At 61.7% G+C, this 55,991-nt stretch carries 53 protein-coding genes, 4 pseudogenes and 1 riboswitch (2 of these 58 running past the window's edge); of the genes and pseudogenes, 26 read left to right on the top strand and 31 right to left on the bottom strand.

Annotated elements, in window-relative coordinates; translation table 11 throughout:
* The 7 genes from fusA to BJG93_RS30895 all read right to left on the bottom strand — a co-directional run.
* Positions 1 to 1,809: the 5' portion of an elongation factor G gene (gene fusA, locus BJG93_RS30925; RefSeq protein WP_027194275.1), read on the bottom strand. It extends 246 nt beyond the left edge of the window; 1,809 of the gene's 2,055 nt are visible here — the first part of the coding sequence; it begins with the start codon at positions 1,807 to 1,809; its stop codon lies beyond the left edge, outside the window.
* A 94-nt stretch (positions 1,810 to 1,903) separates the two neighbouring features.
* Positions 1,904 to 2,749, bottom strand: coding sequence for an urea carboxylase-associated family protein (locus BJG93_RS30920; RefSeq protein ID WP_027194274.1), 846 nt, complete (start codon positions 2,747 to 2,749; stop codon positions 1,904 to 1,906).
* Between the two features lie 19 nt (positions 2,750 to 2,768).
* Positions 2,769 to 3,242, bottom strand: a complete 474-nt coding sequence (locus BJG93_RS30915) for a ferritin-like domain-containing protein (RefSeq protein ID WP_027194273.1) — start codon at positions 3,240 to 3,242, stop codon at positions 2,769 to 2,771.
* 27 nt (positions 3,243 to 3,269) lie between these two features.
* Positions 3,270 to 4,031 (bottom strand): ABC transporter ATP-binding protein, encoded by a 762-nt coding sequence (locus tag BJG93_RS30910; protein ID WP_027194272.1) that lies wholly within the window; start codon positions 4,029 to 4,031, stop codon positions 3,270 to 3,272.
* On the bottom strand, positions 4,019 to 5,827 hold the full coding sequence (locus tag BJG93_RS30905; RefSeq protein WP_027194271.1) for a branched-chain amino acid ABC transporter ATP-binding protein/permease: 1,809 nt from the start codon (positions 5,825 to 5,827) through the stop codon (positions 4,019 to 4,021). Before BJG93_RS30905 ends, BJG93_RS30910 begins: the two co-directional genes overlap by 13 nt.
* Before the next feature lie 3 nt (positions 5,828 to 5,830).
* Entirely contained in the window at positions 5,831 to 6,730 is a 900-nt protein-coding gene (locus tag BJG93_RS30900; RefSeq protein WP_027194270.1) for a branched-chain amino acid ABC transporter permease, read from the bottom strand.
* A 25-nt stretch (positions 6,731 to 6,755) separates the two neighbouring features.
* Positions 6,756 to 7,955, bottom strand: a complete 1,200-nt coding sequence (locus tag BJG93_RS30895; RefSeq protein ID WP_027194269.1) for a branched-chain amino acid ABC transporter substrate-binding protein — start codon at positions 7,953 to 7,955, stop codon at positions 6,756 to 6,758.
* 263 nt (positions 7,956 to 8,218) lie between these two features.
* Between BJG93_RS30895 and BJG93_RS30890 the strand changes: the two genes are divergently transcribed.
* Positions 8,219 to 8,995, top strand: coding sequence for a maleate cis-trans isomerase family protein (locus tag BJG93_RS30890; RefSeq protein ID WP_027194268.1), 777 nt, complete (start codon positions 8,219 to 8,221; stop codon positions 8,993 to 8,995).
* Between the two features lie 16 nt (positions 8,996 to 9,011).
* Here BJG93_RS30890 and BJG93_RS30885 read toward each other — a convergent pair whose 3' ends face one another.
* Together BJG93_RS30885 and BJG93_RS30880 are read right to left on the bottom strand one after the other, a co-directional pair.
* Positions 9,012 to 11,780, bottom strand: a complete 2,769-nt coding sequence (locus tag BJG93_RS30885; protein WP_027194267.1) for a UPF0182 family membrane protein — start codon at positions 11,778 to 11,780, stop codon at positions 9,012 to 9,014.
* Between the two features lie 154 nt (positions 11,781 to 11,934).
* A complete protein-coding gene (locus tag BJG93_RS30880; protein ID WP_027194266.1) occupies positions 11,935 to 12,153 on the bottom strand; it encodes a hypothetical protein in 219 nt (72 codons plus the stop codon).
* Between the two features lie 304 nt (positions 12,154 to 12,457).
* Here BJG93_RS30880 and BJG93_RS30875 point away from each other — a divergent pair, with 304 nt between their 5' ends.
* Positions 12,458 to 12,655 carry a hypothetical protein gene (locus BJG93_RS30875; protein ID WP_027194265.1) on the top strand — a complete coding sequence of 66 codons (198 nt, stop codon included), beginning with the start codon at positions 12,458 to 12,460 and terminating at the stop codon, positions 12,653 to 12,655.
* A gap of 23 nt (positions 12,656 to 12,678) precedes the next feature.
* Here BJG93_RS30875 and BJG93_RS30870 read toward each other — a convergent pair whose 3' ends face one another.
* On the bottom strand, positions 12,679 to 12,888 hold the full coding sequence (locus BJG93_RS30870) for a hypothetical protein (RefSeq protein WP_027194264.1): 210 nt from the start codon (positions 12,886 to 12,888) through the stop codon (positions 12,679 to 12,681).
* A gap of 27 nt (positions 12,889 to 12,915) precedes the next feature.
* Positions 12,916 to 13,161, bottom strand: a complete 246-nt coding sequence (locus BJG93_RS30865) for a hypothetical protein (RefSeq protein ID WP_027194263.1) — start codon at positions 13,159 to 13,161, stop codon at positions 12,916 to 12,918.
* Positions 13,162 to 13,466: 305 nt separating this feature from the next.
* Here BJG93_RS30865 and BJG93_RS30860 point away from each other — a divergent pair, with 305 nt between their 5' ends.
* The 4 genes from BJG93_RS30860 (at position 13,467) to BJG93_RS30845 (ending at position 16,355) form a co-directional block, all read left to right on the top strand.
* Positions 13,467 to 13,787: a hypothetical protein gene (locus BJG93_RS30860; RefSeq protein WP_027194262.1), complete on the top strand. Its 321-nt coding sequence runs from the start codon at positions 13,467 to 13,469 to the stop codon at positions 13,785 to 13,787.
* 131 nt (positions 13,788 to 13,918) lie between these two features.
* A complete protein-coding gene (locus BJG93_RS30855; protein ID WP_027194261.1) occupies positions 13,919 to 14,101 on the top strand; it encodes a hypothetical protein in 183 nt (60 codons plus the stop codon).
* Positions 14,101 to 15,726, top strand: a complete 1,626-nt coding sequence (locus BJG93_RS30850; RefSeq protein ID WP_027194260.1) for a response regulator — start codon at positions 14,101 to 14,103, stop codon at positions 15,724 to 15,726. The genes BJG93_RS30855 and BJG93_RS30850 overlap by 1 nt, the downstream gene beginning before the upstream one ends.
* Positions 15,723 to 16,355 carry a response regulator gene (locus BJG93_RS30845; protein ID WP_027194259.1) on the top strand — a complete coding sequence of 211 codons (633 nt, stop codon included), beginning with the start codon at positions 15,723 to 15,725 and terminating at the stop codon, positions 16,353 to 16,355. The genes BJG93_RS30850 and BJG93_RS30845 overlap by 4 nt, the downstream gene beginning before the upstream one ends.
* Before the next feature lie 31 nt (positions 16,356 to 16,386).
* Here BJG93_RS30845 and BJG93_RS30840 read toward each other — a convergent pair whose 3' ends face one another.
* Both BJG93_RS30840 and BJG93_RS30835 read right to left on the bottom strand, forming a co-directional pair.
* Positions 16,387 to 19,209: an ATP-binding protein gene (locus BJG93_RS30840; RefSeq protein ID WP_027194258.1), complete on the bottom strand. Its 2,823-nt coding sequence runs from the start codon at positions 19,207 to 19,209 to the stop codon at positions 16,387 to 16,389.
* The gene (locus tag BJG93_RS30835) at positions 19,206 to 20,339 is read right to left on the bottom strand and encodes a substrate-binding domain-containing protein (RefSeq protein WP_027194257.1); all 1,134 of its coding nucleotides are present in this window, start codon (positions 20,337 to 20,339) and stop codon (positions 19,206 to 19,208) included. The genes BJG93_RS30840 and BJG93_RS30835 overlap by 4 nt, the downstream gene beginning before the upstream one ends.
* Positions 20,340 to 20,661: 322 nt before the next feature.
* Here BJG93_RS30835 and BJG93_RS30830 point away from each other — a divergent pair, with 322 nt between their 5' ends.
* Positions 20,662 to 22,092 carry an ISNCY family transposase gene (locus tag BJG93_RS30830; RefSeq protein ID WP_027194256.1) on the top strand — a complete coding sequence of 477 codons (1,431 nt, stop codon included), beginning with the start codon at positions 20,662 to 20,664 and terminating at the stop codon, positions 22,090 to 22,092.
* A gap of 257 nt (positions 22,093 to 22,349) precedes the next feature.
* Here BJG93_RS30830 and BJG93_RS30825 read toward each other — a convergent pair whose 3' ends face one another.
* The 6 genes from BJG93_RS30825 to BJG93_RS30800 all read right to left on the bottom strand — a co-directional run bounded on the left by BJG93_RS30825 (position 22,350) and on the right by BJG93_RS30800 (position 28,542).
* Positions 22,350 to 23,537: a fumarylacetoacetate hydrolase family protein gene (locus tag BJG93_RS30825; protein WP_027194255.1), complete on the bottom strand. Its 1,188-nt coding sequence runs from the start codon at positions 23,535 to 23,537 to the stop codon at positions 22,350 to 22,352.
* Positions 23,538 to 23,616: 79 nt separating this feature from the next.
* Entirely contained in the window at positions 23,617 to 25,188 is a 1,572-nt protein-coding gene (locus BJG93_RS30820) for a UxaA family hydrolase (RefSeq protein ID WP_027194254.1), read from the bottom strand.
* A 98-nt stretch (positions 25,189 to 25,286) separates the two neighbouring features.
* Entirely contained in the window at positions 25,287 to 25,982 is a 696-nt protein-coding gene (locus BJG93_RS30815) for a hypothetical protein (protein ID WP_027194253.1), read from the bottom strand.
* A 31-nt stretch (positions 25,983 to 26,013) separates the two neighbouring features.
* The gene (locus BJG93_RS30810; RefSeq protein WP_027194252.1) at positions 26,014 to 26,907 is read right to left on the bottom strand and encodes a fumarylacetoacetate hydrolase family protein; all 894 of its coding nucleotides are present in this window, start codon (positions 26,905 to 26,907) and stop codon (positions 26,014 to 26,016) included.
* A gap of 13 nt (positions 26,908 to 26,920) precedes the next feature.
* A complete protein-coding gene (locus tag BJG93_RS30805; RefSeq protein ID WP_027194251.1) occupies positions 26,921 to 27,733 on the bottom strand; it encodes a 2-keto-4-pentenoate hydratase in 813 nt (270 codons plus the stop codon).
* Positions 27,730 to 28,542 (bottom strand): IclR family transcriptional regulator, encoded by an 813-nt coding sequence (locus BJG93_RS30800; RefSeq protein WP_071336695.1) that lies wholly within the window; start codon positions 28,540 to 28,542, stop codon positions 27,730 to 27,732. Before BJG93_RS30800 ends, BJG93_RS30805 begins: the two co-directional genes overlap by 4 nt.
* An 84-nt stretch (positions 28,543 to 28,626) precedes the next feature.
* Here BJG93_RS30800 and BJG93_RS30795 point away from each other — a divergent pair, with 84 nt between their 5' ends.
* The 5 genes from BJG93_RS30795 to BJG93_RS30775 all read left to right on the top strand — a co-directional run bounded on the left by BJG93_RS30795 (position 28,627) and on the right by BJG93_RS30775 (position 33,797).
* Positions 28,627 to 30,060 (top strand): MFS transporter, encoded by a 1,434-nt coding sequence (locus BJG93_RS30795; RefSeq protein ID WP_027194249.1) that lies wholly within the window; start codon positions 28,627 to 28,629, stop codon positions 30,058 to 30,060.
* A gap of 122 nt (positions 30,061 to 30,182) precedes the next feature.
* Positions 30,183 to 30,635 (top strand): cupin domain-containing protein, encoded by a 453-nt coding sequence (locus BJG93_RS30790; protein WP_027194248.1) that lies wholly within the window; start codon positions 30,183 to 30,185, stop codon positions 30,633 to 30,635.
* A 49-nt stretch (positions 30,636 to 30,684) separates the two neighbouring features.
* Entirely contained in the window at positions 30,685 to 31,548 is an 864-nt protein-coding gene (locus tag BJG93_RS30785; RefSeq protein ID WP_027194247.1) for a shikimate dehydrogenase family protein, read from the top strand.
* A gap of 172 nt (positions 31,549 to 31,720) precedes the next feature.
* On the top strand, positions 31,721 to 32,740 hold the full coding sequence (locus BJG93_RS30780) for a Gfo/Idh/MocA family protein (protein ID WP_027194246.1): 1,020 nt from the start codon (positions 31,721 to 31,723) through the stop codon (positions 32,738 to 32,740).
* Positions 32,721 to 33,797: an alpha/beta fold hydrolase gene (locus BJG93_RS30775; protein ID WP_407675360.1), complete on the top strand. Its 1,077-nt coding sequence runs from the start codon at positions 32,721 to 32,723 to the stop codon at positions 33,795 to 33,797. The genes BJG93_RS30780 and BJG93_RS30775 overlap by 20 nt, the downstream gene beginning before the upstream one ends.
* Positions 33,798 to 34,288: 491 nt before the next feature.
* On the opposite strand, the gene BJG93_RS30770 is transcribed toward BJG93_RS30775, so the two are convergent.
* Positions 34,289 to 35,101: an IclR family transcriptional regulator gene (locus tag BJG93_RS30770; RefSeq protein WP_027194245.1), complete on the bottom strand. Its 813-nt coding sequence runs from the start codon at positions 35,099 to 35,101 to the stop codon at positions 34,289 to 34,291.
* A 12-nt stretch (positions 35,102 to 35,113) separates the two neighbouring features.
* Here BJG93_RS30770 and BJG93_RS30765 point away from each other — a divergent pair.
* The 3 genes and pseudogenes from BJG93_RS30765 to BJG93_RS30755 form a co-directional block, all read left to right on the top strand.
* Positions 35,114 to 35,325, top strand: a pseudogene (locus BJG93_RS30765) (MFS transporter); the annotation flags it as partial.
* Positions 35,308 to 35,535 (top strand): hydantoinase B/oxoprolinase family protein, encoded by a 228-nt coding sequence (locus BJG93_RS30760; RefSeq protein ID WP_407675359.1) that lies wholly within the window; start codon positions 35,308 to 35,310, stop codon positions 35,533 to 35,535. The pseudogene BJG93_RS30765 and the gene BJG93_RS30760, both read left to right, overlap by 18 nt.
* A 282-nt stretch (positions 35,536 to 35,817) precedes the next feature.
* A riboswitch (glycine riboswitch) is annotated at positions 35,818 to 35,906 on the top strand.
* A 171-nt stretch (positions 35,907 to 36,077) separates the two neighbouring features.
* Complete coding sequence (locus BJG93_RS30755; RefSeq protein WP_027194243.1) at positions 36,078 to 37,292, top strand: D-amino acid dehydrogenase; 1,215 nt, start codon at positions 36,078 to 36,080, stop codon at positions 37,290 to 37,292.
* 179 nt (positions 37,293 to 37,471) lie between these two features.
* Here the strand turns inward: BJG93_RS30755 and BJG93_RS30750 are convergent, their stop codons facing one another.
* The gene (locus tag BJG93_RS30750) at positions 37,472 to 38,539 is read right to left on the bottom strand and encodes a LysR substrate-binding domain-containing protein (protein WP_322786933.1); all 1,068 of its coding nucleotides are present in this window, start codon (positions 38,537 to 38,539) and stop codon (positions 37,472 to 37,474) included.
* A 17-nt stretch (positions 38,540 to 38,556) separates the two neighbouring features.
* Here BJG93_RS30750 and BJG93_RS30745 point away from each other — a divergent pair, with 17 nt between their 5' ends.
* Genes BJG93_RS30745 through BJG93_RS30720 form a run of 6 tightly spaced genes read left to right on the top strand, consistent with a single transcriptional unit; the run spans position 38,557 to position 43,748 of the window.
* Complete coding sequence (locus BJG93_RS30745; protein ID WP_027194241.1) at positions 38,557 to 39,486, top strand: amino acid ABC transporter substrate-binding protein; 930 nt, start codon at positions 38,557 to 38,559, stop codon at positions 39,484 to 39,486.
* A 36-nt stretch (positions 39,487 to 39,522) separates the two neighbouring features.
* Positions 39,523 to 40,299, top strand: coding sequence for an amino acid ABC transporter permease (locus BJG93_RS30740; RefSeq protein WP_027194240.1), 777 nt, complete (start codon positions 39,523 to 39,525; stop codon positions 40,297 to 40,299).
* A gap of 10 nt (positions 40,300 to 40,309) precedes the next feature.
* Positions 40,310 to 40,996, top strand: coding sequence for an amino acid ABC transporter permease (locus BJG93_RS30735; RefSeq protein WP_034477386.1), 687 nt, complete (start codon positions 40,310 to 40,312; stop codon positions 40,994 to 40,996).
* A gap of 18 nt (positions 40,997 to 41,014) precedes the next feature.
* The gene (locus tag BJG93_RS30730) at positions 41,015 to 41,749 is read left to right on the top strand and encodes an amino acid ABC transporter ATP-binding protein (RefSeq protein WP_027194238.1); all 735 of its coding nucleotides are present in this window, start codon (positions 41,015 to 41,017) and stop codon (positions 41,747 to 41,749) included.
* Between the two features lie 17 nt (positions 41,750 to 41,766).
* The gene (locus tag BJG93_RS30725) at positions 41,767 to 42,852 is read left to right on the top strand and encodes a GntG family PLP-dependent aldolase (RefSeq protein ID WP_051374182.1); all 1,086 of its coding nucleotides are present in this window, start codon (positions 41,767 to 41,769) and stop codon (positions 42,850 to 42,852) included.
* Positions 42,849 to 43,748, top strand: coding sequence for an amidohydrolase family protein (locus tag BJG93_RS30720; RefSeq protein ID WP_051374181.1), 900 nt, complete (start codon positions 42,849 to 42,851; stop codon positions 43,746 to 43,748). The genes BJG93_RS30725 and BJG93_RS30720 overlap by 4 nt, the downstream gene beginning before the upstream one ends.
* Positions 43,749 to 43,857: 109 nt before the next feature.
* On the opposite strand, the gene BJG93_RS30715 is transcribed toward BJG93_RS30720, so the two are convergent.
* The 4 genes and pseudogenes from BJG93_RS30715 to BJG93_RS30695 form a co-directional block, all read right to left on the bottom strand.
* A complete protein-coding gene (locus BJG93_RS30715; RefSeq protein WP_154671687.1) occupies positions 43,858 to 44,013 on the bottom strand; it encodes a hypothetical protein in 156 nt (51 codons plus the stop codon).
* A gap of 705 nt (positions 44,014 to 44,718) precedes the next feature.
* Positions 44,719 to 45,073 (bottom strand): annotated as a pseudogene (locus BJG93_RS30705) (LysR substrate-binding domain-containing protein); the annotation flags it as partial.
* Between the two features lie 134 nt (positions 45,074 to 45,207).
* Positions 45,208 to 45,909: pseudogene (locus BJG93_RS30700) on the bottom strand (UxaA family hydrolase); the annotation flags it as partial.
* A gap of 72 nt (positions 45,910 to 45,981) precedes the next feature.
* On the bottom strand, positions 45,982 to 46,653 hold the full coding sequence (locus BJG93_RS30695; RefSeq protein WP_027194237.1) for a TetR/AcrR family transcriptional regulator: 672 nt from the start codon (positions 46,651 to 46,653) through the stop codon (positions 45,982 to 45,984).
* 135 nt (positions 46,654 to 46,788) lie between these two features.
* Here BJG93_RS30695 and BJG93_RS30690 point away from each other — a divergent pair, with 135 nt between their 5' ends.
* Positions 46,789 to 48,081: an NAD(P)/FAD-dependent oxidoreductase gene (locus BJG93_RS30690; RefSeq protein ID WP_027194236.1), complete on the top strand. Its 1,293-nt coding sequence runs from the start codon at positions 46,789 to 46,791 to the stop codon at positions 48,079 to 48,081.
* Positions 48,082 to 48,113: 32 nt separating this feature from the next.
* Entirely contained in the window at positions 48,114 to 48,518 is a 405-nt protein-coding gene (locus tag BJG93_RS30685) for a DUF3331 domain-containing protein (protein ID WP_231337667.1), read from the top strand.
* Between the two features lie 151 nt (positions 48,519 to 48,669).
* Here BJG93_RS30685 and BJG93_RS36585 read toward each other — a convergent pair.
* A pseudogene (locus BJG93_RS36585) lies at positions 48,670 to 48,789 on the bottom strand (IS6 family transposase); the annotation flags it as partial.
* A 39-nt stretch (positions 48,790 to 48,828) separates the two neighbouring features.
* Here BJG93_RS36585 and BJG93_RS30680 point away from each other — a divergent pair.
* Positions 48,829 to 49,236, top strand: a complete 408-nt coding sequence (locus BJG93_RS30680; protein ID WP_027194235.1) for an OsmC family protein — start codon at positions 48,829 to 48,831, stop codon at positions 49,234 to 49,236.
* Between the two features lie 251 nt (positions 49,237 to 49,487).
* On the opposite strand, the gene BJG93_RS30675 is transcribed toward BJG93_RS30680, so the two are convergent.
* Positions 49,488 to 50,555, bottom strand: coding sequence for a purine-nucleoside phosphorylase (locus BJG93_RS30675; RefSeq protein ID WP_027194234.1), 1,068 nt, complete (start codon positions 50,553 to 50,555; stop codon positions 49,488 to 49,490).
* 890 nt (positions 50,556 to 51,445) lie between these two features.
* Positions 51,446 to 52,195, bottom strand: a complete 750-nt coding sequence (locus BJG93_RS30670) for a hypothetical protein (RefSeq protein WP_027194233.1) — start codon at positions 52,193 to 52,195, stop codon at positions 51,446 to 51,448.
* A 275-nt stretch (positions 52,196 to 52,470) separates the two neighbouring features.
* On the opposite strand from BJG93_RS30670, the gene BJG93_RS30665 reads away from it, so the two are divergent.
* Positions 52,471 to 52,680 carry a hypothetical protein gene (locus tag BJG93_RS30665; RefSeq protein WP_027194232.1) on the top strand — a complete coding sequence of 70 codons (210 nt, stop codon included), beginning with the start codon at positions 52,471 to 52,473 and terminating at the stop codon, positions 52,678 to 52,680.
* Positions 52,681 to 52,873: 193 nt separating this feature from the next.
* Here the strand turns inward: BJG93_RS30665 and BJG93_RS30660 are convergent, their stop codons facing one another.
* Entirely contained in the window at positions 52,874 to 53,779 is a 906-nt protein-coding gene (locus BJG93_RS30660; protein WP_027194231.1) for a LysR family transcriptional regulator, read from the bottom strand.
* Positions 53,780 to 53,904: 125 nt separating this feature from the next.
* Here BJG93_RS30660 and BJG93_RS30655 point away from each other — a divergent pair, with 125 nt between their 5' ends.
* On the top strand, positions 53,905 to 54,624 hold the full coding sequence (locus BJG93_RS30655) for an SDR family oxidoreductase (protein ID WP_027194230.1): 720 nt from the start codon (positions 53,905 to 53,907) through the stop codon (positions 54,622 to 54,624).
* A 256-nt stretch (positions 54,625 to 54,880) separates the two neighbouring features.
* Here BJG93_RS30655 and BJG93_RS30650 read toward each other — a convergent pair whose 3' ends face one another.
* Together BJG93_RS30650 and BJG93_RS30645 are read right to left on the bottom strand one after the other, a co-directional pair.
* Positions 54,881 to 55,576, bottom strand: coding sequence for an FRG domain-containing protein (locus tag BJG93_RS30650; protein WP_231337666.1), 696 nt, complete (start codon positions 55,574 to 55,576; stop codon positions 54,881 to 54,883).
* A 164-nt stretch (positions 55,577 to 55,740) separates the two neighbouring features.
* Positions 55,741 to 55,991, bottom strand: the 3' portion of a protein-coding gene (locus BJG93_RS30645; protein WP_034477380.1) for a DUF3251 domain-containing protein. Its footprint extends 172 nt past the window's final position; only the last 251 of its 423 coding nucleotides appear in the window; its start codon lies off the right edge, out of view; it ends in the stop codon at positions 55,741 to 55,743.

The raw sequence follows: 55,991 nt of genomic DNA, 5'->3' as shown, positions 1-55,991 counted from the left end.
GATGTCGCCCATCGCGGGTTCCGGCGTCGTCACCTCGATGTCGACGATCGGTTCGAGCACGATGGGCTGCGCTTTGAGCACCGCGTCGATGAACGCTTTGCGCCCGGCGGTCACGAATGCCACTTCCTTGGAGTCGACCGAATGGCTCTTGCCGTCGAGGACCGTGACCCGCACGTCCTGCATTGGAACGCCGGCAAGCGGCCCGCTCTCGATCGCCTGAAGAATGCCTTTTTCCACCGCGGGAATGAACTGGCCGGGGATTGCGCCGCCCTTGACCGCGTCGACGAATTCGAAGCCCTTGCCGCGCGGCAGCGGCTCCACGCGCAGCATCACTTCACCGAACTGTCCGGCGCCGCCGGTTTGCTTCTTGTGGCGGCAGTGTCCGTCGGCGCTGCCGCCGACGGTCTCCCGATAGGCAATTTTCGGCGGCCGCGTGACGACTTCGAGCTTGTACAGGTCCGACAGCCGCTCCAGCATGTAGCGCAAGTGCAGCTCGCCGAGGCCTCGCACCACGGTCTCGTTGGTGCTGGCTTCGCGTTCGATACGCAAACACGGGTCTTCCGCGGTCAGCTTTTGCAGCGCTTCCCAAAGCCGCTGCTCGTGCCCGCGGCGTGCCGGCTCGATCGCGAGGCCGTAGATGGGCATCGGGAAGTTCGGCGCGACGAGGTGAATGTTGCCGTCCTCGGGCGCGTCGTGCAGCACGGCATCGAGGCCGATCTCGTCGGCCTTGGCCACCGCGCAGATATCGCCTGGACCGGCACGCAGCACGTCCACGTGCTCCTTGCCCTGCAACATCAACAGATGAGCGACGCGAAACGGCTGCCGTTTGTCACCGATATAGAGTTGGCTGTCACGCTCGACCGTGCCTTGGTGGATGCGAAACACGGCCATCTTGCCGATGTAAGGGTCGACCACGATCTTGAAGGTGTGGGCCAACACGTGCTTGTCGGCGACCGGTTCGGCATGCACGACTTCCTTACGGCCGCCGCCGAGATCGCGGTAGAAGAGCGGCGGGTTGCCTTCCATCGGATTGGGCAAAAGCTGAACCAGTACGTCGAGCAGTTCCGCAATGCCGGCGCCATTGGCCGCCGACGTGAAGCAGACCGGCACCAGATGACCTTCGCGCAACGCCCGTTCGAACGGCTCGTGCAACTGCTCCGCACGGATGGCCTCGCCTTGCTCCAGGTAGAGCTCCATCAGGGCCGGGTCGATCTCCACCACCTGATCGACCAGCGCATTGTGCGCGGCCTCCACGGACAGGAAATCAGCGTCGCCGGCAGGTTCGAAAAAACAGTCCACCACCCGATGGCCGCGCTGCGCCGGCAGGTTGATGGGCAGGCATTCCATACCGAACGTCTGCTGGATCTGCGTGAGCAGGCTCGGAAGATCGACCTTTTCTCCATCGATACCGTTCACGATGATCATCCTGCACAGCTTGCGTTCGCCCGCCCAGCTCATCATGCGCCGGGAAGTCATTTCAATGCCGGTCTGCGCATTGATGACGACGGCAACCGTCTCGACGGCTTGCAGCGCGCTGATCGATGGCCCCGCAAAGTCGGAATAGCCCGGCGTATCGAGCAGGTAAATGCGTGTGTCGCGGTAATGCAGGTGAGTGACGGAAGAGTTCAGCGAGTGGTGATACTTCCGTTCGAGCGCGTCGAAATCGCCGACGGTCGTTCCGCGCTCCACGCTGCCGGGCGCATGGAGCGCGCCGCCGTGGTACAGCAGCGCTTCGACAAGGGAGGTTTTGCCGCAACCGGCGTGCCCGACCAGGGCGAGCGTACGGATGGCATCGGGGCTATAACGCATGTTCGCCCTCGCACGGTAAGGGAGGTGGGGCCATTATTGGTGAAATCGGGCCTGTCTGCCATCCCGTAATCGTGCGATGCGGGCTGCAGCCGTCTTACTTCCATTGCGGCTGATCGAGCACCATTCCGTGCTGGCCCTTGTAGGCCGCCACGGCCGGTGGCGTCCACCCGTCCAGCAGGTGGGGCGCGAGCTGCCAGACCTCGATGCCGAGCGGCCGGCACACGTCCAGCGGATCGCGCGCGTCGGGCCCCCACATCGGTACGGACAGATCGCCGCCCGGACAAGTCGACAGCGCGCACAGCAAGTCGATCTCCGCGAAGAATTCCAGGTAATCGCCTTTCTTTGCCGGGCATGCCTTCATGAAGTATTTGTCTTCGAGATTCAGGCCGGTGCACTGGAATACATTGAGCACGTCGTGGACGTCGTACTCGGTCAATCCATACGGGGCGATGGCGCGCGTCAGGTTGGAGTGGCAGTGGAAATGAAAATCCTCGCCGGTCAGCATCCGGTTCACATAAGGATCGCAGCGCGTGCCGAGCAGATCGTGAACACGGCCGCCGTGCTCGTCGACGCCGTAGTCTGAGAGACTGTCGTCGGTGATGGTCACCATCGGGCGCAGGAACGGCAGCGTCGACCATAGACGGTCGAACGTGCTCACGTGCGCCTGCTGCAACTGGCGCGTGCGCGATGCCCACATGCGCTCGCGCGGGTCGTGCCGGTTCCACAGGTTCAGGTCGGCAACCTGCGGGCCTTCGATCGTGACGATCCGGAACACGTGGCCAGCCGGCACGGTCCACGCCCGCCCCGAGCGGATCGGCACGACGATCGATTCGACCAGCGTGCGGGTGTCGTGCTCGGAAGCGATGCGCTGATAGAACGGCCGATCGACATCGAGCGCGGAGCCTTTCGTGGACTGATAGGCAGCGGGGTAATTCAGCATGATGGATTCTCCTGCAGTTTCAGGACGACGCCGTACCGCGCTCGGGCGGCGTGGTCATCGCGCCGGGGCGGCGCAGCATTTTGTCGACCTCGCCAGCGTGCAGTTCTTCGACGTGGATCATCTGGCGCGCGTATTCTTCCAGCGCGACCGAGCGACCTTCCGTCAGCGCGAGCAGTTCCCGGTACAGGTCGAGCGCGACTCTCTCCGCGTCGAGCGATTCACGCAGAATGGAAGCGATGTCGAAGACGTGCGAGTCGAGAAGCGGACCGATCGCGAGAGACGGGTAATCGCCCAGCGTGGTGATCCATTCGCCGGCCTGCTGCGCGTGCACGAGCGATTCGTCCGCCTGTTGCCGCAGCCACGCCACGATGGGGATGCGGCCAAATCCGAATACCAGGAACGAGTAATGGGTATACCGAATGACGCCCGCCAGTTCGGCTTCCAGAACCCGGTTCAATACGTCGACGACCTGGTCCTTATCGATCTCTGCCATGTTTGCCTCCATTGCGTTTGACCCGTTTCAACCGATGTCATTCGAATCGTCGGCCGGTGACTCTGCCGCGCCAGCACTGCCGCCCAGGTAGGCCGCGCGGACCCGGCTATCCTGAGCCAGCTCGCGGGCGGAGCCCGCGAGCGCAATGCGCCCGCTTTCCAGCACGTAGGCCCGATGCGCGATGCGCAGCGCCTGACGGGCGTTTTGTTCGACGAGCAGAATCGAGGTGCCTTCGTGGCAGATGTCGGCGATCATTCCGAAGATCGCGCGGACCAGCTTCGGCGCGAGTCCCATCGAGGGTTCGTCCAGCACGACGATACGCGGGCGCAGCATCAGCGCGCGGGCGATCGCCAGCATCTGCTGCTCGCCGCCGCTGAGCGTGCCTGCCAGCTGGCCGCGCCGCTCGCCCAGGCGGGGGAAAGCCGCATAGAGCTGATTCCTTCGCTGTTGCAACGCCGCACTGTCACGCCGGATCAGATAGCCGCCGAGATGCAGATTTTCCTCTACCGACAGCGCGCCGAAAATGCGCCGTCCCTCCGGCACATGACCGAGCCCCAGCGCGACGATCTGGTGGGCGCGCAGTCCCGTCAGCCGCTGGCCGTCCATGGCGATGTCGCCCGCCCGCGGCCGGATCAAGCCGGAAATCGCCCGCAGCGTGGTCGTTTTCCCCGCGCCGTTGCTGCCGAGCAATGCGACGATCTCGCCCTGTGCGACGTCCAGCGAGATGCCGTGCAGCACTTCGACATTCCCATAGCTCACACGCAGGCCGCGGATTTCTAGGAGTCCCACAGCGATGTCTCCCCGCTAGCGTCGTCGCTCGCTTCGTCCTTTTCGGCTGTGCCGAGATAGGCATCGATCACGCGCGGGTCCGCCCGGATCGCAGCGGGCTCGCCCTCGGCGATGACGACACCATGATCCATCACGATGATTCGGTCCGATACGCCCATCACCAGCATCATGTCGTGCTCGATCAGCAGCACCGTCACGCCATGATCGCGGATTCGCCGGATCAGTTCCATGAGCGCGAGTTTCTCGGTCGGATTCATGCCCGCCGCCGGCTCATCGAGCAGCAGCAGGCGAGGGCTGCTCGCGAGCGCACGGGCGATCTCCAACCTGCGCTGGTCGCCGTACGGCAGATCCGCCGCGCGCTCGCCCGCTCGCCCCGCCAGCCCGACGAAGGCGAGCCAGCGCAGGCCCTCGGACGAATGGTCCGCCGCCTCGGCACGCGCGGACGGCAAAGCCAGAAGCTCGGCGCCAAGCGAGGCCCGAAGCCGGTGATCCATGCCGATCAGCACGTTTTCGAAGGCCGTCATCTGGCCGAACAGGCGGATACCCTGGAAGGTGCGCGCCATGCCCTGATGGACGATGCGATGAGGCGCGCCGCCGGCCAGCCGTTCCCCGCACCAGACGATCTGGCCGCCGGTCAGGCGGATCACGCCCGTCAGGCAGTTGAACACGGTGGTCTTGCCGGCGCCGTTCGGACCGATCAGGCTCACGATCTCGCCGCTGCGCACCGTGAAGCTGACACCGCCGACCGCCAGCACGCCGCCGAAGCGGCGCTGCATGTCGCGCACTTCCAGCAGGGCTTCTTCGGTGACGGCATGACTGGGCACTGGCGCCCGATCGGCGTCGGCGCCCTTGCGCGGCGGTGCGACGCGGCGCAACGGCGCCGGCCATAGCCCTTGGGGTCTCAGCAACATCAGGATCACGAGACCGATCGCGAAAGCGAAGATGCGCCACAGATTGAGAAAACGCAGCACCTCCGGCAGGCCGGCGACGATGACGGCGCCGAGGATCACACCGGGAATACTGCCGCGGCCGCCGAGCACGACGACGATAAGGATCGTGACGGACTGCAGATAGGTGAAGCCGGTTGGGTCGATGGTGCCGAAGCGGGCCGCGAACAGGCTGCCTCCCAGCCCGCCGATCAGCGCGCCGATCACATAGGCGAGCAGCTTAACGCGCAGTGTCGGCACGCCGACGGCCTCGGCGGCGGCCTCGTCCTCGCGGATGCTGGTCCAGGCGCGGCCCAACCGCGACCGGCCGAGCCGTATGGCGAACACGAGCACCAGCACGAGAAACACCATTCCCAGCTCGTACAGCGCCATCGGAGAACTGATCTCGAAACCGAACAGGCTCGGGCTCGCGATGCCGAAAATGCCGTTCGGGCCGCCCGTGATGTCGAGATTGGTGGCAACGATCCGCGTGATCTCGCCGAACCCGAGCGTGACGATCGCCAGATAGTCGCTGCGCAGCCGCAGCGTCGGATAGCCGATCACGATGCCCGACATGCCAGCGAACGCAAGACTGAACGGCAGCGTTTCCCAAAACGAGAAGTGCAGCAGGGTTTCCAGCAACGCGGTCGTGTACGCGCCGATCGCGAAGAAGGCCGCGTAGCCCAGATCGAGCAGGCCGGCATAACCGACCACGACGTTCAGCCCGAGACCGAGGATCGAATAGGTGACGATGGTCAGGCCGACGTCGACGATATAGTTGCTCGCGACAGCGGGCAGCGCCACCGCGGCGACCAGCAGCGCGCCGCCGGCAGGCTTGGCCCAACGCGCGGAAGCCCGAGCGGCGCTCATGGCTTACATTCTCTCGACGACGCGTTCGCCGAACAGCCCGGTCGGCTTGATCACGAGCACGCCGATCAGCACGCCGAAGACGAACACGTCGGTCCACTGCGACGACACATAGCCGGCGCCGAAGGCCTCGAGCAGGCCGATCAATATGCCGCCCGCCATCGCGCCCGGAATGTTGCCGATGCCGCCGAGCACCGCGGCGGTGAATGCGCGCAGGCCCAGCACGAAGCCCATGAAGAAGTTGATCTGCGTGTAATAAAGCCCCTCCATGACGCCCGCCACGGCGGCGAGCACGGAGCCCAGCAGGAAGGTCAGCTGGATCAGGCGCTCGACGTCGATGCCCATCAGGCGCGCGGCGTCCTGATCGATCGCCAGCGCGCGCATCGCGGTGCCCAGGAAAGTATGGTGAACGAAGAAATACAGTGCCAGCATCAGCGCGAGGCTCGCGACGATAATACCGATCTGCGCGAAGGTGATCTGCACGCCATAGAGTTCGAATCCCGCCTGGCTCAACACATGCGGATAGGTGCGAAAGCCCGCGCCGTAGATCAGCAGCACGCCATTTTGCAGCGCCAGCGACACGCCTAGCGCGGTGATCAGAATCGACAGCCGCGGCGCGCGCAGCAACGGCTGATACGCGAGCCGCTCGATCAGGAGGCCGAGCGCGCCGGTGACCGTCATCGCGGCGAGCAGCGCGATCAGGAGCGCCAGCGCAAGCGGCAGATGCGCGGACGCCAGCACCATCAGGCCGGTCCAGCCGATGAACGCGCCGACCATGAACAGGTCGCCATGAGCGAAGTTGATCAGCCGGATGATGCCGTAGACCATCGTGTAGCCGAGGGCGACGAGCGCATAGAACGAGCCGGTCGTCAGTCCTTCGATGACGAACTGGAAGAAGTCGCTCATGACGGGGCTGCGCGCGCAATGACGCCTATTTCATCGCTACCCAATGTCCGTTCGCATCCTGCCGCTGATAGGGCTCGAAGTTGTCGTTGTGCACGATGATGGTGATGTATACCGCTTTACTGCGGTCCCCCTTCGCATTGAAGGCGATGGTTCCGGTCGCGCCCGGGTAGTTCGAGATCTTGTGCAGAGCAGCGGTGATCGCGGCGGGCTGTGTCGATTTTGCATCCGCGATGGCTTTCGCCGTGACTCCGACAGCATCGTATTCATAGACCGAGTACGGCCCCGGCGCTTGCCCATAGGCTTTCGTATAGTCGTCGACGTACGCGTGCGCGCCGCTCAAAAACTGTGCGAGCGGTGCGGTCGTGACGATCATGCCGTCGGCCGCGGGGCCGGCCGTCTTCATCAGCGTCGGATCGTTGGTGGCGTCGCCGCCCATGAAGGTCATTTTTAGGCCCAGTTGCCGCGCCTCCTTGACCATCAGACCGGCTTCGGAGAAATAGCCGGTGTAGTAGATCACGTCAGGTTTCAGCGAGCCGACCCGCGTCAGCGTCGGTGAGTAGTCCATCTGGCCGGGCGTGATCGAGTTGGCGTAGACGACATCGACGCCGTCCTTCTTCAGCGCTTGCACGGTGTTCTGCGCGAGGCCTTTGGAATAGGTCGTGTTGTCGTCGATCACCGCCACGCGTTTCGCGTGCAGCACATCTTTCATGAAGCTTGCCGCGAAAGGGCCCTGCTGGTCGTCACGGCCGATCGTGCGGAACACGTTGTCGTACCCCATCTCGGTCAGTTGCGGATTGGTCGACGCATCCAGCACGTAGGGGATTCCGGCGCGATGAAAGGTGTTCGATTCCGGCAGCGCCGCGCTCGAGCAATAGCCGCCCGCTACGGCGACAACGCCCGCATCGACGAGTTTCTGTGCCGCCTGCACCGCGGTCTGCGCATCACAGGCGTCGTCCTCGGGCACCAGTTCGATCTGCTTGCCGAGTACGCCTCCGGCCGCGTTGATTCTGGCGGCGGCGAGCTTTGCGCCGTTGACGATGTCCGTGCCGGCATTGGCACTGCTGCCCGACAGCGGAACCGGCACGCCGATCTTGATGGTGGCACCCTGACCTAGCGCCGAACCCGGAACGATGCCCGCAAGCACGGCCAGCGTCGCCACGGCCGCGACGGTCTTGTGCCGCAAGCCCCGTTGTGCACCGGGCGAGCCAATCTTCTGAGCAATCATGTTGGTGACTCCTTATTGTGAAAGGGATCGGACGATCCGCCACACGGACATACCCGGTGACATCAGAAAACGGACGGAAATGCGCGATTGCGCGCGCTGGTATCAAAAGCGCTCCTTTCATGATAGGAGCCGGTGTGCGTGGGGACGTATAGGGTATTTGCGTATAAATCGTTGCACCAAGGCGCCGGCAATCCTCTACCTTTAAAAGGCAATGACGGCAGATACTCGCGAGGCCGAACGCGACATGACAGGATGACGCTGAAATGAGTGCGACTGAACAGCAGGACGACGCGTACACGAGGCTCGAATTCGCGCTGGACGACGGCATCTGCCGGCGTGCCGCGATCGGCCTCGTGGTGCTCGCCACCGATCATACGATTGAGCATGAGTGGCGGGGGTTGCTGACGCAGGACGGCGTGGCGTTCTACGAAAGCCGCGTGTACAACTCGGCGGACATTACGCCCGAACGGTTGGCGGAAATGGAGGACCGCATTGCACCGGCGGTCGCGCTGATCCGCCCGGGCGAGCGGATCGATGTGGTGGCGTTTGGCTGCACGTCCGCGTCGATGGTAATCGGCGAGGACAAGGTGTTTGCGCGAATTCGCGAAGCGCGTCCCGATGCCGCGAGCACCACCCCGATCACCGCCGCGCTGGCGGCGCTTGGCGCACTAAGCGTTGAGCGCACGGCCCTGCTGACGCCCTATGTGCGGTCGATCAACGATTACATGCGCGACTACATCGAGTCTCGTGGCCACCCGATTACGCGCATGGCGTCGTTCGAGCATGCCAACGATAACGAAGTGGCGCGGATCGATGCGGCGTCGTTGCGAACTGGCGTCGAGCGCCTCGCGCGCAACGATGACGTGGACGCGATTTTCGTCTCGTGCACGAGCTTGCGCATTGCCGGATTGATTCCGCAACTCGAGGCGGCGATCGGCAAGCCGGTCATATCGAGTAACTACGCAATGGCCTGGCACGCGTTGCGGCTCGCCGGCGTCGGGGATCGCGAGCCCGATCTTGGGCGGCTGTTTGCCCTGTGACGACATTTCACCCAGGTCACTTCCGGGCGTCGGAACGGTCGGCGCCGAGCGCCTCGAGCAACGGGCGCAGGGCATCCAGTTCCGTGCCGAAGCCGCTCCAGTCTCCGGCCTTCAGCCGCTCGATCGCGTGGTCATAGTGGGCAAGCGCCTCGCGGGCGCGCGCGTTCGGCGCGTTCGGCGTGGCCCCGGCTGGCGATGCGGCTTGCGCGGTCTGCTTGAAAAGCGCCGCCAGCGCATCGCCCAAGCTGTCCTCCATCACCACGCGGTCACCATAGGCGGCGATCACCCGCTTCAATTCCGGCAACTGACCGGACGCCGCGCGCAAATAGAGCGGAGAGACGTAGAGCAGCGAATTCTCGATCGGCACGACCACCAGATGACCGCGAATGACGCGTGAGCCCATCTGGTTCCATAGCGAGATCTGCTGCGATATCTCGGTGTTCTGCTGAATGCGCGCTTCGATCTGAAACGGTCCATAGACCAGTTTGTCCTTCGGAAACGTGTAGACGATGAGCTTGCCGTACCCCGCTGGATCGCAACGCGCCGCGAGCCACGCGATCATGTTCTCCCGTTGGCTCGGCACCATCGGCAGCATGAGGATGAACTCGGCGCGTGCGTCGCCGGGCAGTCGCATGATCGTGTAGTACGGCGGCATCGTGCTGGCGGTGTTCTCGCCATCCATACCGGCCAGCTCCCGGGGAAACTGCCACAGATCCTCGCGGTTGTAGAAGACCTCCGGCGCATCCATGTGATAGGCGCGGAAGAGTTGCGCCTGGATCAGGAACAGATCTTCGGGGTAGCGGACATGCTGCCGAAGCTCGGGCGGCATCGCGGCCAAAGGCTTGAACAAACCCGGGAAGATGCGCTCGTAGGTCCGTACGAGCGGATCGGCGGGATCGCTGAGGTAGAAATCGACGCTGCCGTCGTACGCGTCGACCACCACCTTGACGGCATTGCGGATGTAATTCGCGCCGTCGCTGTCGCCGAAACCGGGCCGGGAGTAAGGAAACCACCGGCTGACGGTATAGGCGTCCTGGATCCAGAACAGACGCCCCGCGCTGGCGACGACATAGGGATCATGGTCGAGGGTCAGAAACGGCGCGATCCTACGCACACGCTCCTGAATATTGCGGTGAAGCAGGATGCGGCTGCGGTCGGTGAGATAACCGCTCAGCAGGATGTTGGGATCGCCGAGCTGCCAGGCGAACAGACTGCGTCGCACCGCACCGCCAATGGCGACGCCGTCGCGCCCGCTGTACGTGGTGTAGGCATTGTCCGCGCCCTTCGGATAGTCGAATTCGGCTACGTTGCCCTTCACGATCACATAGTTCTGCCGGCCTTCGCCGAAATAAAGACGCGGTTCGCGAATGACCGGACCGCCATTGGCGACGGGCGGAATGTCCCGCAGATAGAAGGAGGGCAAGCCTTCGGTGGATTTCTCGGTGACCGGCGACATCACGACGCCGATACCGTGAGTGAAGATAAGGTGCAGGTTCACCCAGGTCTGGGCGTTGGGCGGCAGCATCGCCGGCTCCAGTTCGCGCGCCGACAGCATCACCTGCCGATACCCGGCGTCGAGCTGGTAGCGATCGATGTCCACCGAGAAAAATTTGTAGTAAGTCCTGATCTCCTGCAACTGCGCGTAGGTATCCATCAGCGGTTGCACATCCCATAACCGGATGTTGTCGATCGTCGCACGATTGGCCCGCAGCAAGTCGAGCGTCAATCCCGGCTCGGCGTCGAACGGCTTGACTGCGATTTGTGCGAGGTTGTAAGCCTGTCGCGTCAACGCGATGTTGTGCGCGATATAGGGTGCTTCCAGTTTCAGTTCGCTCGGTTTGACATAGAAACGCTGAAATAGCGGCGGATAGATCACGCCGAATACCAACGCACAACCGGATACCAGCAGCGCGACGGCGGCAGGCAGCCGGTAGCTGCGCCGGCGCATGTTGAGCCAAAGGGCGACGGATGATGCCGCGGCGAGCCCGGCAAGCATCCACAGGATCGGCACCTGAACATGGACATCGGTATAACTGGCGCCGACTACCACGCCGTTGTTGCCATAGAGCAGCAAAAAGCGGTCGAGCCACCATGACCAGGCCATTACCGCAAAGAACAAGCCAAGCAGTGCCGAACCATGCGTGATCGCAGCGGCCGAGAGTGTCCGTGGCGGCCGCTCCGGCGCGATGTCGCCGCGCAACCCGTAGACAGCAACTGTCACGATCGCGCTGCAGAAGACGAGCCACAACAGCCAGTTCTTGAGCGCGACATACACCGGCAGCGAGAAGAGATAAAAGCCGATGTCCCTGCCAAAGATCGGATCGCGCTCGCCGACAGGCACCTGGTAAAGGAAGCGAAGCGCGACGTCCCAGTTAGCGATCACGCTGGCGGCGATGACCAGCCCAAAGATGATTGCCGCGCAGGCAATACTGGCGCGCCAGGGAATGCGCGACGCGACCAGTTCGGCCAGATCGTCGGTGACTTCCGTCGCACCCGAGCGACCGGGTGTTGCCGGCCGCAAGACATCGACGCGCTGCGCGTAACGATGCGCGAGGATTCCCGAGAGCCATATCGTGCCCGCCGAGACCGCGAACACGGCGGCAAACAGCAGCGCTTTCGCGCAGAGGATGGTCCAGAAAACGCCACGGTAGCCGATCGACGAGAACCACAGCCAGTCGACCAGGATGCCGGTGATGCGTCCGACGACAATCAAGCCGGCGATGATCGCCGTTGCCGTGATTGCGTAACGCCTCAGACGCACGCCGGACTTCACTCCCGAGTGCATAGGCCCTCCTGTGCTGACGGGACAGTCCAGCGTGCTCGACGCCGCGGTTCTTTTTTCAAAGACCGCGCAGCGGTTGCGCGCTCAGACATTGCGCGTCGCCGCTGGTCCAACGGCATCGAGTGAGTCGCTCAGTTTGCAGAGCGGAGCGGGCAGGCTAGTGCTCGATGAACATGCGCCACCCCGGGAACTGCTCGAAGAAGCTTTCGCTCACATAGACGTGATAGAGGATTGGCGAACTCGTGTTCGACGTCGTGCCGGACTGACTGAACATGGAAAGCCCCGGGTCAATGCCGCTGGTGCTCGCCCAGGCAGTCAAATCGTCTAGCAGGTCGGCCGCTTCGTCGGATGGCACTCGCAATCTGATTGGCTTCATCGCCTTTCTCGCGGATCGTCAACATCATCGGATGAAGAACATCATAGTCGAAGCGCCCGACAAGTCACTCGCGTGCACAGACATACATTTCCCACATATTGGGGAAACTCCCTGGCGCATGGAAATGATAGTCGGAGTTAAGAAAGTTAGAATGGTTGCTCTAAGGCCCCAGCTATTTGGGCTATCCGTTCCGACTAGGCTGATGCAACCTTCCGACCCGCTCCGCGCCGCACTCTGCGTCCTGCCGATGCAGCCGTGGCCGGCGCTGGTTACCCGTTCTTCGTTCCCGCCGGAGGTAAACAACATGTTGAGCCCGCACGAAGTGGCCACGTTGTTACTAGTGAAGGAGGCGCCCGAACGGATCGATTCGGACCGGGTGGAGCTTGGCGCGCTCCGCGAACTGCAGTTGATCGCGAACGAGCCAGCGGGGTCGGGCTTGCGGTTTCCTCGCGTGACGCCGCGCGGTGACGCCGTATTGCGTGCGTTTGCGCGGTTACGCTGACCGGCGCGGATCGCTCGCGCCTCTCAGTGCACGAGGCCGAAGAACGCAATCGCGCCTTCGGCTGGCGTCAGTCCCGCCTGGAAATAGCCTTCGAGCCGATCGGCAATCGCCGCATCGAGCGCGAACGGTGGGTAGACGTAGCCGACCTTGAACGCATGGTCATACCAGTCGCTGATCCAGGCGCGCAGTTCGATCACATATTGCGGCGGTGTGTTTGAAGCATCATCGAGCATGGGCGTCTCCCTCGGCTTGCTGAACGATCAGGCCGCTTGGCGGCCTATCCCCATCGCCGGACGGCGCTGGCCCGGCGGGAACACGTGCCACGTGCGGTCGGCATGGCGAAAGAAGAAAAGCGAAAACGACCCGGTCGGCCGGTCGATCTGAATGCACACGCGGCAGGTGCCGCCCGAGCGGGTGCGGTCCAGCAGGCGCACGCGCGCCGCTTGGCCACACGTCGAGCCAATCAGTTTTTCGACCTGAGAACGCAGCGATCTGTCGCCCGCCATGACTTTCCCCGCGATGCACGATGAATCGATGCTATGGCGATCGGTGTGCGAGACCAATCGGCTTCGGCGGAATGTCACATCAGGAAGCGCTGATTTCGGCCGTCAGGATTTCCTGAACCGGAAGCGGCATGCAACGGCATACAAGGGTTTTCACCCATCGGGGCCTGCTTTGCGTGAATGCCGTTAAGGATTTCCTGACGCGCGAATCAGAATGTCACACCCCGGTTTTCCAGCTTGCGCTGAATGCGACAGACATTCTGCCGGCAGATGATGTGGAATCGAAACGCAATTGGTACCGATGCAACATGATGGCCTATCTGTCGGAGCGAGAGAACATCGTCGAGCAAATCAACGCAATCTGTCTGCGGCTGTTCGATACCTGGTGCGAGACGCGCAGCGTGACATCGCTTGCGTACCTGATGCACTGTTGGCCGTTGGTCGACAGCACCCCCGACGCGCTCAGGCGCCTGGGCGAAACGATGCACGATCTGCGGCGCTATCACGCGGATCAAATGGACGGTTCGGGCTTTCAGACGCTCTGTGAAATGGCGGATCTGCTCGACGAGCTGATCGGGCATCCGGCGCGCGCGGTCCGGCTGGTGGCGGTGGGCGAGGCGCCGGAATAGCGAACGGGCACCGCAGGCAAAACCGCAGAAAAGCATGCAGGCAGCGCGTAACGGCTGTGAGGGCGCGATAGACCGGGCTTTGGCATCGAGTGCAGAATAGGACATCCACAACGTGGCACTCGCGGGGAGATATGGCTCTCGACAGGTTCGACGCATGGTGGGGCGGGCTTCGGTACGTGCGGCGCAGCGCGGTGCTGCGGCTGCCTGCGACGGTGCTCGTGTTTAGCTACGCGATCGCGCTGATGCTGATGGAACATCAGTCGAAGGCGATTACGCAACGGCTTGTGCGGTACCTCGAAAGGAACACCGCGTGATGAGCCATCTCGCCGCTCCAGTTGCGCATAGAGGAACGATCCTGATCGTCGACGATACGCCGGCAAATGTCGGCGTGGTCGTCGACAGTCTCGAGGCACGCGGCATTCGTGTGCTGGTGGCGCTCGACGGTATCGAAGCGTTGGAGCGCGCGGCCTTCTCGCAGCCCGATGTGATCCTGCTCGACGTGAAGATGCCGGGCATCGATGGTTTCGAGACCTGTCGGCGCCTGAAGCACGATGAGCGCACCCGCGATATCGCCGTCATATTCATGACTTCCCTGACGGCCAACGAAGATCGGGTCGAAGGCTTTTCGGCGGGCGGCGTCGATTATGTGACCAAGCCGTTGCGCGTCGACGAGATGCTGGCCCGGGTTGGCGTGCACCTCGAACTGCGCGTGATGCACAAGCAGGTTCTCGCGCAAAACCGGCGACTGCTCGCGGAAGTCGCCGTGCGCAAGGAAACGGAGGCTGCGCTCTCGCAAGCGCGCGACGATCTCGAACGGCGGGTCGCTTTGCGCACCGAAGAACTGGAGCGCGCCAACGCGAACTTGCAGGCACAGATCGACGAGCGGCGGCGCGCGGACGCGCGCCTGCAGGCAAGCGAGGCACGCTTTCGCGCGATCGTCGAATCGAGTCCGGTGTCGCTCTGCATCACGTCGATGCCGGAGGGGCGCATCCTGTACACGAACGAGCCGCTGCGCGAACTTTTCCGCATGAGCGAAGGCATGTCGGCCAATATCGCGGACTTCTACGCCGATCGAGACGAGCGCGAACATCTGATTCGACATCTGAAGACCGAAGGCAGCCTGCGTAATTGGGAGGTGCAGTTCCGGCGCGCCGACGGAACGCAGTTCTGGGCGATGGCGACAGCGCGCGTGGCGACCTACGACGACGCCCCGGCGATTTACGTCGGCCTGAACGACATCACGGGGCGCAAGCAGACAGAACAGGAACTCGTCGAGTCGCGCGAGCAGCTACGTGAGCTGTCCGCGTACATGGAAGCGATCCGCGAAGAGGAGAGAAAGCGAATCGCGATGGAGATTCACGACGAGCTTGGCCAGTTGCTGACCGCGCTCAAGATGGACGTGTCGCTGCTCAAGATGCGGATCGCGGACGACCCGGAAGCAACCAAGAAAGCCGACGACATGCGCGAACTGGTCGAGAGCACGATCTCGATGGTGCGCAATGTCGCGAGCCACTTGCGACCGGCTGCGCTCAACTTCGGTATCGTGTCGGCGCTGGAATGGCTCGTCGATGACTTCAACCGGCGCAATGCCATTGCCTGCGAGTTGCGCATCGAAGGCGGTGAGCCCGTGCTGTCGGACCCCCATGCGACGGCCGTGTTCCGCATCGTGCAGGCGTCGCTGACGAACGTCGCGCGCCACGCGGATGCGACGCGCGTGGAGGTGATGCTGATTTCGACGGCGGCGAGGCTCGAACTGCACGTGCGCGACGACGGACGCGGCTTCGATCTGCAGAGCGCGCGCCGCGACTATTCATACGGGCTGCTCGGCATGAACGAGCGGGCGCGCATGATCGGCGGATCGCTTTCGATCGACAGCGATCCGGGTGCGGGCACCACGGTTTCGATTAACGTTCCGCTCGATGACGGACCTCGACCATGATCAGGATACTCATCGCAGACGATCATGCGATCGTGCGTGGCGGACTCAGGCAGATCATCGCAACCACGAGCGATATCGTCGTAGCGGCCGAAGCGGCGCAAGGCTCGGAAGTGGTCGACAAGCTGCGCTCATGCGCCGTCGATCTGCTGCTGCTCGACATGACGATGCCCGGCATCAGCGGCGTCGACCTGATTCGGCGTGTGCGCGCCGAGCAGCCTTCGCTACCCGTGCTGGTGCTGAGCATTCACGACGAAGCCCAGGTCGCGTCGCGCGCTTTGCGCGCGGGTGCAACCGGCTATCTGACCAAGGACAGCGACCCGGAACTGCTGCTCGCTGCGATCCGCAAGCTCATGGACGGCGGCCGCTTCATCGATCCGAAGCTCGTCGATGCGATGGTCTTCGAAACACAGCGCGGCGACGTGCCGCCGCATGAAGTGCTGTCGGACCGCGAATTCCAGGTGCTGCAGATGCTAGCGGCGGGCAAGACCATCAACGAAATCGCCGACGCATGCGCGCTCAGCGCTAAAACGATCAGTACACACAAGATGCGACTGATGCAGAAACTGGGGCTTTCAAACAATGCCGAGGTGATCCGCTACGCGATCCGGCACGGGTTGGTGATCGAGTAGAAGCCCATGTGCCCGCTGCAATGCAATACGATCATCGAGCTTGCCTCCTTTCCAGATATTGCTCGACGAAGCTGAGGACTGCCTTGGACCGGTATCCCTTCGCCAGCCTGCACAGGTGGTCCGCGAAAGGACGATAGCGCTCGTCGAGCTCGGTCACGTGCGCGGCGTACTGCACGATGGCACGCATGTCGCCAAGCCGCGCCAAGTGGTGCAACGCTGCGATTTCCGGCGGCGGCGGTGCGATCAGGGTCCCTGTGAAAGGGGCAGCAGCGGTAACAGCCGTTTGCCCCGGTCCTGCCTCCGTCGCGTCGTCGTTCCACTCGACATTCAGCAGAGCCGCGACCTGCGTTAATAACCCAGTGAAGTCGATCGGTTTGGCGAGAAAGGCGTTCGCGCCTGCCGCCAGACTTTGCGCCGCGTCGGTTCCCGAGGCGCCTGCGGAAACCGCGACGATCGGCAACTCCCGGAACTCGGGCATCTGGCGCAGGCGACGCGTGGCTTCCAGCCCGTCCATCCCGGGCATGATGACATCCATCAAGACGAGCGCAGGATGCAGAGCCCTGGCTTTTTCCAGTGCTTCTGATCCATTCGCGGCCTCCGCGATGACGAATCCGAGCGGCTCGAGCATATCCACCATCAACGCACGGTTCTCCGCTACGTCATCCACGACTAGCACAGTCTTGCGCGGCCCCTCGTAGCCGCTGACGAGCCGTTCGGACGCCGGCGCAGCCGCCGGGGGCGCCACCACCTTGACGCTCAGTTCGAACGAGAAGACGCTGCCAGCGTCGCGCCGGCTCTCGACATGAATCTCGCCTCCCATCAGACGCACGAGTTGGCGGCTGATGGGCAGGCCGAGCCCCGTGCCGCCCAACCGGTGGCGGGCGTCGCTCACTTGCTCGAAAGGCCTGAAAATCGCGTCCAGGCGCGCTTCGTCTATGCCGATGCCGGTGTCGTGCACTTCGAAACGCAGTCGCGCGGACGGCGTGAACCCGACGCTAAGACGCACGCTCCCCACGTCGGTAAATCTGATTGCATTGGAGAGCAGGTTGAGCAGCACCTGGCGCAGCCGTAGTTCGTCCACCAGCACCGCCGCGGGCAGGTCGGGCGCCATCTCGCAAGCGAAGGCCAGGCCCTTTTCCGTTGCCTTCACCCGAATCGTCTCGGCGATGAAGTAGACGAACCGTTCGAGCGGAACGTCGGAGAGATTGAGTTCCATTCTGCCGGCCTCGATTTTGGCCATATCGAGGATGTCGTCAATGAGCGTAAGCAGATGTTCGCCGCTGCGCTGGATGACGGTGAGCCCGTCGATCTGTCGTTGATCGAGGCTCTTGTCGCGTCTGAGGATTTGCGCGTAGCCGAGAATCCCGTTGAGCGGCGTGCGCAGTTCGTGGCTCATGTGCGCGAGAAAGTCGCTTTTGGCCTGGTTGGCCGCATCCGCATGGTCCTTGGCAACGGCCAGTTGCGCCGTTCGTTCGCGGATCATGTCTTCCAGGTGCTCGCGATAGCGCCGCAATTCCTCTTCGGCACGCTTGTGCTCGGTAATGTCGCGCGAGATTCCGAGCAGGAACTGCGGCTCGCCGCGCATATCGAGGATCGGAATCTTCATCGTGTGAACGACGCGCAGCCCATAACGGGTATGAACCGGCTCCTCCGGCACGTCGATCATCTGTCGCGAGTCCAGCACGGCACGATCCTTCAGCGCGAAGAATTCAGCCTCGCCCGCGGGAAACAGGTCGTGAACCGACCGGCCGATGAGTTCCTCCCGCCGGTAGCCGAGCAGTTGCTCTGCGGCCTTGTTCAGGCGCACGAAGTGCTGCGTCGACGCGTCTTTGACGAAGACCGTGTCCGGCATGTTTTCGATGATGTTGTTCAGGAAGTTCTCGCTCTCCCTGACCGCTTCTTCGGCATGTTGGCGTTCGACGATCTCGGCCGCCTGGCCCGCCAGCGCCGCACTGAGTTCGGCCGTGCGCTGCGCGACACGCGCCTCGAGTTCGGCGTTGAGCTCCTTCAGTGCATCCTCGGCCTGGCGGCGCTGGCGCCGGTCTTCGAGGAACTGCTCGACCGCGCGCGCCATGTCGGCAATCTCGTCGCCGCCTTGCACGGGGACCGCTGCCTGCATATTCCCGGCATCGCCGTGCCGCAGGAAGTGGCTGACCCGGCGCAGCCGCGTCACGACATGGCGCCCCAGGAATTCGCGGGCGATCAGCCAGGCGAGCAGCAGGCTCACCACGACTCCGCCGCCCACCCATTTGCGGGTGCGATCGGCCTGCTCGGCTAGATGCTGGACTGCTTCGCGGTAGTCGCGCGTCAAATAGTCCGACTGCTGGTGAGCCGCGACAGCGAGGCCATCGGCCGCGCGGCGCAGATCGTCGTCGAGGTTGGCCAACGACACGCCTGATCGTTGCGCGGACGCCGGCGCAGCTCGCTCACCGAGCGCGGTCTCACGCACCTGCGCCTCGATGTTGACGATGTTGCGAAAGCGCTGGCTCGAACGATATAGCGCCAGCGCGTCGACACCTGGCTCGTCAGTTGCGGTCGCGGAGGCGAGGCGGTCCACCAGGCTGTCGAAGGATGCCAGCTGTTCAAGCACATGCCGATGCGTCTCACGCACGGCCTCGACCGTATCGTCACGAGACAACTGCAGCGCGAGGCGTTCGATCGCCAGCGTATGCTGCGCCAGATCCTGCGCATCCGCGAGGCGGGCGAGCCGCTCGTCGGCCAGCTGGCGGATAGAGTGGGCCGAACCGGCCAACGAGTAGATGGTCGTGGCACCGACCATGACCACCAATGCGGCGAGGCAGGAAACCACGAGCGCGAACTGCGCGGTGAGGGACTGTGGGAGCGGGAGTTTCACGGGCGTTGCCAGATCCGACGGTAGATGTCGCGATAGCCGTTGTTAGGGTCGTAGAGTAGACGATCGCCGCCGTCCGCGGCGATGTTGTCCGCCGTCACGAGATGCACCGGGCTCACGTAACCCGTGACGCGTTCCCCGGCGAAGAGCCGGTTCATTTCGTCGACCATCTGCCATCCGTGCAGATTCAGGGGGTCGGCCACGGTGCCCGTCTGGAACGTGCCCGTGCGGATGCGCAGGAAGGCAGACTCGCTGCCGTCGCCGGCCGACAGCATGATCATTGCAGCGTTCGGCATTCCCGCCTGGGTTAGCACCGGGACGGCATAGTCAAAGTAGATGTCGTTGATCGCCAGTGCACAGGTCCAGCGCGAGCCGTAGTGCGCGAGCAGGGCGCGCGTGGTGCCGGGCATGAGTTGCTGGCTGTGCGAAATCGCCACGTCGCGCACTTCGAGCAGGGTGCAGCCGCTGCACGCGCGCACGATGGCAGCCATCGTATCGGCCTTCTCCTGTGCAATCCGGAAACTGTTGTCGGTGAAGATGACGACGCCCGCATGCCCGCCGGACTGCACGATGGCCGCCAGCGCGGTCACCCGCGCGACCTGGAGCGGATCCGTGGACACGTTCATCGCGACGGGTGTACCTGGCACTGGTCCGGGCTGAATCGCGACATGCCAGCCGACGATCGGAATGCTTCGCTCGGCAAAAGGCCGCAAACCCGGCAGCAGGGCGTGTGCGTCGCCGCCCGCGATGATCAGACCGTCGGGGCGGCTTGCCAGCGCATTCGCAAGCATCTTCAGCCGCAGGTCAGCCGCGCCGCCGGAGTCGAATATCTTCACGCTCCAGCCCACGACCTTGGCCGCCTCCAGCACGCCGTCGACCACACCGAGGATGCCGCCGTTGCGCAAATCCTCGGCGACGACGGCGATGCGTTTCCCGGATTGCGCGCGCGGCCCGCTGCGCGGCCCGCTCCAGGGTGCGGCGGGTCGCGTGGCGGCATCGACCACTCGCTTCGCCTCGGCAAGGAAGTCTTTGCCGCCGACCGGGGCTACGGGCGCGGGGGCAGGCAACAGATCCTGCATCGTGACGACCGACAGCACACACCCGCATGCCAATGCCAGAAGGAAGCCCCTCATGCTGTTCCCCATGGGCTCCATCGAGGTCGATTGGTGGTCGTAAACCAAGCGCCGCTCACGGAGGACCTTGTGACCAAGATATTACACCGCGGTGCCAGATTGTCATTGGTCAGGCACCGGCGGTTAGCACCGAAGCGATGGCTTGGCGACGTAACGATAAGCGGGCGACGGGTCACCGTGCTGTGTGGTATTTGACATAAGATAAATTATCAACAAACTTCGTGTAGTAGCTTTATAGAAATGTCGTGTTCTAGCCATTTAGAAATGTCGTGTTTGGACCTCGGTATGCTTGCCGGTTCCTCGTGGGACTACGGAGCCGGCGATGCATCCAGCCACACTGGTGACATTGAACATGCGCGAACTCGACCGGTTGAAGGTGATCCAGGCTGTGGTGGACATGGGGCTGAAGCCCGGACGCGCGGCTGAACGGCTGGGTCTGACTGTGCGGCAGATCGAGCGTCTGGTGATCCGATACCAGGAATCGGGCGCGGCTGGACTGGCCTCGCGCAAGCGTGGCCGCCAGGGTAACCGGCGTCTGGACGAGAATCTGGCCCAGCGGGCGCTGGCGATCATCCGTGAGCGCTACGCCGACTTTGGCCCGACGCTGGCCTGCGAGAAGCTGTACGAGTGCCACGGCATTCGCCTGGCCAGGGAAACGGTCAGACGGCTGATGACGGACACGGGCCTGTGGATACCGCGCCGGCAGCGTCCACCGAAGGTCTACCAGCCGCGTGCGCGGCGCGCATGCCTGGGTGAGCTGATCCAGATCGATGGCAGCGATCATCGCTGGTTCGAGGAACGCGCGCCGGCGTGCACGCTGCTGGTGTACGTCGACGACGCGACGAGCCGGCTGATGCGCCTGCATTTCACGGCGAATGAATCGACCTTCAGTTACTTCGAGGCGACGCGCGCGTATATCGAGCATCATGGCAAGCCGGTCGCGCTGTACAGCGATAAAGCCAGCGTGTTTCGCAGCACGGCAGCCAGCAAGACTGGTCGCAGCGTGACGCACTTCGGCCGCGCAATGTACGAACTGAACATCGATACGTTCTGCGCGAACAGCAGCCCGGCCAAGGGACGTGTCGAGCGCGCGCACCTGACGCTGCAGGACCGCCTTGTGAAGGAGTTGAGACTGCGAGGCATCAGCACGATCGTCGACGCCAACGCCTATGCGCCCGCCTTCATTGCAGCGTATAACGTGCGCTTCGCGAAACCGCCGAAGAGCGACTTCAATGCGCACCGGCCGCTGCGCGCTGACGAGAGTCTGGACCTGCTGCTGACCTGGCGCGAGACGCGTCGCGTATCGAAGTCGCTGACGGTGCAGTACGACCGGGTGATGTACCTGCTGGATGACACGCCGGCGACCCGCGAGCTGATCCACCGGTACATCGACGTGTGGGAGTACCCGGACGGACGCATCGAGATCCGCGCCGATGACAGGGTTCTGTCCTGCAGGCTGTACGACAAGCTGGCTGACGTCGATCAGGGCGCGGTGATTGAGCACAAGAGACTCAGTCACGCGCTGCAGGTCGCCCAGGCGCTGCAGGCGCAGCGCGACAACCGGCGCATCTCCGGCTCCCCTTCCCGAACGAATCAGGGTCAGGCGGTGCGCAAGCCGAAGCAGCTGTCGGGCACGAAGAAGCAGCGCGAATTCACTCAGACCGACATCAACGAAGTGGTCGTGGATCTGGCGCAACGCAGGCAGCCCAAATCATCCAGAAAACCTGGCCGTCGGTCTGCACGTGCTGTCTGAACGGACGTAAGCGCCCTGCTTTTTCAGGCACTGTCCTTCAACACCGCGTGAACTGTAACCCTTTAGAGACAACCCCTTTAACGCTTAAAAACACGACATTTCTATTTGGCTGCCGCAGCGACATCTTGAAATGGCCTCGACACTTCGTGTCAGAGCTTTTTGATCCAAGCTTTATAAAACGATGTCGGTGATCACCGTTTTGGCCGACCATTCCAAACCGAACGGTTGTCACACGACTTCTGCGGCCAATGAAGCGGCTACGACTTCGCTTGCCCCGTATGCCGGCGAAGAATGCTAGCGAGCAACGCGCCGACCCCAAACTCCCACGGCGCAATGCGATTCGAATAGTTGACCGTGTTGACAAGCGCACCGAATCGCGGGCTCGATATCGTCACCGTATCGCCGATCTGATGCGTGAATCCTTGCCCTGGCACGCTACGATCCGCAGTCGGTGCAAACAGTGTTCCGAGATAAAGCATCATGCCGTCCGGGTATTGATGGTGAGCGCCCATCGCTTGCGCAACGAGTTCTGACGGGTCCCGGCTGATGCGTTTCATGGAACTCGCCCCGGTCAGAACATAGCCATCTGTTCCTTCTACACGCAGCGAAAGCTCCGCAGCCCGTACATCATCGAGACCGAATGTACTGTCGAAGAGGCGAATGAACGGGCCAATGGAGGCCGATGCGTTGTTATCCTTCGCCTTGCCGAGCAGCAGTGCACTGCGGCCTTCGAAGTCCCGAAGATTGACGTCGTTCCCAAGCGCGGCGCCGACGATTTCGGCCCGGCTGGTCACCGCCAGCACGACTTCTGGCTCCGGGTTATTCCACTGCGAATTTTCATGAATGCCGATTTCGCTGCCGGTGCCGACGGCGGACATGGGCTGCGCTTTCGTGAAAATCTCCGCATCCGGACCGATGCCGACCTCCAGATACTGCGACCACATTCCTTCCTGAATAAGCACCTGTCGCACCGCCCCGGCTTCCGCAGATCCTGGGCGAACGCTTGCGAGCCGATCGCCCAGCACGGACATGACACGCGCGCGCACTTCATCGGCCCGGCTCGCGTCGCCTCCCGAGCGCTCCTCGATCACCCGCTCCAGAAGGCTTTCGACAAACGTCACACCACTCGCCTTGACCGCCTGAAGGTCACATGGCGCGAGGAGCCAGGGAGTGGACGGATCGCGTCGATCGAAGGCGGAATTGGCAAGAACCAGGTCCAGTGTCGCAAGTCTCGGCAGGTTCGCAGCGGCCTCCTTCAGCCGAAGGTCGATTTCTGGCTGCTCAAGCAGCGTGCTGGTCGTCAGCGCGAACGACGACACATCCACCAGTTCGCCACCGATAACAGCGACAGGACGCGGCGCGGCGATATCGGGACACCACGCGCGCCCCACGAGCACAGCCTGCTCCAGATCGTGAGGCAACGCGGAGCGGTCATTCAATGGCATCTATCTTTCTCCAACCTGGTATGCGTTATTGCCGAGCATCCGTGCGGTGCACGCTCTACGTATGCCGGACACCCGCGGCTCACATAATTGCGCTGATTTGCCAAGGGACGAATTCGTTTTGTCCGTAACCGTGCTGCTCACTGCGGGAACGTTTCCCGGAGGCCACGTCGAGCAGCAGTTGGAACAGCACTCCGCCGAGTTGCTTGATCGTTGTGTTCCCTTCCAGCACTTCTCCGCAGTTCAGGTCCATATCGTCGGACTGACGTTGCCACAGTGCGGTATTTGTCGCGAGCTTGACCGATGGCGAGGGCGCGCAGCCATAAGCCGAACCGCGTCCTGTCGTGAAGCAGATCAGGTTCGCACCGCCAGCCACCTGGCCGGTAGCCGACACCGGGTCGTAGCCAGGCGTGTCCATGAACACCAGGCCGCGCGCCTTAACCGGCTGGGCGTATTCGTACACCTCGATAAGGTTCGTCGAGCCTGCCTTTGCAATGCCGCCTAACGATTTCTCGAGGACGGTCGTCAAGCCGCCGGCCTTATTGCCCGCCGACGGATTGTTGTTGATCTGCGCCCCTTGCCGCTGTGCATACGCTTCCCACCACCGGATGCGATCGACCAGCCTCTGTCCCACTTCGAGCGTTACCGCGCGGCGGGTCAACAAGTGCTCGGCGCCATAAATCTCCGGCGTCTCCGACAGAATCGCAGTACCGCCGTGCCGCACGAGCAGATCGACGGCTGCACCCAGTACGGGATTGGCCGTGATGCCCGAATATCCGTCCGACCCACCACATTGAAGGCCGACGGTGAGATGACTTGCCGAAACCGTTTCCCGCTTAACGTCGTTCGCGTCGGGCAACATCTGCCGAACCTGTTCGATACCCTTTGCAATTGTCAGGGTCGTGCCACCGGTGTCCTGAATCGTGAAGGTTCGCAACCGGTCGTGTTCTTTGAGCCGCTGGGTTTCGAGCAGCCGAGAAATCTGGTTCGTTTCACAGCCCAGGCCGATAACCAGCACGCTCGCGAAGTTGGGATGGCACGCATAGCCGCCAAGGGTGCGCTGGAGGATCGCGAGACCGTCGCCTTCGGAGTCGATGGCGCAACCCGAACCATGGGTGAGCGCGACGACGCCATCGACGTTCGGAAACGCGGCCAGCGCGTCAGGATGCGTGTCGCGGCGGAAATAGTCGGCAATGGCTCGCGCGACCGTCGCCGAGCAATTCACCGAGGTAAGGATGCCGATGTAATTGCGCGTTGCCACACGGCCGTCTTCACGCACAATGCCACGAAATGTCGCGGATTCAGTTGACGGGACGGTGGCACGTACGCCCTGACTGAATGCATAGTCACGGGCGAATTCGCCCATCGCAAGGTTATGAGTGTGAACGTGCTGCCCCGCGCGGATCGGCTGACTCGCAAAGCCGATGATCTGGCCATAGCGGTGTACCGCTTCACCTTCATCGATGTCGCGTGTCGCCACTTTGTGGCCGGGCGGGATCAATCCCGAGACCGTGACCGCTTCCCCATCCAACACCGTGCCGGACATAAGCTGATCGAGGGCGATGACGACATCGTCAGCTGGATCGACTCGAATGACGCGAACCGGTCTAACCGCGGCCGATTCAACGGACTTGCCCGCAACAGGGGACGACATGGAACTACTCCTTCGTTTCTCAATGCGTGAGAACAGTTTCAGGGCCGGCCGCGCCGCGTCGCGCGTGACGCGCCAAGCAGCCGTGTTCAAGCGACGCTTCAGCCAGCGCTCCACGGCGTCTTGCAGCGCGTGTACTCCAGTTGATAGAGCGTGGCGTCCGGCGCAATCGCAGCGGCCCCGGGCAAAGCAGCGAGCCCGGCAGAGAAAGCGTCCACTGCTGTGCGGACATAGTCGGCGCGGCATCCTTCGATCATCACGATCCATGTCGGCACCTCGGTGCCTTCCGAACGCGCCTTCTTCTCGGCGGTTTCCACCTTGCTGACGGCCTCATCGGCCAGACACAGGTGCACGCCCGTGATGCCCCGCCGATCGGCGAGCGGCGGCAAGACCTGCTGACGCAATCCCTTCACGACATCGGCCCGCGCCGCCGAAGGCACATCGAAGCGCACTGTCATGAGACTGGCGCCCTGCCCCACACCGTCGGAATACGCCACATGGCAGATCGAGCGGGCCACGCTGCGAAACGAGGCGACGACCTGCTTCGTCCATGGCGTCGGTGAATTGAGCCGAAGCAGATAGTCCTGCGCGCCAAGCACCTCCACGGTGTCGGCTTCATACAGATTGAAGTACTCGGGGCCCGCATCCAGCGCAATATAGCGCCGGCCGCGCCTGAACCCAGGAATCCCGGCGCGTTCCGGCATGTGCTCGCGGTTGTGCCACTCGTAGAATTCATCCTTCGCTTCCGGCAGCAGGTCATGCCAGATTGCGACGACGCCCGTTCCAGCAAGGCTCATATCTCCTCCTCCTTCTTCAGGTTCAATCGTTTTATCTTGCCAACGGATATTCGCCGCGGCCCCATGCCGCGCCAAGCGAATCCGCGTACGGCACGACCTTCTGGCGCTGCTCGCCGAGTCCGCTGCCGCCGAGGGTCATGGTGTCGCCCGCTTTCAGAAAGATGGGCGGCTTCTGACCGAGACCGACGCCGGGAGGCGTCCCGGTAATGATGACGTCGCCAGCCATCAGTGGCATGAAGCGGCTGAGATACGCCACGATATGCGCGACGTTAAAGATCATCGTGCGTGTGTTGCCCGTCTGACGACGGGTGCCGTTGACGTCGAGCCACAGGTCGAGCACCTGCGGGTCGGGCACTTCATCACGCGTCACGAGCCACGGGCCGAGCGGCGCAAAAGAGAAGCCGCTTTTGCCCTTGGTCCACTGACCTTCGCGTTCGAGCTGATACGCGCGTTCGGAAACGTCATTGGCAAGGCAGTAACCCGCCACATGATCGAGCGCGGCGGCTTCGTCGATCTGCCAGGCCGGTTTGCCGATTACCACGCCCAGTTCGACCTCCCAATCCAGCTTTTGCGCATCTGCCGGCAAGATGACGGGATCGTTCGGACCGCTGATCGAACCCGTATGCTTGTTGAACACGACCGGTTCCCGCGGGATCGGCGTATCGGTTTCAGCGGCATGATCTGAGTAGTTCAGACCAATGCAGACGAGGTTACGGACATTGCCGATACAGGCGCCGAGGCGCGTGCCCGCTTCCACGACGGGCAGGCGATTCAGATCGAGTTCGCTCAGCTTCGCAAGGGCCGCAGGCGAAACAGTCGTTCCGTCGATGTCGTCGACGACGCCGGTCAGATCGCGGATCGCGCCGCTTGAATCGATGACACCGGGATGCTCCTGACCAGCCTGGCCGAAACGGACGAGACGCATTTGAATACTCCTATCAAGACGAAAAAAGTATCGGCAACGTGCCGAGATCACCAAAGCCGATATGCAATTCACAACCAATCGGCAACTCGAGCACGCCCGCGTAAGAGCCCGTGATCACAGCCTGGCCGGCATGCAATCCAAGCCCGCGGACGCGGAGAAAATTGACGAGCCACACGATCGGCGCGAGCACGCTGCGATCAGGGTGGCGGCCAGCAAAACTGACCGTGTCGTGTCCGGCGCGAGTCAGACTGATGGGGAATTCGATCGGGAGATCGGCCGGCGTCGCGCCCTCGGGCAATTGAACGCGCGGCCCAATGACAAGACCGGCGTTGAACAGACCGTCTGCCAGCAATTCAGGGAACGTCAGCGATTCTGGATGCGCATAGCGACTGCCCAGCAGTTCGAGCGCGAGGTGAACATTCCCGAGAGCGTCGAGCACCTCCGCTTCGGCATACGCTTCACGCCGAGGCGGCAGATCGCGAGCCAGCACACAGGCGAGTTCGGGCTCTGCCCTTACACAAGACTGCGCAAGCCTGGCGTGAATGCGGCATTGGGCGCCTCGATAGATGACGGCGTCATAGATTGGCGCAGCGATGAGCTTGCCCGCCGGCGGCAGCGCGCATTTCCACGCGCCAGTCTGCCAACCGAGCTGATCGCCCACCTTTTGCTGGATCGCGAAACCCTCGTCCACATTCGTGGGCCGCAGTTCGATGGGAAGGCGCTCCGCGAGCGTGCCTTGCCGGCGCGCCGTGACCAGGATACGTGCTGTGTGTTCATCGAACGCGGTGAGTCGCTCGAGAGCCTGATCTGCTCCCTGCGTGTTCATGCCGCCTCACTCACATGCGCACCGACGCTCTGGCGCGGCCATACGGCACCCAGTTTCGCGGACGCTTGTTGCAATAGCGCGTAAAAGGCCTCGTAACGCTCCGGCTGAACCCGCGTGACCGGTCCGGCAATACTCATGGTGCCCACCACCACATCGTCAGACAGCGAACGCACCGGCACGGCCAATGCGACGACGCCCGGCTCGGCCTCTTCAACGACAAGACCATAGCCACGCTGCCTGGTCCGCTCCAACTCCGGAATCAACTGCTCGACGCTGGTGATGGCCTTCGGCGTCCATGCGCCGGCGGCGGACGCTTTCCCCAGTCCGCCACGCAGGGCGTATTCGATCGCCTGGTCGTTCGGCATTCCAGCCAGCCACACCTTGCCCACCGAGGTGGCGTGCAAGACGATGGGACTGTGCATGGACGGCGAATACATCAGGCCCGGTGCCGCGCCCTGGGACGCTGCCAGCCACGCGAGTGTTCCTTCGTTGACCACCGTCAGCCGGACCAGCTCGCGGCACTGGGCGGCGACTTCGTCAAGGATCGGCTGCACCAGGCCCGGCAGACCGAGCCCATGCAGGTACCGCTGACCGAGCAGGGACAGCTTCAAGGTCAAACGGTACTGCGACGTCTGTTCATCCTGTTCCGCCCAACCCTGCTCGCACAGTTGCGCAAGCACCCGATGGGCGGGGCCCTTCTCCAGCCCGAGTTCGGCGGCGATATCGGACATACGCATCCAGCGCGCCTCACGTGCGAGCAACTCGATCGCCTGCAGCGACCGGTCAACTGCTCCCTTGACAACTCTCATAATTGACGTAACATGGTTCTTAGTGGAACGGTGTTACAACAATAGACAAACAGCACCGGAAAGTCAATCACGATGGAGACAAGCATGAATCGGAACACCCGGGTTAAGCCTCACGGCAAGCGCCAGTCGAAGATCGCCGCGGCCAGCGGCTGGATCGGCTCGGCGCTGGAGTACTACGACTTCTTCATTTACGCAACTGCGGCGTCGCTGGTGTTCCCGCAGCTCTTCTTTCCGTCTGATAGTCCAACGGTCGCCATCATCGCCTCACTGGCAACCTTCGGTGTCGGCTATATCGCCCGCCCGGTGGGCGCCGTCGTCCTCGGCCACTGGGGCGACCGCCATGGCCGCAAGACGGTGCTGCTCCTCTGCATGTTCCTCATGGGCTTTTCAACGATGGCCGTCGGGGTCCTGCCAACCTATAAGCAGGTCGGCATCTGGGCGCCGGTGCTGCTCGTGGTTCTTCGCCTCATCCAGGGCTTCGCGGTCGCCGGGGAGCTCTCCGGCGCCAGTTCAATGATTCTCGAGCACGCACCGTTCGGTCGGCGCGGCTACTTCGCGAGCTTTACCCTCCAGGGGGTGCAGGCCGGACAGCTCATGGCGGCAGCGATCTTCCTGCCTCTCGCGCATTTCATGCCCAGGGACCAGTTCACCTCCTGGGGCTGGCGGATTCCGTTCCTGCTCAGCATTGTCGTTCTCATCGCGGGCTACATCATTCGCCGCAAAGTCGATGAGACCCCGGCGTTCGCCGAGGAGCGCGTGCATGGCGAAATTCCCGCCTCGCCAGTCGTCGAAGTGCTCCGGCAGAGCTGGGACGATGTCGTGCGCGTGGTCTGCATGGCGCTTACCGCCGTAATCGCCCTTGTCGCCGCGGTCTTCGGCACCGCCTACGCGGTTCAGCCGGCGTACGGCATCGGCTTCCCTCCCGGCATGTATCTGTGGATCCCTGTTCTGGGCAATATCTGCGCAGTGATCCTGATTCCCTTCGTCGGCAACCTCTCGGACAGGATTGGTCGCAGGCCGCCAGTCCTTGTCGGCACCCTCAGCGCTGGACTGCTCTCGTTCGTGTATCTGTACGCTATCAGCATCCATAACGTGTGGCTGGCGATGGTTCTCTCGGTGCTCATGTGGGGCATCGCCTATCAGGGCTTCAACGGCGTATTCCCGAGCCTGTTCTCCGAACTGTTCCACACACGCGTGCGTGTGTCCGGGATGGCCATTGGGCAGAACGTCGGGACGACGCTGTCCGCGCTGCTCCCGGCATTCTTCGTCGCGGTCGCGCCCCCCGGCTCCGCCAATATTCCACTGAAGATCGGAGCCCTGACATTCGGCATCTGTGTCGTGGCCGCGATCGCCGCCTTTACCACCCGCGAGACGTACCGGGTCCGGCTCCACGATCTCGGCGACCGCAACGCGGTCCCTGTACCCAAAGGCGAATACGATCGTCTGCGCGTCGAGATGTTGCGTGAGGCGACCGGAACAGCCGACTCACAGGACCTGACGAACCAACTGCGCTCCTAGCCGAAAGCAGGGGCCATATCGGCAGCAACCGCCCGGCGCAACTTACGCTGTTCGGACGAGCCGGGCAGGAACACGCGGCTGCGGCACTCGCCAATATCTGATGCCACACAGGAGAAAGACACATGCACAACCAAAGTACGCCACGTTACGATGGCCCGCGCGAACTCGCGCAATCCCTGACTCCATTCGCACGTGTGAGCGCATCCGCAGCCGTCTGGAACAAGGAAGGGCTGCGCGCGGACTCCGAGTATCGCGACCTCGGACTCGCCGCGGTGACCAACGGTCGCATCGGCGCCAAGCACATTCGCGCACTGACCCCGTTCACCGATGCCACGGGCTGGCATTGGCACGACATGACTGCGCACTATCTGTATGTGCTGCGCGGATCGGTGACGTTCCGTTTCGCCGGCGTAGAGGGCGATGTGACGCTCAACGCCGGAGACGACCTCTCGCAACCCGCCGGCGTTCCGCACAATGTGATCTGGCGCTCCGACGACCTCGAAGTCATCGAGATTAACGAGCCCGCTGTCTACGGAACATGGGATCTCGCCGAAGCCCCGGCACCCTGGAAGTGAGCAGTACGCGATGACTGCACCTTCCGTCAACATCGGACATGAGGCCACAATGCATCCACATATCACGGGAAGAACGCGACTTTACGGGTTAGTGGGCGATCCGCTGACGGCAGCCAAGTCGCCGCAACTGCTGAACCAGATTTTTATCGAACAGCGCGCGGACGCAGTCTGCGTTCCGTTTTGGGTCAAGGCGGAGGATCTGTCCGCATTCGTCGCCGGCGCACGAGCGTTACGCAATCTTTCCGGCCTGCTGGTCACGATGCCTCATAAGCAACGGATGCTGGACTATGTCGACGAACTCCATCCCACTGCTTCCAGGGTCGGCGCACTCAACGTGATACGTTGCGAAGAAGATGGACGCTGGGTGGGAGCCATATTCGATGGTGTCGGCTGTGTGCTTGGCATGCAATGGGAAGGCAATCATCCGGCGAATAAGTCCGTTCTTCTCGTCGGTGCCGGAGGCGCAGGCAGGGCCATCGCATTTGCCGTCGCGGCGGCGGGCGCCCGAACGTTAACGCTATCCGACGTCGACGAGCAGCGGGCTGCCGATCTCGCGAAATCCGTTGCTGCCGAAACCGGTTGCATCACGCATTCCGGACCTCCCGACCCGCACGGTTTCGAAGTCGTGATCAATGCCACACCGCTCGGCATGAACGCGAATGACGCCATGCCTGTCAATCCCGAGCGGCTCGCACCCGGCACCATCGTCGTAGACATCATCAATGCGCCAGAGCCGACGCAGCTTCGCCGCGCCGCGCATGCGCGCGGCTGTCGTACCCAGGACGGGGGGCCGATGCATGAAGGGCAGGCAGTGCATGCCCTACGCTTCCTTGGGTTCGATTACCGCCCTGCTGGAAGGTCAGCACCAGACGACGGCGTGCTTTTCGCGCCTGCAACGAACGCAAGTCGTTAATGCCCTAACGCCTCTGAGAAAGCGCCCGGAATCGACAGTTTTACCAGTTTGAATGGAGGGAAGATGCGATGAACAGTTTCAACGTTTCCACATTGGTATGTGCGGCCAGCTTTGATGCGCGCATCGCGCAAGCACGGAGTCGATTCGTCGACGGTGCGAAGGGAGAACACGCATGAAAGTCGCATTGCTGGAGGCCAGCCATTGGCATGTCCCACTCTATCTCGATGCGCTCGAGGCGCCCGGTATCCAGGTGGTAGCCGTTTCAGATGCGGAGCAAGTAAAAGGACAGGCAATTGCCGCGCGCTTTGGGAGCACGTTGTACTCGTCGGCGTATGAGTTGCTCGAGCGCGAGGACGTCGATTTCGCGTTTGTGTTTGGGCGGCATTCCGAAATGCCGACGCTCGCGGAGGCGGTGATCGAACGAAAAATTCCGTTCGCGCTGGAGAAACCCTGCGGCGTAAACATGTCGCAGGTCACGCGGCTGCGAAAACTGACGGAGGAAGCCAATCTTTATTGCGCCGTACCGTTGATCTTCCGGATGAGCGAGTTGCTCGGCGCACTGGAGGATGCAGAGGATTGCATACCGTCGGACTTCAACTACATGTCGTTCCGTTTCATTGTCGGTCCGCCTGGTCGTTATGAAGCTGCAGGCGCGGGTTGGGCGCTCGACCCGGTGTTTTCCGGAGGCGGATCCACGATCAATGTCGCGACCCACTTCATCGATCTCTTCAGATTACTGACCGGTAAGGAGGTCGCGCGAGTCTCCGCCACCATGAACTCCCGAACGCATCGAGGCGCCGTCGAGGACTACTCGTTGCTGACAATGCAAACCGAAGACGGCGTGATCGGGCTTGTTGAGACCGGATACAGCTTTCCCAGTACTCAAGACGAGCAGCGCGAATTCTCCTTCACCCTTTCATCCGATCGTATGTACGCGAAATCGGGCCCCGACCGGATCGAGATTCGCGACCGGAACAATCTTGCCGCCGGCACTCGAAGTCGCCGTCTCCAGTTAGAGACTGACATTTACTACCCACTGTTCGTCAAGCGGGTACTTGCTGAATGCCGCACAGGTGCAAAGCCGATCGCGTCATTGCGCGACGCCGAGGCGATGATGCAGGTCATGGATGCGGCCTACGCTTCTGCTCGGCAGGGCGGTGCGCTTCAGACTCTTGAATCGATTTCCGGGTAATCCAGGCCATCGGATTGCGTCGCACGCCTATGCCGCTAACGAGATATTGCAATTGGCCGATTATCCTGCACCGAAGGAAGGCGACTGGATCGCGCGAGACTTCCGTTTCCACACCGGGGAGGTGATGCCGGAGCTGCGGCTACACTACCGAACCATCGGCGACCCGTCCGGCGAGCCGGTCCTGGTCCTGCACGGCACGACGGGCACAGGCGCCAGCATGCTGACGCCCGCCTTCGCGGGAGAGTTGTTCGGGCTGGGACAGCCGCTTGATGCCAACAACTATTTCATCGTTCTCCCGGACGGAATTGGAGCCGGCGGATCGTCCAGGCCGTCGGACCGACTGCGCACGCGGTTCCCGGCGTACAACTACGACGACATGGTGCTCGCGCAGTACAGGCTCCTGACCGAGGGGCTGGGCATCAGGCACTTGCGCCTGCTGATCGGCAACTCGATGGGCGGCATGCACGCATGGATCTGGGCGGTGCGATATCCGGACTTCATGGACGCGCTGGTGCCGATGGCGTCGCAACCGACCGAGATGTCCGGCCGCAACTGGATGCTGCGCCGCATGCTCACCGAGATGGTCCGCGACGACCCGGAGTACCTTGATGGCAATTACGCCAGCCCGCCCCGCTCCTTGCGCATTGCCAGCGCGTTCTTCGCGCTGGCCACCAACGGCGGAACGCTGGCCTACCAGAAAGCGGCTCCGACAATGGAGTTGGCCGACAACTTCCTGGACACCCTGTTGGCCCAGCCTTTCAGGTTGGATGCCAACGACTTCTTATATCAATGGGGTGCCTCGCGCGGCTATAACCCGGCGTCCGGCTTGGAGCAGATCCGGGCTACGGTGCTCGCCATCAACGCGGCCGATGACGAACGCTATCCGCCCGAGACCGGTCTGATGGAGCGCGCGATGCAGCATGTGCGCCACGGCCGGGTGCTTTTGATCCCTGCCAGCGAGGATACGTGCGGCCACGGCACCACCGGCCTGGCTCGTTTTTACAAAGCTGAGCTGCAGGAACTGCTGCAATCAGCCCCACGCCGCACCTCCAGGTGATGCTGACCGGACAATACGGCGCCCCTACGTCCGGCGCCTCGCTATTGAGCTGGACCTACACAACATGTCTTTCGAGCAACGACCATGTTCCGTTCGGCGACGCGGCGTTGCTGTCGCCGTGCGGCGGCCGAACGTGACGCTGACGCTGCTCTCACGTCGGCCTTGAGCGTCCGCCCGATGGTCTTGTCGCTGCGGTGCTCGTTTTGGCCGTTCAGTGGATCAAGCGAGCTGGCGCTAAGGCCCGTTGCGACACAGAAGCGCAGCGGGACGACTGGAAGCGTCCGCTTCGCAGTCCGAAGTGAATCCCCGGCGCGTTAAAAAAAGTGGCGCTGCCAGGGCACCCTAGACTATCGGTTGTCGGTGTGACGAGTCAGCCCCATTGCATAAGCGTGAGCGCCGCTTGTCCTGCCGGCGCGCCGCGACGAGAAGGCGTGCTGCGTGTTCATCGAAACCGGTGAGTCGCTCGATAGGCTGATCTGCGCCCGGCATGTTCATGCCGCCTCATTCTCATGCGCACCGACGCTCTGGCGCGGCCATACGGCACCCAGTTTCGCGGACGCTTGTTGCAATAGCGCGTAAAAGGCCTCGTAACGCTCCGGCTGAAACCGCGTGACCGGTCCGGCAATACTCATGGTGCCCACCACCACATCGTCAGACAGCGAACGCACCGGCACGGCCAATGCGACGACGCCCGGCTCGGCCTCTTCAACGACAAGACCATAGCCACGCTGCCTGGTCCGCTCCAACTCCGGAATCAACTGCTCGACGCTGGTGATGGCCTTCGGCGTCCATGCGCCGGCGGCGGACGCTTTCCCCAGTCCGCCACGCAGGGCGTATTCGATCGCCTGGTCGTTCGGCATTCCAGCCAGCCACACCTTGCCAACCGAGGTGGCGTGCAAGACGATGGGACTGTGCATGGACGGCGAATACATCAGGCCCGGTGCCGCGCCCTGGGACGCTGCCAGCCACGCGAGTGTTCCTTCGTTGACCACCGTCAGCCGGACCAGCTCGCGGCACTGGGCGGCGACTTCGTCAAGGATCGGCTGCACCAGGCCCGGCAGACCGAGCCCATGCAGGTACCGCTGACCGAGCAGGGACAGCTTCAAGGTCAAACGGTACTGCGACGTCTGTTCATCCTGTTCCGCCCAACCCTGCTCGCACAGTTGCGCGAGCACCCGATGGGCGGGGCCCTTCTCCAGCCCGAGTTCGGCGGCGATATCGGACATACGCATCCAGCGCGCCTCACGTGCGAGCAACTCGATCGCCTGCAGCGACCGGTCAACTGCTCCCTTGACAACTCTCATAATAAGACAGGCATGAATCGGAACACCCTGGTTAAGCCCCACGACCAGCGCCAGCGGAAGATCGCCGCACCAGCGGCTCGATTGGCTCGGCATTGGAGCATTACGACTTCTTCATCCATGCGACTGCGGCGTCGTTGGCGTTCCCGCCGATCTTCTTCCCGCCTGACAATCCAACGGTCGCCATTATCGCACCAAGCGGTGAAGTTATCGCACCGTATGGCCTCCAAGGCGGACAGCCAGGGGCAGTGCATCACTACACCATCGAACAGGGCGGCGAAACTGTCACGCTAGGCAGCAAAGACGCCAACGCGACGCTGATGCCCGGAGCAGTGCTGACGCTGCGTTCAGCGGGAGGAGGAGGCTTTGGCGATCCGAGACTGCGTGAGCCGTCCCTCGTGAAACGGGATCTCGACTATGGCTACGTAACCGGTTAGCTGCGGGTTATGGGTGTGCTGACCGGCCAGCGTGGGGCCGGTATTGCCCCGGTCTGGCCGGTACAGAATGCGTTGAAAGTTTCACCTCGATACCGAATAACCCAAAAGTTCGTACGACGCCAAGAGTCCGCCGGTCATCCAGAGTCTTCATTTGCCCGCGTACCAGTAACCGGGCCAAAGACGATTCCTGCTCGGCGCTTGCGCATCAAACGTCAAACGGCAAACCAAGTTATTGGATGCTTGTAGCGGCCCGCGTTGTCATGTAACGTCATGCGGTTCCACCTATGCAGCACGGGAGAGATCGTTCAGTGAGCGACGCCGACGGAGCAACCGCCCCGGAAACTCTCAGGCAAAAGGACTGTGCTGCAGGAACATCTGGAGAGTGACGCTGCGTGCGTCCACCGAAGGGGAGCCTGACCTTGTCGGCCGGGCGAAACTCTCAGGTACAGGAACAGATGGGGCATCAAACGCCGGAGGCCGTCTTGCGCGAAGCATCGCGATCGCAGCCAACCGGGGATGCTCAACTCGATCTGGACCATCTTATGTCACGAATCGCCATTATCGGCGCCGGGATCACCGGCGTCACGACCGCTTACGCCCTCGCCCGCCGCGGCTTCAATGTCACCGTCTACGAACGCCATCGCTATGCGGCGATGGAAACCTCGTTTGCGAACGGGGGACAGCTTTCGGTCAGCAATGCGGAGGTCTGGAACCATACGGCCACCGTCCTGAAAGGACTGCGCTGGATGCTGACGCGCGACGCTCCGCTCCTGTTGAATCCGTCTCCTTCATGGCACAAGTATTCGTGGATGGGCGAATTCCTGCGGCAGATCCCGAACTACCGCGTGAATACCATCGAAACGGTACGCCTCGCGCTGGCCGCACGCGAGCATCTCTTTTCGATTGCGGAGCGCGAAGACATCCAGTTCGATCTGGAGCGCCGCGGCATCCTGCATATCTATGCGCATCGCAAGGACTATGACGCCGCCGCGCGAGTGAACGTGCTGCTGCGTGAAGGCGGCCTGGATCGTTATGCCGTCGGCGCGAACGAAATTGGTCTCATCGAACCGGCGTTGCAGGGCCAGTTTTACGGCGGCTTTTTCACACCGTCCGATTCGACGGGCGACATTCACAAGTTCACGCGCGGTCTGGCCGACGCGTGCGTGCGTCGCGGTGTCGAATTCCGTTACGACACGTCGATCGACTCGATCAAGCAAGGCGGTGACGGACACTTCACCATCGACGCGACGAACGCGGGTGCACGGAACGTGGACGTTTTCCAACAGATCGTCGTTTGCGCAGGTGTCGGCAGTCGCGCGTTCGGCGCCATGCTGGGCGACCGCGTCAACGTCTATCCGGTGAAGGGTTATTCAATCACCGTCTGCCTCGACGACGAACAAAGCCGCCGCGCGGCGCCTTGGGTCAGCCTGCTCGACGACAAAGCCAAGATTGTCACGAGCCGGCTCGGCGTCGATCGTTTCCGCGTGGCGGGCACGGCTGAAATCAACGGCTTCAGTCGCGACATTCGTGCGGACCGCGTGACGCCGCTGGTCGAATGGACCCGCCGCCTGTTCCCGGAAGTCTCCACCGCGCGGGTCATTCCATGGGCGGGCCTGCGCCCTATGCTGCCACGCATGTTGCCGCGAGTCGGACGCGGCAAGCGCCCAGGCGTTTTCTACAACACGGGACATGGCCATCTCGGTTGGACCCTGTCCGCCGCAACGGCGGAATCGCTTGCGCAGGCGATCGAAACTTGAACTAACGAAGGCGTCGATCTCGAAGCGGTCAATGTCCAATGGCGGCCGCTTCGATCGCGCAGCGCTTTGACACGCCTGCTGCCTCGTCGCGGCAGTGGTTCTTTCGGACAACGCAGCAGCCCTGCCCGGCATTCTTTCCTTCCGCAACGGCGTCGGCGCTTCAGGCTATCCATCGCCGGCTACGTGTACATTTTATTCAGCACTTCCATCTCTTCGCGGATAACCGGACGCGCTATCTGTGCAAATGCACTTACCAGGCGGGTCTGAGCCTGGTAGGGCGGGAACAGCAGCGCAACCTCGCTCGGTATATTCACCGCGAAGGGCCGCACCTCGATCCCTCCATTAACAAACTCATCGCGAGCTGCTAGCGGGTTGACCAGACTGATGCCCATGCCTGTGCGCACCAACGCGCACACCGACGAACCAAGACTTGCCTCCGCGACGATCTGACGAGACACATGCCCGGCCGCGAATACATCGTCAATCGTGGATCTGAGCGCGCTTTCTCCGGTGGGTGCGATGAACCGCTGATTTGCGAAGTGCGCGGGTTTCAGCCTGCGCAGGCGGCAAAGTGGGTGGTCTTTCGGCAGCACCGCGACGCACCGGAGAGTCGCGATCGTCTCGCGGCGGATGTGAGGCGCATCCCCGGTGAGCAGAGCCAGTCCCGTATCGCAGAAGCCGGAGCGGACCCACTCTTCCACATTCACCGCGTTGCCAGAGTGAATTGACACCAGAACATCCGGGTGCGCAGCGTGAAATTCAGCGACAACCTTAACGAGCAGATCGCCCGCCAGCCGCGGCATCGCGGCGATGCTCAGCCGCGCTGCGCTGAACGAACGGATGTTGGCAGCCACCGATTCAAGTTCCGCCAGCCCGGCGAAGGTCCGTTCCACTTCGCGATGAAAACGCAATCCGTCCTGGGTGGGATTGAGCCGGCTACCGTTACGTTCGAAAAGCGGGAACGCCGTAATGCTCTCGAGCTGCGATATCAGGCGGCTCACCTGCGGCTGCGATGTATGCATGACGCGAGCGGCGTTCGTCATCGAGTTTGACGACATGACCGCACGGAAAGCCTCGATGTGGCGAAATCCTAACTTTAGCTTCTGCATATCGTTTCTGTATCGTTCAATGCGAGAGACGCATTGGACTTTAGCATAATGGTGACCGATATTTAGTTCGTAGTTCAGCAGGTTCCGTTGTTTTGAATCGCACTGCAGCGGTCCGGAATCGCGGTCAATATCGATCACTAAGGGAAACTAAGGACATGAAACTTTCCTCTATCCTGACCGCTGCGATGACGCTCGCCGGGTTCTACGCAGGACTTGGCCTGACGAGCACAGCTTATGCGGATAGCTCCAGCCGGCTCGATCGCATCAAGGAAACCGGCACGATTACCGTCGGCTATCCGACCACCTCGCTGCCGTTCGCCTATCTGGACAACGCCCATCAACCGGTCGGCTACTCGGTCGAAATATGCCAGCGCATCGCTGCCAGTCTCAAGAGCACGCTTGGCCTTGCCGATCTGAAAATCCGCTATCTGCCCGTGACGTCGGCCACGCGTCTGCCTCTACTGGCGAACGGCACAATCGATCTGGAATGCGGCAACACCACCAACACGGTCGAGCGCCACAAGCTCGTCTCGTTCGCACCGACTACGTACGTCGCGAAGGTCGTGCTGATGGCCCGCAAGGACAGTGGGCTCGATGTGAACACGCCCGCCGCGTTCAGGGGCAAGACTGTGACGAGCCTTGCGGGGGGCCTGGACCTGCAGGTCATCCAGCAGATCAGCACGCAGCAACATCTGAACATTTCGGTGCTCCCGGTCAACGACACCGCGGCGTCTTTCATCGCGGTGAAGACCGGCCGCGCGATGGCCGTCTCGACGGACGACGGGCTCGCCTACGGTCTGGTCGCAACGTCAGACCAGCCACAGGACTATGTGATTGGCACGAAGGCAATGCTGCTCGCGCCGTACGGCATCGTCGAACCCAAGGACGATCCCCGTTTCAAGCAGGCCGTGGACGGCGCGGTACTCGAGCTCATGAAGTCAAAACAGATTTACGCGATGTACGACAAATGGTTCAACGCGCCGGTGCCGCCGAATGGCATCAATCTGAAGTATCCGATGAGCGCCGAGCTTAAACATGCCTTCGAACATCCGTCCGATTCCGGCGATCCCGCGGCCTATCAATAAGCCACTTAAGCAACCCTACTTCAAGTCCGCGCAGCCATGAACTATCAGTGGAACTGGGCCAGTTTCAACGACCTCTCGCCCGACGGTGTCCATACCTACCTGCAGACGATGCAGATCGGAGCATGCTGGACCGTTGCACTCGCGGTGAGCGCCTATGCTATCGCGCTGCTGCTCGGCTCGATCATTGGCGTGATGCGTACGGTCGATTCGAAGATCGCGCGAACTATTGCTGCGACGTACGTGGAGTTGTTCCGCAACGTGCCGCTGCTGGTGCAAATGTTTCTCTGGTATTTCGTGCTGCCGGAATTGCTTCCCAGGTCACTCGGCACCGCCATCAAACAGATCCAGCAGCCGTGCGGCCAGTTTTTCCCCGCGCTGCTTTGTCTCGGCTTCTACGGCACGGCGCGCATCGCGGAAACCTTGCGCTCCGGCATCCGGTCGCTGCGCGCGGGCCAGCGGCAGGCCGCGCTCGCGCTTGGTCTGTCCGGATTCCAGGCGTACCGCTTCGTGATCCTGCCGCAGGCGTTTCGGGTCGTGGTGCCGCCGCTCACGTCCGAGTTGATGGCGACGATCAAATACTCTTCGGTCGCGATGACGATCGGCCTGCTCGAACTGACGGGAGCGGCGCGGTCGATGCAGGAATTCAGTTTTCACACCTTCGAAGCGTTCAGCGCCGCGACGCTGATCTACTTCGCGATCAACAGCGTGGTCGTCTATGGGCTGATGCTTGTCGAGCGTAGGTTAGCGGCGCCGTCGGCCGGCTCGCGCAAGGTATCGTCCGCGTCGCCGCTGTCCCAAGTCGAGCAATCTTAGGACAGACATCATGACCTTCCTCGGACTGAAAGAAATTGCCGCCTCGTTGCCGTATCTGCTGAAAGTCGGCCTGACTTTTTCGCTGACGCTCACCGCACTCGCTGCCGCGTTCGGCCTGATGCTCGGTACGCTGCTCGCGCTGTGCCGGATGTCGCCATCCAGGCTGCTCTCTACGCCAGCAACGCTCTATGTCAACGGCATGCGCTCCGTGCCGCTGCTGCTGGTGATTTTCTGGTTCTTTTTCCTCGCGCCGTACGTCGGTGCATGGATCGTACATTCGCCCACTCCGGTCGACGTCGGCGCGTATCGCTCCGCTGTCATCACGTTCACGCTCTTTGAGTCCGCTTACTTCTGCGAAATCATGCGCGCCGGCATTGCGTCCATCGCAAGAGGACAGGTGCAGGCAGGTCTCGCGCTTGGGCTCAGTTATCGTCAGACGATGATCACGGTCGTGCTGCCTCAGGCCGTGCGCAACATGACACCTGCATTATTGACGCGTGTGATTACGCTGTTCCAGGACACGTCCCTCGTGTATGTGCTTTCGATGACCGATTTCTTCGGCGCAGCTTCCGAAATCGCGGCTCGCGATGGCAGCACGGTGCAGATGTACGTGTTGGCCGCGCTCGTCTATTTCGTTATCTGCTTTGGCGCATCGCGTTTCATCAAACGTTTCGAAACCGCGCGGCACGCGCACTGATCCGGCTGACCAATCTCTATGATCCAGATTGAAAATATCAGTAAGTGGTATGGCGCCTTCCGGGTGCTGACCGACTGCAGCACGCAGGTGGCCGCAGGCGAAGTGGTCGTGGTGTGCGGTCCGTCCGGCTCGGGCAAATCTACGCTTATCAAGACCGTCGACGGTCTCGAAACTGTCCAGCGAGGCGAAATCCATATCGACGGGATCGGCGTCACCGGACCTCGCGTCGATCTTGGCAAGATCCGCTCACGCGCAGGCATGGTCTTCCAGGGCTTCGAACTGTTTCCGCATCTAAGCGTCCTCGAGAACCTGTGCCTCGCCCAGACGCGCGTACTCAAACGCGATCGCGGCGCGGCCCAGAAACGGGCCATGCAGCTTCTTGAACGGGTCGGTCTCGCGGCGCATCGGGACAAATATCCCGCAGCACTCTCAGGTGGTCAACAACAGCGCGTGGCCATCGCCCGGGCGCTGGCGATGGATCCAGCCGTCATGCTGTTCGACGAGCCGACGTCGGCACTCGATCCGGAAATGGTGAACGAAGTGCTCGACGTGATGACGGATCTTGCCCGCGATGGCATGACGATGATGGTCGTCACTCATGAGATGGGATTTGCGCAACGCGTCGCCGATCGCGTCGTTTTCATGGACGGCGGCCGCATCGTCGAAGACTGCAGCAAGGACGACTTCTTTGGCGGCACCGCGGGACGCAGCGAGCGCTCGCGTCATTTCCTGTCGAAGATCCTCCATCACTAGCCTTTCAAAGAGCCGATATGCAGGACTTTCCCATTTTTGATTCCCGCCACGCACATCACGCGCGGCTGGCAGATCTGCGCAGCGATACCGTCACCCGCCCGACCGAGGCCATGTATGCGTGCATGCGTGAGGCGCCAGTCGGCGATGATGGTCTCGATGGCGATCCGACCGTCCATGCGCTTGAAACCGCCGTTGCGGCGATGCTAGGCAAGGACGCCGGGCTCTATGTGCCCACCTGCACAATGGCGAACCTGCTCGCAGTGCTTGCTCATACGCAACGGCACGAACAGGTACTGCTCGAATCGAGCGCCCATATGTTCACCACCGAGCGCGGCGGCTCGTTGCTTGCTGGCCTTGCTTACACGCCAATCGAAGGCAAGGCCGGCGCGATGGATCTGGACCGGCTCGAGGCGGCCGTCAGGCCCGGTTCCCACAGGATCCGAGTTGGCCTCATCGCGATGGAGACGTCACACAACAATGCCGGCGGCGCTGTATTGCCACTCGCACATATGCAGGGTGCGCATCAGATTGCGCGGGGGGCCGGCGTATCCGTGCACATAGACGGCGCGCGCCTGATGAATGCGGCGGCCGCACTCAACCTGCCCGCGGCGACGCTTGCGCAACATGCGGAATCCGTTTCGCTGTGTCTCTCCAAAGGCCTGAGCGCACCTGTTGGCGCGGTGCTCGCGGCGAGCGATGCCGCAATTGCGCGAGCGCGGGCATATCGCAAGATGCTTGGCGGCACGCAGCGCCAGGCAGGCATCATGGCCGCCGCCGGCCTTGAAGCCCTGCGGACCATGAGCAAGCGACTTGCGGACGACCACGCCAAGGCGCGCGTGCTTAGCACGCGTCTGAACGCGCTAGGCGCGCCCTTGCCCTTTGCCGCCGGTGAACCTCAAACCAATATCGTGCAGGTGCACGTCGGGGGAACAGGAATGTCCAGTCATCAATGGGTCAAAGCGCTAGCCGAATTGGGCGTACTGACTCGTCCGTGGGGCGAAAAAACTATCCGGTGCGTGACCCATCGCCATATTGACGATGCCGATATCAGTCACACCGTCGACGCGTTCGCACAAGTGTTAGAAAAGCAGGGGCAGGCATGAAAAGACAGGCCGCTTCAACCGAGGTGCAGCACCACGTACCCGCCGACGCATGCGATGCACACATCCATATCTTCGACGCCAGGTTCAGGCAAACGCTTGCTGCTGATGATATGTCGGCGGTGCCGACAACCGTTGACGACTATCGGCAGGTTCAGCCGAGCTTCGGCACGACCCGCACCGTGATTGTCACCCCGCGAAATTACGATGTAGACAACACCGTTACTCTGGATGCTATCCGCCAGCTAGGCATCGACCGGGCACGCGGCATCGCGACCATCCGGCCAGACATCACCGATGGCGAACTTGATGCGCTTAACGCTGGCGGCATTCGCGGCATCCGGTTCACGCTCTACACATCCGACGATGCGCCCACCAGTTTTGAAATGGTCGAGACGTTGAGCCACCGGGTGCATGAGCTCGGCTGGCATTTACAGCTGCACTGGACTGCCGCCCAGATCGTCGAGTACAGCAATTTGCTGGATCGCATTCCTACCGAGTTCGTGTTCGATCATCTGGCCCGGCTGCCAATACGGGCTGGACTAGCGCACCCAGCCAGAGGACTTGTCGAACGATGGCTCACGACTGGTCGCGCGTGGCTCAAGCTGTCGGCACCTTATCTCGACTCACTGATCGGAGAGGCCGGCACGTTTTCGGATATGGACGTGATGGCCCAACACTGGATCAGTGTTGCTCCGGATCGCCTGGTCTGGGGCAGCGATTGGCCACATACGTCAATGAGGCCCGGTCCGCAGCCATCAAACATTATTGCCGGTCTGAACCGATGGACTGGATGCGCGTCCACCCGCCGTCAGATCCTCGTAGATAATCCCGCGAGACTTTACGGTTTCGGCGATCCGACGAACCTGCTTGCCGCAGAAAGCCTGACGTTAAGGTGAACGGCACTAGACATGATGTATGGGCCTGCCGCACGTCAAGGTATACGTCATGGTGACCATCCGCAGGTTGTCGCGATACCCCCCGGCGAAACGTGCAAAGTGATCGAACTCAGGCGGTACAAGCCGTGTAGTGGCGATTGCAACAGGCCGCGGCTGCGTCAACCGGAACGAATTCGAAGGGATGGCCGATGGAAAACGCGGAGAAGTCCTTGCGTTCGCTGATCGAGAAAAGGTTTGCGCCCACGCCGGCAATGCCGGTTCGCATAACCCGATTCAGTCGGACAGGCTCGAGTCCGAGAGGTTATGTCTGCGTTGAGACATCGAGACCTGCAGGTCCGCTTGCAATTTTCTTCTTCCGCCACAATGACGGTGCGTGGTGCGTATTCCCGCCCGAGCCCGTACGACCGGCGATGAGTGTTTCCCCGGAGTGCAGCACGATTGCGGGATCTGCGCAGCGATCCAACGCCTGGCGAGTCCAGGAATGGAGTGGAGGGCAAAAAATGCTTGATGAGTCGGAACGACTAACGCTGGAATATGCTCGAGAGCTGGAGGTGTGGACGTGTGCCTGGTACGACGAAGCTGTCGCGGCGAATCTTGTGCACCCGTCGTATCACCCTGATGCGACGATCATAAAGCGTCTCTAGGACCACTTCCACGCAGGCCTGTCGCCGGCGGAAGCCGCAAATGCATGCTTCGGCAACAGCCACTGAAACGCCAGCGTTAAGTCTGGAACGGTACGGCGGGCGCCGACGGTCGGTCACCAATCCCGTGGCCTCTCGATGTGGTTCAATGTGGCGTCATGAAGACGGGCGCGCATCGAGAATCGCTCCTGAGTTAGCTGCAGGTGTAATCTCGGCGAATTCCGCTGCCGGGTAACGCACTCCACCTTTTGCCTGTTCAAAGCCAACAACTTCGAGAGACAGGCCCTTGCTCTGCCTCCGAGATCAAGAGGCAGTTTTTGACTGGAGGATTAGACAAGCGGCCGGCGTCCGGTATTGGGTTGTGGAATTTTCGCGAACGCTTCGGCGATAAAATCATGAACGCGATCGCCCTCTTTGGGACGAGGCGGTTTGCTGCGTAGACCTATTTGCAGCGGAACGGCAGGGGCGGCAAAGTCAGCTAGCACGACCTGGAGACGACCGGCTTAAGTCCCTCTTCGAACAGCCATGCTGGCCCCTGCCCGATCCCGAGACCCGCGCTAACAGATTCGCGGGCAGCTTCCGGGGAGTTGATCCGAATCCTCTACCCGAGACCGGAACTTCGGCATCCCTGAACCGCCACGTCGCCCCAGTAGCCAACAGTGTGTAAATCACGCAATCGTGTTGCGCCGACAGCGAAACGCACACAGCGATGAAAGATCGGGGCATGAATAGGTTCGGCATTGCGTTCGCAAAGATCAAGCTTGGGAAGCACAGTCTATTGGAAAGCTTTCATTCGCCTGCCGCGTAGTGCCTTATGCTTCCCACCACTGGATGCGATCGACCAGCTTCTGTCCCACTTCGGGCGTTACTGCGCGGCGGGTCAACAGGTGCTCGGCGCCATAAATCTCCGGCGTCTCCGACAGAATCGCAGTACCGCCGTGCCGCACGAGCAGATCGACGGCTGCACCCAGTACGGGATTGGCCGTGATGCCGGAATATCCGTCCGACCCACCACATTGAAGGCCGATGGTGAGATGACTTGCCGAAACCGTTTCCCGCTTAACGTCGTTCGCGTCGGGCAACATCTGCCGGACCTGTTCGATACCCTTTGCAATTGTCAGGGTCGTGCCACCGGTGTCCTGAATCGTGAAGGTTCGCAACCGTTCGTGTTCTTTGAGCCGCTGGGTTTCGAGCAGCCGAGAAATCTGGTTCGTTTCACAGCCCAGGCCGATAACCAGCACGCTCGCGAAGTTGGGATGGCACGCATAGCCGCCAAGGGTGCGCTGGAGGATCGCGAGACCGTCGCCTTCGGAGTCGATGGCGCAACCCGAACCATGGGTGAGCGCGACGACGCCATCGACGTTCGGAAACGCGGCCAGCGCGTCAGGATGCGTGTCGCGGCGGAAATAGTCGGCAATGGCTCGCGCGACCGTCGCCGAGCAATTCACCGAGGTAAGGATGCCGATGTAATTGCGCGTTGCCACACGGCCGTCTTCACGCACAATACCGCGAAATGTCGCGGATCTGGCCAAAACGGTGTACCGCTTCACCGGTCATCACAACCGCGCTTCCTTGATGCATCGCCACCCGATTCAGCCTAGCATCGCCAGTGCACTTGCCAGCACAGCCTGCTTGAATGCTTTCGGCCGCCTTGGCAGCGAGGAAAACGGGCTCAGCACGTGGCTATACGCGACGGTTTTACTGATGCCGTTGGCCAGCAGCGAGAACATGATTTCGGGATCCTGTTGAGGGACCTCGCCTGCGTCAATCGCGTCAGCGAGCAGTGGCACGAACACATCGTGAAACGGCCGCACCACCCGCTCGATCAACACGTCAAGGCGCTCCCCGGTTTCCGTCGCAGCAGTCGAAAAGAACATCCCCACGTCCGGTGTCAAAAACACCTGATCTATCAGGACCGACACCGCCCCCTTGACGCGCGCTCGCGGCGCCAGATCGGGCATCCCCCGTAGCGCTGCGATCTTCGCGATCATTCGCGCTGTTTCGTCGGCGATCTGATCCACCACGGCGAGCCACAGCGCTTCCTTCGAACCGAAATGATGCGCGACAAGCGCTGGGTCGACACCCGACGCTCTGGCAATTTCGCGCACGCTCGTCGCCTCGTAGCCGCCTCTCGCGAACGCGCCACGCGCGCTTCGAAGCAATGCATCCGCGCCGCCCGCGTCATTGCAGGCCGGGCGACCACGCGGCCGGCGCGGCGAGGCTGCGGTCCTAACGTTGTCAGCGTTATCGTTCGAGTGTTTCATAAGGATGCTAGATCTGTTCAGGCAAAGCCCGGAAGTTTAACTGGTGCCGCAGCGCGCATGACTGCGGCGCCTGGTTTGACTTGAGCGCCTCGAACCTGTAGTATCGCATTAATTCATCAACCGTAGAATATTTACATGAATCAACGCTCCCGGATCGTCATCGTCGGTGGCGGCATTGGAGGACTTCCGCTGGCAACCAGGCTGGGCAACACGCTTGGTCGCAGCGGTCTCGCCCACATCACGTTGATCGACAAAAGCGCAACGCACATCTGGAAGCCCATGCTCCACACCATCGCGGCTGGCACCCGCGATGTCCAGCAACAGCAGGTCATCTATCTCGCCCACGCCCGCGACCATGGTTTCGACTACCAGCCAGGCGAAATGGAAGGCCTGGACCGCGATGCGCGCGTCATCAGGCTGGCCGAACTCAGATCGCCATCTGGCGAAGTCGTCATCGGTCCGCGCACGGTTGAATACGATGTGCTGATTCTTGCGCTGGGTAGCCAGGCCAACGATTTCGGCACACCAGGCGTACTCGAGCATTGCCATTTCATCGACAGTCAGGCACAGGCCGAGGTCTTCAACGAAGCCTTGCGCACCCGCATCTTCCAGAGTGTCGTAACGAATAGCCCGTTGCGAGTGTCGATTGTCGGCGCCGGGGCGACCGGGGTCGAACTGGCAGCGGAATTGAGCCATTTGCTCGAAGTGGCCGCGAGTTATGGCGACCCTGGCATCCACTCACGCCTAAACCTTACGCTTTATGAAAGTGCACCGCGCGTACTGGCGGCGTTTCCGCCGGCGGTGTCGGAGTCCAGCGAGGCACAGTTGCGGCATATCGGTTTCACGGTGCGAACGGGCACGCGAGTGACCGCTGCCGAACCGGATGGACTCCGGCTCGGCGACGGCAGCATGCAGCAGGCAGATTTGACGGTATGGGCGGCGGGCGTCAAGGCGCCTGATTTTCTGGGCAAGCTGGATGGGATCGCGGCGAATCGTTCCAATCAGATCAGCGTCAGACCAACGTTGCAGGCGCTGGATGACGACACGATATTCGCTCTCGGAGACTGCTCGACGCTGACGCTAACCGGCAATGAGCGCCCGCTTGCGCCCACCGCGCAGGTTGCCACGCAACAGGCCCAGTTTCTTGCGAAGCACTTGCCGGGGTGGCTTGCTGGAGGCTCATTGCCCGACTTTGCATTTCACGACTTCGGCGCGCTCGTGTCGCTGAGCGACTACAACGCTTTCGGGACGCTCGGCCAGTTCGGGTTCTTCCGTGGCGGCTTTATCAAGGGCCGTTTTGCGCAACTCAGCCACGCCATGCTCTACCGGCAGCATCAGCAGGCTTTGCACGGTTTCGGCAAGGCCACGCTGCTGTGGACAGCAGAGCGGATCAACGGCCTCGTGCGACCGAAGATACGACTGAATTGAAGGCCAGCTCACATTTTTACAGAAGCACGGGAATGGATCAGTACATGACGGAAAACATCACATGGCAGTGCACTGTCGGCCAGCTTGATGCCGCTTGTGCCCATCAAATGACGGCTCGCGTCAGGCATATGGTCGATTCGTACGCATGGAGCCCTCAGTCGAATGATAACGGCGCCGTTGCGATCACTGTGCTTGATCGAATCAGCCCGCGAACGACCACCGTCTCGTGGAGCGATCCACGAGGCTGCAGATACGGCGAACAGGTTTGGCGTCTTGCCACAGCAAGACGATCGGGCATCTGCGCATTGAGCGGACAACCCATCGTTGCTGGCGATGCGATCTACCGCCCCTCGAAGACCACCCCACCGCCAGCCAATGCCGCTGCCATGATGCTCGTGATCGCAGTTGACCGTGCCTTCGCTGATTCATGTTGCTAGTAGCCCATCGTCGTTTCGACGAAGGCGCTTTTGCGCGGGCGCCCGTTTTCCTTTACCACGCCCGATTTGCGGGAGCGCGAAGTGTTTATCAGCGGCGATGAACGTGACACCGCCCATCATCCATGTCATTTTCAGCTACTTGAGCTTCGGCTCGCGCGCACCCGAGATACTTGAACCCGAGCAGCCACGAGTACGCAGCGTGATCGCGGACTTGTTCGATGATATTGTCCAAGAACTTCAACTGGCGGATCTTGATGGGCGTTTCGCGCTGATATCGCCCGCAAGACCGCACCACACCGAGGAGCTACAAGTGCCGCTAGCCTCCGCTACTGCGCGCCTTGCCGCCGACGCGCCCAACTACGTCGTCGCCATCGAGGCGGGTCACCACCCACTAACTGGCGACGAAGGCCCGCACGAAGGCGGCCAGGATCGCGGCGCCGCGCCATTCGAGTTCGTGCTCTCCGGGCTTGCCGCCTGCACGGCCGCCACGCTCCGCATGTACATGCAGCGCAAGACCTGGCCGGCCGCCACGATCGCCGTTGAGGTCAGCCTGCATGCCGATCACGACGGGACCCAGTACATCCGCCGCGGCGTTGCCGTCGACGGACCGCTTGAAGAGGCGCAACGCGCGCGCCTTGCCGAAATCTGCGAAAAGACGCCGGTCACGCTTTTCATCAAGCGCGGCACGCGCATCGACACAACGCTGCGCGTTGCATGACTGGCAAAGGCCCTGCCCCGCATCAACATCCGGGTGTTGACAGATTTTCTGCGGCCTACGGTGAGGTAGGAGCACAAATGCTGAGATGGCTTCGTCAGATCGCGTGACGGCGCATGCCGGTGCTCCGAGCGCACCACCGGTCGCGCTGGCGTAGCCGTCGCCACCGCTCGCCGAGCGGCAGCCGACGACAACGGTGCACACGATCGCTGCTCGGACCGGCACGCGGTACCCTTCACCCGCTCGCAAACACGCTACCGCTGCGGTACGCCATCGCGCCACTCGCCCCAATGCGCGACGATGTCCTGCACGAGCGGATTACCCGCGAGGAACAGATTGTTGATCGCGATCGTGAAGCCGCCCTGCGACGAGTAGTTGAGCAGATTGTCCGCGCTCGACTGGCCCGCATACGGGCGGTCGAAGTCCGAGCCAGCGCGCAGCACCGCTACACGGTTCAGATCAACACGATGCACGGTCGCCGCGCGCGTCAGCGCCTCGAAGGTCGCGTTGTCTTCCTGCTGGGTCGTGCAATAGGTGCCCTTGCCGTCCGTCAGGATCTTCGTCCATTGCCGCGCGCGCTCGCCCAGATCGGTGCCCGACCACCAGGTATCGCCCGCCAGCGTGTCGCACTGGATCACGGTCGGCGGACGGTTTGCGGGCGCATAGCTGTATTTGGCACGGGCAGCCTGCGCCTGTGCGTCGTCGGTCAGCGTCACGTTGCGCGACAGCGCGAATGCCGCGTGCGAAAGCGCCGGGTTGAGCTGGAACACTTCGGTGCGATAGTCGAGCGGCGGCTTCTGCGTCGGGCCCGTCGTGTTGATGCCGAGGTAGCCGGTGTTCCAGCCCGGCGGAATTTCGCGTCCGTCGATTTCCCATTGAATCCCGAAGTCGACGAGCCAGTTCGCCCACGCAGCCGAACCGACGGTCCCCTGAAGCGGATCAATACCAGCGATGCCCGCCACCATGAAGTACGTATGACGCAAGTCGAAACGCGGCGAGAACGTCAGCGCCATGATCGACGCGGCGGCATTCGCGTGCCCCATGCCCGTCGTCATCACGCAGACCTCCTGGTGATTGCAGTGTACGGCCGGGTAGTCGGCGGACAGACCCGCTACGGAGATGTCCTGCCATGGTCCGAGATGATCGAGCCACACCTGGCCTTCCGGACCGAACATGGAAATGATCATCACCTTGACCGGACGGCCGTGCGACGCGCCGTCGTCCTGCGCGAAGCTGTCGTCGGGATGTGCGATGGCCGGTGCAACTGCTGCGCCTGCCACCAGCAACGATGAAATTGCAGCACCAAAAGCACGATTTAGCATAAGAGGTCCCACCTGATATGTAAGTACTGCGGTTCCGAAACGTGATTCGCGTGCCAGTTTTCGACTGACGTCGTGGCTTTTTGTCGGCATGCAGCGTGGGACCTGGGCGTGAGTCGTTCAGGTGACTATGAGTATAAGCAGAGAAAAATGCGTATGGGCAAGCGGAAGCGGATCTGCACGCGGACGACACGGCAACGGCGGACACAACGTGCAGCGACTGGCCATCAATGGACAACCGCCGCTTCGTGCATCGCAGCTGATTCAGGCCGCATCGACAGACACCGATGCCCTTGTCGTCGAAAACTTCCGCGATATGGTGATCCTCGAACCTGCTGGAGGCTGTGGGCGACCGTGCACCGAACGCGGGCTCCATCCATCGTTCGCATCGACACGTAACGTAATGGTAAAGAAACGTGTCGAGTCGAGTGTTCGTCAGGCGGCCTTCGTTCGTCAACCTTCCAGAACAGCACGTGCGCGCGGTCGGCGGTGCATCTGCAGGGACGCGGTGCGCGCACCAGGCAGCATGACTCGGGGAGACTCCGAAGTCTCGCAGGGCACCTCGGGGCGGCGTTGGGGCTCGGTCGTCGGGCACGAGTCGGCCAGTTTCAGTCGCTCAGACGAGATTTACGAACGTCGGCTTCCTGTCCAGCATGAGACGCAGGCGCCACCGGGCAGCGTGTCGAATGGGATCGTTTCAACAAGCATTTCAAGTAGCACTTTTTCCTTCAATGAGTGACACGCTTGAATTTGTATATGGGGTCGATTCCAAGGTCCGCCTGCGGCTTGCGATAGTGTCCCAGCCAGCCTGAATTGACCTGTCCGGCCGGCCGGCCGCCCGGCCGTCCCTGACGGCGATCTAGGCAGCTGGCCTGTTGTCTAGTGGTATACCTCTAATTCGAGGCGGACTGGGAAGAGCTGCCGCATGTATCCGGAAGTATAAATTCCGGCGACTGCGGATATGTTCCGAGAGTGATTCGCGGTGCACCTATGGAAAAATTCACAGGAAAGTCGATGGTCTCGAATTCATAGTTGACATCGTCTTTAAACGGACCTTCGCGCCAAGGCTTCAAGTCACCAATATAAATGGGGGCGTGCATGACACCCCTCTTTCTGTTGACTATGTCGAAATTTAATGTGGCGGAAAATTTCGTTTTGTCTATTTCCAGGAGATTGGGAATTTTTTCATCGTTCGTGTCGAACGGAACGCGATATCGAACCATGGCGGTTTCGTTCGGCTTAAGTAATATCGGTTTGATGCAGCGCCCTTGCTCGAATGTCATTGGGGCCGAATCACCATGAACGGCAACTCCTATTGAGGACGTGACACCATTGATTACTTCCGAATAATCTCCTGTGTTGTCGTAAACCACGCCGATGTTGACGTATTTTCCGTCAGGTTCATACGATGTAATCCGGATTGACAGTTCGTCCGACTTCGTCTTGAATCCATCGTAAAGCGACTTAAATCCAAGCGGAACGGAAATCATCAGGCTCACGAATGCTGCGATCGACGTCAGTCTGCCGACAAGATTCGATTTCGACTCGGTCGATTTACCCTGCTGGGTCCGAATCGTCGTTAGCCGGGATTTGAAAACTCTTGGTTTCGGTAAATTTTCTTTTCGGGGGTTTTTCTTCCACATGGACGATTTCCACTAATTTTGATTGATCTTCGCGTACGGCATGGTCGCCATAGAGAGAAATATCGGCATGAATTGGAAAATGTTTAGGAAATACAAAAAGGAAAACATTCCGAATGCCTGAGCCACCTTGCCAGTGTACGAGGCCACAGGGACTGGATAGAATGCCTTTAAATTTCGGCAGTCGAACACCTTGTAAATATTTTCGGGGTGATCTGTGCGGGAAGGTCAGGCAAAGGTACTGACCGAAATCGGAGTTCCGTCGCGTCGTCAACGCTGTGAAGAAAGAAGTCCACGCGCAGCGAAACATCGCTCTCCTGTACTGCTCATTCGGTCTCGGGCTGCGCGCGAAAGAGATGGCGTCGCATCGGATACGTCATGTGCTAAATGTCGATGGCGAACTGTTGGACGAAATCAACCTTGATGGTTCGATGACGAAGGGCAGCAAGCAACGCCACGCCTACCTGTCCAACGAATTGAACCGTTGACGGCGAGCGGAGCCCGAATCGCACCTTGGTCGTAAACACCGAGCGGCTACAAGCGGCCCAGGAGCCGCCATTCGCCGTCGCCGCTACACGTCATTCGAGCGGCGGCTCCGCTCAAGCAGCGGACTTTCGCGAGCCGAGAGTGTTAGGCGTGTGATCGACCAGACTCGCCATTCAAGCCCATAACATGGCCGGTCTACGGTTCGCTATCGTGCCCCAACGTTTCCTGGAGAAAGGCGATAAAACTCGCCAGCTTCGGTGGCATGTGCGCATCGGGCAGGTGCACCACATGGATGGGCCAGGTCTGCGCCGGCCAGTCGGGGAAAAGACGAACGAGCCGGCCCGCGTCTAGATCTTCCTGCAGCATTACCTGAGGTTGAAAAATCACCCCCAGTCCCGCGAGCGCGGCTTCGCGAAGCGCTAGGCCGCCATTGACGTCGAGACGCCCACGCACCGCGATGCGCTCCACGCCATTGCCATCGGGACGTAGGAAACGCCATTCACGTTCGGGTCCAGTCGCGACCATGAAAGCGAGGCAGTTGTGCTGCACCAGATCGGCTGGCACCAGCGGCTGCCCATGGCGCGCCAGATAGGCCGGTGATGCGCAGGCGATACGCGGCGAATGGGTCAACGGCCGCGCAATCAAGCCCGAGTCCGGCAGTACACCGGCGCGGATGGCGGCGTCGAAACCTTCTTCCGCCAGATCGACGAAGCGATCGCTTAGGGACAGCTCGACCTGAACCTCAGGATAGCGGTCGAGGTACGTGGCAAGCGCCGGTACGAGCACACGCGTGCCATAGATAGCAGGGCAACTCACCCGCAACCGGCCACGCGGGCTGCTCTGCATTTCTCGCGCATCAAGCTCGGCGAAATCCACCATCGCCAGAATTTCGAGGCATCGCGCGTGATAGCGCATGCCGAGTTCGGTCAGGCTTTGACGTCGCGTGGTGCGATTCAGCAGCCGGCCTTCGAGGCGTCGCTCCAACTCGCGAATATGGTTGCCGACCATCGTGGGCGTCATACCGCTGCCTTCGGCCGCGGCGGTAAAGCTGCCGCGTTCTACCACGCGTACAAATATTGCCATGCTGCTGAATCGATCCATTCCAAAGTTCTATTAATGAGTGTTCGAAAAGATTCCGAGTTTATCAAGTCAAGCTAATGAATAATACTAGGGTCATGGCTTCAACTACAAACCACAGCGAGGACTCAACCATGACTATTGCAAGCATGAAGCTTCGGCATCAACAGGTCGTCCTGCTGGGCGGCACCTCAGGAATCGGCCTTGCCACGGCTGAAGCCGCGCTGGCAGCCGGCGCCTCGGTGAGCGTTGTTTCATCGCGCAGTGAGCGAGTGGCCAAAGCCGTCGCGAGACTCGGCGACCGGGTCAAGGGATACACGGTCGATCTGAATAACGAGTCCGCCGTGCGCGCGCTTTTCGGGCAAATCGGCGCTTTCGACCATCTGATCTACAGCGCGGGGGATTCGTTGCGAAGCGGGGCGCTCGCCGACATGGACCTCGCTACGGTGCGTCAGATTTTCGAACTGCGAGTCTTCGGCGCCATTGCCGCCGTCAAACATGCGGCGCCGTATCTCCGTCCCGGCGGCTCCGTGGTGTTGACCAGCGGTATTGCGAGCTTGCGGCCACAAAAGGGGTGGGCGGCGCTGGCCAGCGTCTGCAGCGCGAATGAAGGTCTCACACGGGCACTCGCGGTGGAGTTGGCGCCCATTCGCGTCAACCTCGTGAGTCCCGGTTTGGTGCGCACGCCGTTGTGGGATGACTTGCCCGAACTCGAGCGCGAAGCGCTCTACGCCGCGAGCGGCGCGGCCCTGCCAGTCGGTCGTGTCGGCGAGGCGGGGGACCTCGCGCAAACGTACGTCTATCTGATGACCAATCGCTATGCTACGGGACAGACCATAATTGTGGACGGCGGTGGCGTGCTGGTCTGATTACTAGCGCGCTTGAAGAAAACGATGACCGCTACACCCTGAAAGCTGCCGATGACGTCACGCTTCGTCGACCGTCGGCAATGGGTCGACTGCGGAAGCTCAGCACCACGGGAGGACCGCGGGTCACCGACCGACGACGAACTTCCGGGTTCGGCCAGAAGCGGACCTTCGTCTGCTACGTCGCTCGGACACTCAGACTGCTGATCCATACTAGCAAGTGGTCGATCGACCAGCAAAATGAGACCGTTACCGATGGTCAATTTAAATCAAATTTCCAGTTGAGGAATCTGCACAACCCCTCGACGTCGGGAAACAAAGTTCGTCGGCTGATGCCATAACGATCGAGTGAGCGTAAGATATCTGCCCGGTTTTGAGCAGGGATTCGAATTTCCGTCAGTTCGCCTCTCGTTTTCGGATTGACGTCTAGAGGAACAAATGCGCCAGGGCCCGGCGCATACCTGTGAAGGGTGAACCATCCATGCTGCGCCAGAATCCGCGGGTTGTTTAAACGAGGTTGAAACGCCCGCGTGACCGGCACCGAGAAAGGATCTTTGACTTCATATAGGCCTGTCTTCTGGAGTTTGTCAGCGGCTAAGGCGTAGACGTAGGTATCGCCATCCCTCAGATCCGCACAAGCAAACCAGAGGGCCGCTAACGGGTTACTGGTCCAGTCCAGTAGTCTTGTCCTCAGACCAGAATGTTGAGCGACGACTAGCAGGTCAAGCTGCGTCGGTTGATTCAAGTCTGGAAAAGAGGCTCCCATCAGCTTGAGTTGAGCGAGCGCCTCTTTCTCCTGGGCCGTCGTATCAGTCCGGGGGTTGATTCGGGCGATCCCGGGTAAAAGTCCGCCTTCGATTGCTTGGCCCCGGAATAGCACGAGAGTAGCGACAAGATCGAATACTTCGGTTTCGTTTACGAACGCAGAAAAGCTCTCCAAAACGACTTTGCGCACGATGGCTCCCTTGTGATCGAGGAAAGGTAACGCCCGGCTGATAGGTCAACTATCGCTCAGGCACATCGGATTGACTCTCTGACGTTTCTCGGCATTTTTACATCTGTATGTTCGACTCGCTTGTCGATCAGCCTGGAGGACATTTGCTGCCGCAGTCCCGACAACTAATAGGATGCACGGCGCAGAGAGAGACTATTTAGTTCGGCGCTGAGGGTCAAATAACCTGTTTGAGCTGCGTTCGCCGGCGAGATCACGATCTCCACTGGATTCCACGTGCCAGGAAGAAGCTGATTCACGATGTCCGCGTCCTTCGTTTGAATGGAATTGTTCCATTTAGAAGCATCAAAATCGCTTGCGCCCCATCGAGGCTTCTCAGCCCATTGGATCTTCAGCTTTGCTCCGTTATAGGTCGCCA

The sequence above is a fragment of the Paraburkholderia sprentiae WSM5005 genome, assembly GCF_001865575.2.
Classification (GTDB): domain Bacteria; phylum Pseudomonadota; class Gammaproteobacteria; order Burkholderiales; family Burkholderiaceae; genus Paraburkholderia; species Paraburkholderia sprentiae.
The sequence above is the reverse complement of the archived record's forward strand: the minus strand, read 5'-3'. Positions and strand labels throughout refer to the sequence as shown.

What these genes read in the sequence shown, in the direction of transcription:
- BJG93_RS30660 (WP_027194231.1), bottom strand. Translation starts at nt 53,779, where the DNA reads ATGGATCGATTCAGCAGCATGGCAATATTTGTACGCGTGGTAGAACGC.
- BJG93_RS30690 (WP_027194236.1), top strand. Translation starts at nt 46,789, where the DNA reads ATGAATCAACGCTCCCGGATCGTCATCGTCGGTGGCGGCATTGGAGGA.
- BJG93_RS30835 (WP_027194257.1), bottom strand. Translation starts at nt 20,339, where the DNA reads ATGAGGGGCTTCCTTCTGGCATTGGCATGCGGGTGTGTGCTGTCGGTC.
- BJG93_RS30730 (WP_027194238.1), top strand. Translation starts at nt 41,015, where the DNA reads ATGATCCAGATTGAAAATATCAGTAAGTGGTATGGCGCCTTCCGGGTG.
- BJG93_RS30685 (WP_231337667.1), top strand. Translation starts at nt 48,114, where the DNA reads ATGGATCAGTACATGACGGAAAACATCACATGGCAGTGCACTGTCGGC.
- BJG93_RS30850 (WP_027194260.1), top strand. Translation starts at nt 14,101, where the DNA reads ATGAGCCATCTCGCCGCTCCAGTTGCGCATAGAGGAACGATCCTGATC.
- BJG93_RS30780 (WP_027194246.1), top strand. Translation starts at nt 31,721, where the DNA reads ATGAAAGTCGCATTGCTGGAGGCCAGCCATTGGCATGTCCCACTCTAT.
- BJG93_RS30830 (WP_027194256.1), top strand. Translation starts at nt 20,662, where the DNA reads ATGCATCCAGCCACACTGGTGACATTGAACATGCGCGAACTCGACCGG.
- BJG93_RS30900 (WP_027194270.1), bottom strand. Translation starts at nt 6,730, where the DNA reads ATGAGCGACTTCTTCCAGTTCGTCATCGAAGGACTGACGACCGGCTCG.
- BJG93_RS30745 (WP_027194241.1), top strand. Translation starts at nt 38,557, where the DNA reads ATGAAACTTTCCTCTATCCTGACCGCTGCGATGACGCTCGCCGGGTTC.
- BJG93_RS30845 (WP_027194259.1), top strand. Translation starts at nt 15,723, where the DNA reads ATGATCAGGATACTCATCGCAGACGATCATGCGATCGTGCGTGGCGGA.
- BJG93_RS30800 (WP_071336695.1), bottom strand. Translation starts at nt 28,542, where the DNA reads ATGAGAGTTGTCAAGGGAGCAGTTGACCGGTCGCTGCAGGCGATCGAG.
- BJG93_RS30725 (WP_051374182.1), top strand. Translation starts at nt 41,767, where the DNA reads ATGCAGGACTTTCCCATTTTTGATTCCCGCCACGCACATCACGCGCGG.
- BJG93_RS30875 (WP_027194265.1), top strand. Translation starts at nt 12,458, where the DNA reads ATGTTGAGCCCGCACGAAGTGGCCACGTTGTTACTAGTGAAGGAGGCG.
- BJG93_RS30810 (WP_027194252.1), bottom strand. Translation starts at nt 26,907, where the DNA reads ATGCGTCTCGTCCGTTTCGGCCAGGCTGGTCAGGAGCATCCCGGTGTC.
- BJG93_RS30905 (WP_027194271.1), bottom strand. Translation starts at nt 5,827, where the DNA reads ATGAGCGCCGCTCGGGCTTCCGCGCGTTGGGCCAAGCCTGCCGGCGGC.
- BJG93_RS30785 (WP_027194247.1), top strand. Translation starts at nt 30,685, where the DNA reads ATGCATCCACATATCACGGGAAGAACGCGACTTTACGGGTTAGTGGGC.
- BJG93_RS30920 (WP_027194274.1), bottom strand. Translation starts at nt 2,749, where the DNA reads ATGCTGAATTACCCCGCTGCCTATCAGTCCACGAAAGGCTCCGCGCTC.
- BJG93_RS30890 (WP_027194268.1), top strand. Translation starts at nt 8,219, where the DNA reads ATGAGTGCGACTGAACAGCAGGACGACGCGTACACGAGGCTCGAATTC.
- BJG93_RS30880 (WP_027194266.1), bottom strand. Translation starts at nt 12,153, where the DNA reads ATGAAGCCAATCAGATTGCGAGTGCCATCCGACGAAGCGGCCGACCTG.
- BJG93_RS30870 (WP_027194264.1), bottom strand. Translation starts at nt 12,888, where the DNA reads ATGCTCGATGATGCTTCAAACACACCGCCGCAATATGTGATCGAACTG.
- BJG93_RS30770 (WP_027194245.1), bottom strand. Translation starts at nt 35,101, where the DNA reads ATGAGAGTTGTCAAGGGAGCAGTTGACCGGTCGCTGCAGGCGATCGAG.
- BJG93_RS30860 (WP_027194262.1), top strand. Translation starts at nt 13,467, where the DNA reads ATGATGGCCTATCTGTCGGAGCGAGAGAACATCGTCGAGCAAATCAAC.
- BJG93_RS30755 (WP_027194243.1), top strand. Translation starts at nt 36,078, where the DNA reads ATGTCACGAATCGCCATTATCGGCGCCGGGATCACCGGCGTCACGACC.
- BJG93_RS30675 (WP_027194234.1), bottom strand. Translation starts at nt 50,555, where the DNA reads ATGCTAAATCGTGCTTTTGGTGCTGCAATTTCATCGTTGCTGGTGGCA.
- BJG93_RS30895 (WP_027194269.1), bottom strand. Translation starts at nt 7,955, where the DNA reads ATGATTGCTCAGAAGATTGGCTCGCCCGGTGCACAACGGGGCTTGCGG.
- BJG93_RS30735 (WP_034477386.1), top strand. Translation starts at nt 40,310, where the DNA reads ATGACCTTCCTCGGACTGAAAGAAATTGCCGCCTCGTTGCCGTATCTG.
- BJG93_RS30805 (WP_027194251.1), bottom strand. Translation starts at nt 27,733, where the DNA reads ATGAACACGCAGGGAGCAGATCAGGCTCTCGAGCGACTCACCGCGTTC.
- BJG93_RS30820 (WP_027194254.1), bottom strand. Translation starts at nt 25,188, where the DNA reads ATGTCGTCCCCTGTTGCGGGCAAGTCCGTTGAATCGGCCGCGGTTAGA.
- BJG93_RS30815 (WP_027194253.1), bottom strand. Translation starts at nt 25,982, where the DNA reads ATGAGCCTTGCTGGAACGGGCGTCGTCGCAATCTGGCATGACCTGCTG.
- BJG93_RS30740 (WP_027194240.1), top strand. Translation starts at nt 39,523, where the DNA reads ATGAACTATCAGTGGAACTGGGCCAGTTTCAACGACCTCTCGCCCGAC.
- BJG93_RS30915 (WP_027194273.1), bottom strand. Translation starts at nt 3,242, where the DNA reads ATGGCAGAGATCGATAAGGACCAGGTCGTCGACGTATTGAACCGGGTT.
- BJG93_RS30790 (WP_027194248.1), top strand. Translation starts at nt 30,183, where the DNA reads ATGCACAACCAAAGTACGCCACGTTACGATGGCCCGCGCGAACTCGCG.
- BJG93_RS30670 (WP_027194233.1), bottom strand. Translation starts at nt 52,195, where the DNA reads ATGTGGAAGAAAAACCCCCGAAAAGAAAATTTACCGAAACCAAGAGTT.
- BJG93_RS30795 (WP_027194249.1), top strand. Translation starts at nt 28,627, where the DNA reads ATGAATCGGAACACCCGGGTTAAGCCTCACGGCAAGCGCCAGTCGAAG.
- BJG93_RS30720 (WP_051374181.1), top strand. Translation starts at nt 42,849, where the DNA reads ATGAAAAGACAGGCCGCTTCAACCGAGGTGCAGCACCACGTACCCGCC.
- BJG93_RS30855 (WP_027194261.1), top strand. Translation starts at nt 13,919, where the DNA reads ATGGCTCTCGACAGGTTCGACGCATGGTGGGGCGGGCTTCGGTACGTG.
- BJG93_RS30695 (WP_027194237.1), bottom strand. Translation starts at nt 46,653, where the DNA reads ATGAAACACTCGAACGATAACGCTGACAACGTTAGGACCGCAGCCTCG.
- BJG93_RS30715 (WP_154671687.1), bottom strand. Translation starts at nt 44,013, where the DNA reads ATGCGAACCGGCATTGCCGGCGTGGGCGCAAACCTTTTCTCGATCAGC.
- BJG93_RS30885 (WP_027194267.1), bottom strand. Translation starts at nt 11,780, where the DNA reads ATGCACTCGGGAGTGAAGTCCGGCGTGCGTCTGAGGCGTTACGCAATC.
- BJG93_RS30825 (WP_027194255.1), bottom strand. Translation starts at nt 23,537, where the DNA reads ATGCCATTGAATGACCGCTCCGCGTTGCCTCACGATCTGGAGCAGGCT.
- BJG93_RS30655 (WP_027194230.1), top strand. Translation starts at nt 53,905, where the DNA reads ATGAAGCTTCGGCATCAACAGGTCGTCCTGCTGGGCGGCACCTCAGGA.
- BJG93_RS30865 (WP_027194263.1), bottom strand. Translation starts at nt 13,161, where the DNA reads ATGGCGGGCGACAGATCGCTGCGTTCTCAGGTCGAAAAACTGATTGGC.